Origin of the sequence: Streptomyces sp. NPDC090108, from assembly GCF_044747185.1 — a bacterium.
Taxonomy (GTDB): domain Bacteria; phylum Actinomycetota; class Actinomycetes; order Streptomycetales; family Streptomycetaceae; genus Streptomyces.
The window spans coordinates 333,555-389,276 of sequence record NZ_JBIVDQ010000003.1; the positions used below are offsets into that span (position 1 = coordinate 333,555).

52 protein-coding genes (2 of these 52 running past the window's edge) are annotated in these 55,722 nt (G+C 73.4%); 26 read left to right on the forward strand and 26 right to left on the reverse strand.

The window, feature by feature from the left end:
* Together ACIPRD_RS11610 and ACIPRD_RS11615 are read right to left on the reverse strand one after the other, a co-directional pair.
* Positions 1-1,098, reverse strand: partial view of an FAD-binding dehydrogenase gene (locus ACIPRD_RS11610; protein ID WP_401562337.1) — the 5' portion only. 603 nt of this gene lie to the left of the window's left edge; 1,098 of the gene's 1,701 nt are visible here — the first part of the coding sequence; the start codon lies at positions 1,096-1,098; its stop codon lies off the left edge, out of view.
* Positions 1,099-1,123: 25 nt separating this feature from the next.
* Positions 1,124-1,879, reverse strand: coding sequence for a TetR/AcrR family transcriptional regulator (locus tag ACIPRD_RS11615; RefSeq protein WP_401562339.1), 756 nt, complete (start codon positions 1,877-1,879; stop codon positions 1,124-1,126).
* 135 nt (positions 1,880-2,014) lie between these two features.
* Between ACIPRD_RS11615 and ACIPRD_RS11620 the strand changes: the two genes are divergently transcribed.
* The 4 genes from ACIPRD_RS11620 (at position 2,015) to ACIPRD_RS11635 (ending at position 4,882) form a co-directional block, all read left to right on the forward strand.
* Positions 2,015-2,641, forward strand: coding sequence for an alpha-ketoglutarate-dependent dioxygenase AlkB (locus tag ACIPRD_RS11620; protein WP_356407070.1), 627 nt, complete (start codon positions 2,015-2,017; stop codon positions 2,639-2,641).
* Between the two features lie 174 nt (positions 2,642-2,815).
* Positions 2,816-3,562: an MBL fold metallo-hydrolase gene (locus ACIPRD_RS11625; protein ID WP_356407073.1), complete on the forward strand. Its 747-nt coding sequence runs from the start codon at positions 2,816-2,818 to the stop codon at positions 3,560-3,562.
* 41 nt (positions 3,563-3,603) lie between these two features.
* Entirely contained in the window at positions 3,604-4,248 is a 645-nt protein-coding gene (locus tag ACIPRD_RS11630) for a hypothetical protein (protein ID WP_401562341.1), read from the forward strand.
* A gap of 4 nt (positions 4,249-4,252) precedes the next feature.
* Positions 4,253-4,882 carry a hypothetical protein gene (locus tag ACIPRD_RS11635; protein WP_401562343.1) on the forward strand — a complete coding sequence of 210 codons (630 nt, stop codon included), beginning with the start codon at positions 4,253-4,255 and terminating at the stop codon, positions 4,880-4,882.
* 445 nt (positions 4,883-5,327) lie between these two features.
* Here ACIPRD_RS11635 and ACIPRD_RS11640 read toward each other — a convergent pair whose 3' ends face one another.
* Positions 5,328-6,194 carry a universal stress protein gene (locus ACIPRD_RS11640; protein ID WP_401562345.1) on the reverse strand — a complete coding sequence of 289 codons (867 nt, stop codon included), beginning with the start codon at positions 6,192-6,194 and terminating at the stop codon, positions 5,328-5,330.
* A 223-nt stretch (positions 6,195-6,417) separates the two neighbouring features.
* Between ACIPRD_RS11640 and ACIPRD_RS11645 the strand changes: the two genes are divergently transcribed.
* The 3 genes from ACIPRD_RS11645 to ACIPRD_RS11655 are packed head-to-tail and all read left to right on the forward strand — an operon-like array spanning position 6,418 to position 9,907.
* Positions 6,418-8,094 carry an FAD-dependent oxidoreductase gene (locus tag ACIPRD_RS11645; protein WP_401562347.1) on the forward strand — a complete coding sequence of 559 codons (1,677 nt, stop codon included), beginning with the start codon at positions 6,418-6,420 and terminating at the stop codon, positions 8,092-8,094.
* A gap of 11 nt (positions 8,095-8,105) precedes the next feature.
* Complete coding sequence (locus ACIPRD_RS11650; protein WP_356407479.1) at positions 8,106-9,563, forward strand: ATP-binding protein; 1,458 nt, start codon at positions 8,106-8,108, stop codon at positions 9,561-9,563.
* On the forward strand, positions 9,560-9,907 hold the full coding sequence (locus ACIPRD_RS11655; RefSeq protein WP_356407087.1) for a UBP-type zinc finger domain-containing protein: 348 nt from the start codon (positions 9,560-9,562) through the stop codon (positions 9,905-9,907). Before ACIPRD_RS11650 ends, ACIPRD_RS11655 begins: the two co-directional genes overlap by 4 nt.
* Before the next feature lie 36 nt (positions 9,908-9,943).
* Here the strand turns inward: ACIPRD_RS11655 and ACIPRD_RS11660 are convergent, their stop codons facing one another.
* On the reverse strand, positions 9,944-11,203 hold the full coding sequence (locus ACIPRD_RS11660; protein WP_356407090.1) for an SGNH/GDSL hydrolase family protein: 1,260 nt from the start codon (positions 11,201-11,203) through the stop codon (positions 9,944-9,946).
* A 202-nt stretch (positions 11,204-11,405) separates the two neighbouring features.
* Positions 11,406-13,199: a M4 family metallopeptidase gene (locus ACIPRD_RS11665; protein ID WP_356407093.1), complete on the reverse strand. Its 1,794-nt coding sequence runs from the start codon at positions 13,197-13,199 to the stop codon at positions 11,406-11,408.
* Positions 13,200-13,514: 315 nt separating this feature from the next.
* Between ACIPRD_RS11665 and ACIPRD_RS11670 the strand changes: the two genes are divergently transcribed.
* From ACIPRD_RS11670 to ACIPRD_RS11705, 8 genes are all read left to right on the forward strand, one after another.
* Positions 13,515-14,756, forward strand: a complete 1,242-nt coding sequence (locus ACIPRD_RS11670) for a serine hydrolase domain-containing protein (RefSeq protein WP_401562350.1) — start codon at positions 13,515-13,517, stop codon at positions 14,754-14,756.
* Positions 14,757-14,817: 61 nt separating this feature from the next.
* A complete protein-coding gene (locus tag ACIPRD_RS11675; RefSeq protein ID WP_401562352.1) occupies positions 14,818-15,495 on the forward strand; it encodes an AIM24 family protein in 678 nt (225 codons plus the stop codon).
* 169 nt (positions 15,496-15,664) lie between these two features.
* Positions 15,665-16,741: a tetratricopeptide repeat protein gene (locus tag ACIPRD_RS11680; protein ID WP_401562354.1), complete on the forward strand. Its 1,077-nt coding sequence runs from the start codon at positions 15,665-15,667 to the stop codon at positions 16,739-16,741.
* Positions 16,738-17,796: a polyprenyl synthetase family protein gene (locus ACIPRD_RS11685; protein WP_401562355.1), complete on the forward strand. Its 1,059-nt coding sequence runs from the start codon at positions 16,738-16,740 to the stop codon at positions 17,794-17,796. The genes ACIPRD_RS11680 and ACIPRD_RS11685 overlap by 4 nt, the downstream gene beginning before the upstream one ends.
* A gap of 293 nt (positions 17,797-18,089) precedes the next feature.
* A complete protein-coding gene (locus ACIPRD_RS11690; protein ID WP_401562357.1) occupies positions 18,090-19,679 on the forward strand; it encodes a serine/threonine protein kinase in 1,590 nt (529 codons plus the stop codon).
* Between the two features lie 180 nt (positions 19,680-19,859).
* Complete coding sequence (locus ACIPRD_RS11695) at positions 19,860-20,891, forward strand: hypothetical protein (protein ID WP_356407109.1); 1,032 nt, start codon at positions 19,860-19,862, stop codon at positions 20,889-20,891.
* Between the two features lie 236 nt (positions 20,892-21,127).
* Positions 21,128-21,811, forward strand: coding sequence for a DUF2238 domain-containing protein (locus tag ACIPRD_RS11700; protein WP_356407112.1), 684 nt, complete (start codon positions 21,128-21,130; stop codon positions 21,809-21,811).
* Positions 21,812-21,864: 53 nt separating this feature from the next.
* Positions 21,865-22,914 carry an FAD-binding protein gene (locus ACIPRD_RS11705; RefSeq protein ID WP_401562359.1) on the forward strand — a complete coding sequence of 350 codons (1,050 nt, stop codon included), beginning with the start codon at positions 21,865-21,867 and terminating at the stop codon, positions 22,912-22,914.
* 261 nt (positions 22,915-23,175) lie between these two features.
* Here ACIPRD_RS11705 and ACIPRD_RS11710 read toward each other — a convergent pair whose 3' ends face one another.
* The 5 genes from ACIPRD_RS11710 to ACIPRD_RS11730 all read right to left on the reverse strand — a co-directional run bounded on the left by ACIPRD_RS11710 (position 23,176) and on the right by ACIPRD_RS11730 (position 28,899).
* On the reverse strand, positions 23,176-23,787 hold the full coding sequence (locus tag ACIPRD_RS11710; protein WP_401562360.1) for a TetR family transcriptional regulator: 612 nt from the start codon (positions 23,785-23,787) through the stop codon (positions 23,176-23,178).
* A 407-nt stretch (positions 23,788-24,194) separates the two neighbouring features.
* The gene (locus ACIPRD_RS11715) at positions 24,195-25,697 is read right to left on the reverse strand and encodes an MFS transporter (RefSeq protein WP_401562362.1); all 1,503 of its coding nucleotides are present in this window, start codon (positions 25,695-25,697) and stop codon (positions 24,195-24,197) included.
* A gap of 170 nt (positions 25,698-25,867) precedes the next feature.
* Entirely contained in the window at positions 25,868-27,076 is a 1,209-nt protein-coding gene (locus tag ACIPRD_RS11720; protein ID WP_356407121.1) for an FAD-dependent monooxygenase, read from the reverse strand.
* Between the two features lie 143 nt (positions 27,077-27,219).
* Entirely contained in the window at positions 27,220-27,939 is a 720-nt protein-coding gene (locus ACIPRD_RS11725) for a ribonuclease H (RefSeq protein WP_356407124.1), read from the reverse strand.
* A gap of 135 nt (positions 27,940-28,074) precedes the next feature.
* Positions 28,075-28,899, reverse strand: coding sequence for a VOC family protein (locus tag ACIPRD_RS11730; RefSeq protein ID WP_401562365.1), 825 nt, complete (start codon positions 28,897-28,899; stop codon positions 28,075-28,077).
* A gap of 357 nt (positions 28,900-29,256) precedes the next feature.
* On the opposite strand from ACIPRD_RS11730, the gene ACIPRD_RS11735 reads away from it, so the two are divergent.
* From ACIPRD_RS11735 to ACIPRD_RS11750, 4 genes are all read left to right on the forward strand, one after another.
* Positions 29,257-30,699, forward strand: a complete 1,443-nt coding sequence (locus ACIPRD_RS11735) for a family 2B encapsulin nanocompartment shell protein (RefSeq protein ID WP_356407130.1) — start codon at positions 29,257-29,259, stop codon at positions 30,697-30,699.
* 16 nt (positions 30,700-30,715) lie between these two features.
* Positions 30,716-31,768: a family 2 encapsulin nanocompartment cargo protein terpene cyclase gene (locus ACIPRD_RS11740; protein WP_356407133.1), complete on the forward strand. Its 1,053-nt coding sequence runs from the start codon at positions 30,716-30,718 to the stop codon at positions 31,766-31,768.
* Positions 31,769-31,836: 68 nt separating this feature from the next.
* On the forward strand, positions 31,837-32,715 hold the full coding sequence (locus tag ACIPRD_RS11745; RefSeq protein WP_356407136.1) for a geranyl diphosphate 2-C-methyltransferase: 879 nt from the start codon (positions 31,837-31,839) through the stop codon (positions 32,713-32,715).
* A gap of 147 nt (positions 32,716-32,862) precedes the next feature.
* Positions 32,863-33,750 (forward strand): aminoglycoside phosphotransferase family protein, encoded by an 888-nt coding sequence (locus ACIPRD_RS11750; RefSeq protein WP_401563167.1) that lies wholly within the window; start codon positions 32,863-32,865, stop codon positions 33,748-33,750.
* A gap of 33 nt (positions 33,751-33,783) precedes the next feature.
* Here the strand turns inward: ACIPRD_RS11750 and ACIPRD_RS11755 are convergent, their stop codons facing one another.
* Together ACIPRD_RS11755 and ACIPRD_RS11760 are read right to left on the reverse strand one after the other, a co-directional pair.
* Positions 33,784-34,266, reverse strand: coding sequence for a VOC family protein (locus ACIPRD_RS11755; RefSeq protein WP_356407139.1), 483 nt, complete (start codon positions 34,264-34,266; stop codon positions 33,784-33,786).
* A 92-nt stretch (positions 34,267-34,358) separates the two neighbouring features.
* On the reverse strand, positions 34,359-34,781 hold the full coding sequence (locus ACIPRD_RS11760; RefSeq protein WP_356407142.1) for a helix-turn-helix transcriptional regulator: 423 nt from the start codon (positions 34,779-34,781) through the stop codon (positions 34,359-34,361).
* 191 nt (positions 34,782-34,972) lie between these two features.
* Between ACIPRD_RS11760 and ACIPRD_RS11765 the strand changes: the two genes are divergently transcribed.
* Entirely contained in the window at positions 34,973-35,863 is an 891-nt protein-coding gene (locus ACIPRD_RS11765) for an RNA polymerase sigma factor SigF (RefSeq protein ID WP_356407144.1), read from the forward strand.
* A gap of 266 nt (positions 35,864-36,129) precedes the next feature.
* On the opposite strand, the gene ACIPRD_RS11770 is transcribed toward ACIPRD_RS11765, so the two are convergent.
* The 3 genes from ACIPRD_RS11770 to mgrA all read right to left on the reverse strand — a co-directional run bounded on the left by ACIPRD_RS11770 (position 36,130) and on the right by mgrA (position 38,905).
* Positions 36,130-36,594 carry an ATP-binding protein gene (locus ACIPRD_RS11770; protein WP_356407146.1) on the reverse strand — a complete coding sequence of 155 codons (465 nt, stop codon included), beginning with the start codon at positions 36,592-36,594 and terminating at the stop codon, positions 36,130-36,132.
* 264 nt (positions 36,595-36,858) lie between these two features.
* Positions 36,859-37,269, reverse strand: a complete 411-nt coding sequence (locus ACIPRD_RS11775) for a hypothetical protein (protein WP_356407149.1) — start codon at positions 37,267-37,269, stop codon at positions 36,859-36,861.
* A gap of 643 nt (positions 37,270-37,912) precedes the next feature.
* Complete coding sequence (gene mgrA / locus ACIPRD_RS11780; protein ID WP_401562368.1) at positions 37,913-38,905, reverse strand: L-glyceraldehyde 3-phosphate reductase; 993 nt, start codon at positions 38,903-38,905, stop codon at positions 37,913-37,915.
* Between the two features lie 140 nt (positions 38,906-39,045).
* On the opposite strand from mgrA, the gene ACIPRD_RS11785 reads away from it, so the two are divergent.
* Together ACIPRD_RS11785 and ACIPRD_RS11790 are read left to right on the forward strand one after the other, a co-directional pair.
* A complete protein-coding gene (locus ACIPRD_RS11785) occupies positions 39,046-39,960 on the forward strand; it encodes a LysR family transcriptional regulator (RefSeq protein ID WP_356407155.1) in 915 nt (304 codons plus the stop codon).
* Positions 39,961-40,033: 73 nt separating this feature from the next.
* On the forward strand, positions 40,034-40,540 hold the full coding sequence (locus tag ACIPRD_RS11790) for a DUF664 domain-containing protein (RefSeq protein ID WP_401562369.1): 507 nt from the start codon (positions 40,034-40,036) through the stop codon (positions 40,538-40,540).
* 45 nt (positions 40,541-40,585) lie between these two features.
* Here the strand turns inward: ACIPRD_RS11790 and ACIPRD_RS11795 are convergent, their stop codons facing one another.
* From ACIPRD_RS11795 to ACIPRD_RS11835, 9 genes are all read right to left on the reverse strand, one after another.
* On the reverse strand, positions 40,586-41,656 hold the full coding sequence (locus ACIPRD_RS11795; RefSeq protein WP_401562371.1) for an adenosine deaminase: 1,071 nt from the start codon (positions 41,654-41,656) through the stop codon (positions 40,586-40,588).
* 39 nt (positions 41,657-41,695) lie between these two features.
* The gene (locus ACIPRD_RS11800; RefSeq protein ID WP_356407164.1) at positions 41,696-42,103 is read right to left on the reverse strand and encodes a VOC family protein; all 408 of its coding nucleotides are present in this window, start codon (positions 42,101-42,103) and stop codon (positions 41,696-41,698) included.
* A gap of 278 nt (positions 42,104-42,381) precedes the next feature.
* Positions 42,382-43,311, reverse strand: a complete 930-nt coding sequence (locus ACIPRD_RS11805; protein ID WP_356407167.1) for a M48 family metalloprotease — start codon at positions 43,309-43,311, stop codon at positions 42,382-42,384.
* A complete protein-coding gene (locus ACIPRD_RS11810; protein WP_356407170.1) occupies positions 43,308-43,679 on the reverse strand; it encodes a BlaI/MecI/CopY family transcriptional regulator in 372 nt (123 codons plus the stop codon). Before ACIPRD_RS11810 ends, ACIPRD_RS11805 begins: the two co-directional genes overlap by 4 nt.
* A 218-nt stretch (positions 43,680-43,897) precedes the next feature.
* Entirely contained in the window at positions 43,898-44,815 is a 918-nt protein-coding gene (locus tag ACIPRD_RS11815) for an aldo/keto reductase (protein WP_401562374.1), read from the reverse strand.
* Between the two features lie 88 nt (positions 44,816-44,903).
* Positions 44,904-46,226 (reverse strand): aldehyde dehydrogenase family protein, encoded by a 1,323-nt coding sequence (locus tag ACIPRD_RS11820; RefSeq protein ID WP_356407176.1) that lies wholly within the window; start codon positions 46,224-46,226, stop codon positions 44,904-44,906.
* A gap of 279 nt (positions 46,227-46,505) precedes the next feature.
* Positions 46,506-47,648 carry an LLM class flavin-dependent oxidoreductase gene (locus ACIPRD_RS11825; RefSeq protein ID WP_401562376.1) on the reverse strand — a complete coding sequence of 381 codons (1,143 nt, stop codon included), beginning with the start codon at positions 47,646-47,648 and terminating at the stop codon, positions 46,506-46,508.
* Between the two features lie 59 nt (positions 47,649-47,707).
* The gene (ssuE, locus tag ACIPRD_RS11830) at positions 47,708-48,265 is read right to left on the reverse strand and encodes an NADPH-dependent FMN reductase (protein ID WP_401562378.1); all 558 of its coding nucleotides are present in this window, start codon (positions 48,263-48,265) and stop codon (positions 47,708-47,710) included.
* 367 nt (positions 48,266-48,632) lie between these two features.
* Positions 48,633-48,716, reverse strand: a complete 84-nt coding sequence (locus tag ACIPRD_RS11835; protein WP_356407491.1) for a putative leader peptide — start codon at positions 48,714-48,716, stop codon at positions 48,633-48,635.
* 327 nt (positions 48,717-49,043) lie between these two features.
* On the opposite strand from ACIPRD_RS11835, the gene ACIPRD_RS11840 reads away from it, so the two are divergent.
* Both ACIPRD_RS11840 and ACIPRD_RS11845 read left to right on the forward strand, forming a co-directional pair.
* A complete protein-coding gene (locus ACIPRD_RS11840; RefSeq protein WP_356407185.1) occupies positions 49,044-50,576 on the forward strand; it encodes an SDR family oxidoreductase in 1,533 nt (510 codons plus the stop codon).
* 71 nt (positions 50,577-50,647) lie between these two features.
* On the forward strand, positions 50,648-52,024 hold the full coding sequence (locus ACIPRD_RS11845; RefSeq protein ID WP_356407188.1) for a deoxyribodipyrimidine photo-lyase: 1,377 nt from the start codon (positions 50,648-50,650) through the stop codon (positions 52,022-52,024).
* Positions 52,025-52,158: 134 nt separating this feature from the next.
* Here ACIPRD_RS11845 and ACIPRD_RS11850 read toward each other — a convergent pair whose 3' ends face one another.
* A complete protein-coding gene (locus ACIPRD_RS11850; protein ID WP_356407191.1) occupies positions 52,159-53,241 on the reverse strand; it encodes a MerR family transcriptional regulator in 1,083 nt (360 codons plus the stop codon).
* Between the two features lie 94 nt (positions 53,242-53,335).
* Between ACIPRD_RS11850 and ACIPRD_RS11855 the strand changes: the two genes are divergently transcribed.
* Positions 53,336-54,025: a sigma-70 family RNA polymerase sigma factor gene (locus ACIPRD_RS11855; RefSeq protein WP_356407194.1), complete on the forward strand. Its 690-nt coding sequence runs from the start codon at positions 53,336-53,338 to the stop codon at positions 54,023-54,025.
* A gap of 318 nt (positions 54,026-54,343) precedes the next feature.
* Positions 54,344-54,781, forward strand: coding sequence for an SPW repeat protein (locus ACIPRD_RS11860; RefSeq protein ID WP_356407197.1), 438 nt, complete (start codon positions 54,344-54,346; stop codon positions 54,779-54,781).
* 198 nt (positions 54,782-54,979) lie between these two features.
* On the opposite strand, the gene ACIPRD_RS11865 is transcribed toward ACIPRD_RS11860, so the two are convergent.
* A protein-coding gene (locus ACIPRD_RS11865; protein ID WP_401563169.1) for an ArsR/SmtB family transcription factor crosses the window boundary here: on the reverse strand, positions 54,980-55,722 show its 3' portion. Its footprint extends 25 nt past the window's final position; 743 of the gene's 768 nt are visible here — the last part of the coding sequence; its start codon lies beyond the right edge, outside the window; its stop codon occupies positions 54,980-54,982.

Consider the following 55,722-nt stretch of genomic DNA (forward strand, 5'->3'; position numbering starts at 1 on the left):
CGCGAACTCCTTCTCGATGATCTTCCGGGTGAGGACGAACCAGGAGTGGTCGTACCCGGCGATGTCCCCGGTGGTGCGCAGGTGCCTGAGGGTGCCGAGGGTGTCGTAGCCGGGCAGGCAGGGCTCGGGCAGACGGCGGCCGAGGGCGTCGAGCCAGACCGAGGACGGGCCGGGCAGGATGCGGATGCCGTGGCCGGGCCAGACGGGGTCCCAGTTGTGCAGGCCCTCGGTGTAGTGCCACATGCGGTCCCGGTTGACCAGGCGCGCCCCGGCCTCGGCGCTGATGTCGAGCATGCGGCCGTCGACGTAGGCGGGGACGCCGGTGACCATCCGGGCGGGGGCGGTGCCGAGCCGCTCCGGCCAGTAGCGGCGGACGATGTCGTGGTCGGCGCCGATGCCGCCGCTGGTGACGATCACGGCCTGGGCCCTGAGTTCGAAGTCGCCGGCGCGGTCGCGGCTGGAGGCGACGCCGCGCGGTGCGGGGTCGTCGGCGAGGACGGTGCCGCGCACGCCGCGTGCGGCGCCGTTCTCGACGATGAGCTCGTCGACGCGGTGGCGGTGGTGGAAGGTGAGCAGTCCGTCCCGGGCCGCCTTGCGGGCGTACGCGACGAAGGGCGCGACCACGCCCGTGCCGGTGCCCCAGGCGATGTGGAAGCGGGGCACGGAGTTGCCGTGGCCGCTGGCGCGCAGGTCGCCCCGCTCGGCCCAGCCGACGGTCGGCAGCAGTTCGATGCCGTGTCCCTGGAGCCAGGACCGCTTCTCGCCGGCCGCGAACTCGACGTAGGACCGGGCCCAGCGCACCGCCCAGGAGTCCTCGTCCTCGACGCGGTCGAACTGGGCGCTGCCGCGCCAGTCGTTCCAGGCGAGGTCGAAGGAGTCCTTGATGCCGAGGCGGCGCTGCTCGGGCGAGTCCACGAGGAACAGCCCGCCGAAGGACCAGAACGCCTGACCGCCGAGATTGGCGGCGTTCTCCTGCTCGACCAGGGCGACCCGCTTGCCCCGGCTGGTGATCTCATGCGCCGCGACCAGGCCGGCGAGGCCCGCTCCGACGACGATGACGTCCGCGCCCGTGTGGTCCATGGCGTCCGTGTTCTCCATGACGTCCGACTCCTTCCGTCTCCGACTACGACTCGTCCGGTGTGCCTGTGCCCTCGCCCGGGGTGCGGCGGTCCCGTGCGGGAGTGCCGCCGTGCCCGGGGGCGCCCGTGCCGTCGGTGAGCAGGGCGGTGAGCAGTTGCTTGAGCCAGCCGCGGGCGGCGTCGACGTCCTTGTCCAGCAGGAGCTGGGTGGTGACACCGTCGTAGGCCGCGACCACCGCGTGGGCGGCGCCGTCCGCGCCGCCGAGCACGGCGGGCAGTGCGCCGGGCCCGCCGGCCCGGAGGCGGTCCGCGACGGCCTCCCGCAGGCGGGCCCGGTGGTCGAGGAGGACCCCGGCGACGGCCGGGTCGCGGGCCGCGTGCACCAAGAAGTCGGTCTTCACCAGCAGCCAGTCCACGTCGAGCAGCAGCACCTCGGTGACCCGGTCCACGGAGGCCGGCACGTCGAGACCGGGTCCGTCCTGGGCGAGCGCCTCGGTCACCTGCGAGGCGATGAGGTCGGCACGCTCCCGGTAGAGGGCGAAGAACAGCTCGTCGAGGGTGGCGAAGTTGGAGTAGAACGCGCCGCGGCTGTAGCCGGCCGCCTCGCAGACCTCCTCGATGGAGACGCGGCCGAATCCCTTGGTGGCGAAGACCGCGAAGGCGGCGTCGAGCAGGTTCGCCCGGGTCCGCGCCCGCCGCCTGGTGACACGCGGGGCCGCGGCGTCCGCCGTGTCCCGCGCCGGGGTGTCCCGCGCCGGGGTGTCGCCCGCCGTGCCGTCCGTCGTGCGCTCCGCCGTCATGGCCGCCTCCGTTTCGATACGGGAATGTATCGGATACGTCGGTGTATCGAAAGAGGTCGCCGCCGGGCGGCGACTCCGGAGCGACCACCCTCCGAAAAGGGAACACATTTTCGATTACCGAGGTACGCTGGAACCATGTCCACGCACCTCCAGGGCTCCCTGTTCGACCAGACCGACGAGCTGCGGCTCGGCCCCCTCCAGGGGCTGCGCCGGACGGAGCTGAGCGCCGGCGCCTGGATCGACACGCTGCCGGGGTGGCTGAGCGGCGCCGACGCGCTGTACGGACAACTCGCGGCCGAGGTCCCGTGGCGGGCCGAGCGCCGCAAGATGTACGACAGCATGGTGGCCGTACCGCGCCTGCTCGCCTTCTACCGTGCCCGCGACCCGCTGCCCCACCCGGTGCTCGACGAGGCCCGCACGGCCCTGAGCGCGCACTACGCGGGGAGACCGGGCGCGCCGTTCACCACCGCCGGGCTGTGTTTCTACCGTGACGGCAGGGACAGCGTCGCCTGGCACGGCGACCGGATCGGACGCGGCGCGCGCGAGGACACGATGGTGGCGATCCTGTCCGTCGGCGCGCCCCGGGACCTGCTGCTGCGGCCGCTGGGCGGCGGCGACACGGTACGGCGGCCACTGGGGCACGGCGACCTGATCGTGATGGGCGGCTCCTGCCAGCGGACCTGGGAGCACTGCATCCCCAAGACCGCACGGGCCACCGGCCCCCGTATCAGCGTCCAGTTCCGCCCGCACGGCGTCCGCTGACCCGCCACCGCCCGGCGCGTTCCGGGACGTGTCGGCATGTGCCGGGATGTGCCGGGATGTGCCCCGCAGGCTCCGGCGACTCCGGGGGGCCGCTCACGGGCGGTGCGGCCGGGTCTGGTTGGCTGCCCTGCGATGATCGACCGCGGGCGATCGCCGACAGGGACCGAGGACAGCATGACGACAGATGTACGCCAAGTCGCCGACGACACCTACCTGGTGCACGGCCACCACACCAACTGGGTGATCCTCAAGGACGGTGACGCCGTCACGCTGATCGACACCGGGTATCCCGGCGACCGCGAGGGCGTTCTCGAGTCCCTGGCGGCGGTGGGGAGTTCACCGCAGGACGTCGCCGCCGTGCTGATCACCCACGCGCACAACGACCACATCGGCTCGGCCGAGCACCTGCGCACGGCGTACGGCACCCCGGTCTATCTGCACGCCGCCGAAGTCCCGCACGCGCGCCGGGAGTTCCTCCAGCAGGCCACCATCGGGGACGTGGTCCGCAACGCCTGGCGCCCCGGTGTGCTGTCCTGGGCGGCGCATGTCATCAAGGTCGGCGGGACCGCACACAACCCGGTCACCGCCCCCGAACCCTTCCCCACCGAGGGCGCGCTCGACCTCCCCGGGCGCCCGGTCCCGGTGCACACGCCCGGCCACACGGACGGCCACTGCGTCTACCACCTTCCCCAGGCGGGCGTCGTGATCACCGGCGACGCGCTCGTCAGCGGCCACGCGACCTCCCGGGTCAAGGGCCCCCAGCTGCTGCACACCTTCTTCCACCACGAGCGCGCCCGCGCCCTGGCCTCCCTGGACCTGATCGGCGCCCTCGACGGCGACCTCCTGCTCCCGGGTCACGGCCCGCTCCACGAGGGTCCGGCACGGGCGGCCGCCGACCAGGCCCGGGAACGGGCCGCGTAGGGGGTGTCGTCCGCGCGACGGCCCTGCCGGGAGGGCGGGTGATGGGTGTTCAGGAGCGGGAACGCAAGGTGTACCGGGCACTGCGGCGGGCCGGCCTGGAAGTGGTACCGGACGCGGTCCCGGACGGCACGATGCCGTTCGTCGCCGGGTACGGCGCCGATGAGGTGGTGGGGTGCTTCTTCCACCCGTACGAGACTCCGCGGCTCGTCCAGCGGCTCAACGAGGACTGGTACGACCTCGCGGTGTCCACGGGGCTTCTCGACCACCGGCGCGAGTTCCTCGTCAGGCTTCCGCAGGGCACCCGGACGCACCGGGCCGACCTGGAACACCGGCACAGCGGCAACGACGCGCCGATGGTCTGGACCCGGGTCAGGCTGCTGAGACGCTGGGACGTCATGGGCCGGGGCGCGGCGTCGGCCTTCCTCGGCGTGCACGCGGGCCACCCGGGCTTCGGCATGATGTCTCTCGACGGCAGCGTGTACGTCGTCGCCTCGACGGGCGAGCGGGGTGTCGACGTGTTCGCGGTGGGCCACGTCGACCGTTCGGAGAACGTCCTGCGGCACATGGAGCGGGTCGCGCCCGAAGACGGCCACCCGTTCCGGCGGCAGGTCGCCGCCTGGCTCGCCGGCCGTGCGCGGAGCGGCGCTGAATCGCGGTGCGGATCAGGGGAGTTCCTGTCACCCTGAGCGCGTGTCCAAGATCGAGAAGGCAGATGAGTACGGGCGCGCGACCGCTGCCCCGGCCGGCCCCGACAACCTGTTCACCTACCGGATCCGCGGGCTCGCTCGCAGTGCGCTGGTGCTGTGGAGCTGGGGGCCGGAGGTCGCGGAGGACCGGGTGCACACCCTGGCGGAGGACGGCCGCCGGCGGATGCCGGTGTTCGTGACGGCCAGACAGGCGCGTGCGTACGCGAGCCGCCAGGGGTGGGACGTGTACACGGACGGCGACAGCCCGCTGGAGCTCGTGCGGGTCCAGCGCTGGCTGGCGGACCCCGTTCACCGGCGGACCCCGCCGGGCGCGGTGCTGGACGCGTGGAACTTCTTCGAGGACCTCGCCCGGGGATGCCGCACGCCTCACGCCCTGCCCGCGCAGGGCGAGGTGCACAACCACGCGTACGAGAAGCTGTTCAGCGGCGAACACGACGCGTGGACCGCCGAGGAGCGTGCCGCCGTGCTCGAACTGCTCTCGGCGGGCGTGGAGTTGTGGGAGTCCTGCCCGGTCGTGCGGAACCCTCCGACTCCCGGCCCCCGCCCCCGCTCACCCCAGCCCGCCGCCCCCGGCGCGAGCGCGGCCCCGGCACCCCACGCCCCCGCCGCCTGACGGCGACACGACGGAGGCACGGGGCCCGCAGAGCAGCGATCTGACACCACCGGCCGCAAACCGAGAGCCCGCAGCCCCGGGCCGGGAGCCGGGAGGCCAGAAGTCCAGGGGCTGAGGCCGATGGCACGGGGGAGCCTGTGGCCAGGCGCCGTAGGCCGAGGGCCGAACCCCAGATCCGGGCCGGTGGCCGGGAGCCGCAGACTCGGGCCGAGGGCCGGGAGCCGCAGACTCGGGCCGGGGGCCGGGGGCCGGGGGCCGGGGTCCGAGGGCCGGTGGCCGGGGGCCAGAAGTCCAGGGGCTGAGGCTGGTGGCCAGGGGCCGCAGGCCGAGGGCCGAAGCCCGCAGATCCGGGCCGGAGGCCGGGAATCCGGAGGCCGAGACCGGGGGCCCCGGGGCCCGGGGCTCATCCGGGAGCCGGCCCCCGCTCCCCCGAGCCGACCGCAGGTCAGTCGTGCGGGACCACCGCCACCGGGCACTCGGCGTGGTGCAGTACCCCGTGCGCGACCGAGCCGATCCGGCCGCCGACGGCAGTGCGGTGGGCGCGGCGGCCCACGACCAGCAGCTGGGCCCGGCCGGCCAGGGACAGCAGCACCTGACCGGCGCTGCCCATCTCCACGTGCTCGGCCACCGGCACCTCGGGATAGCGCTCGCGCCAGGGGGCCAGCGCGTCCGCGAGGGCCTGCTTCTCGTACGGTTCGAGGCCGCCCGCGTCGTCGAGGAGCTTGAGCGAGGCCGGGCTGTAGGCGAAGACGGGCGGGAGGGTCCAGGCGCGGACGGCCCGGACGGTGGCGCCCCGGGCGGCCGCCGTCCGGAACGCGAACCCGAGCGCGGCCGCGCTGTCCTCCGGCGCCCCGTGCTGGCCGACCACGACGTCCCGTCCGCCGGCCTCCGCCACCGGCTCGTCCCCGGCGCGAACCAGAACCACGGGCCGTGAGGCCTCGGCGATCACCCGCTGTCCGACCGAGCCGACCAGGAACCCGACCACCGGGCCGTGCCCCCGCGAGCCCAGGACCAGCATCTCCGCCCCGGCGGCCGCGCCGGCCAGCACCTCCGCGGCGTCGCCCTCCACCACGTCCACGGTGACGGCCGCCTTCGGGTACCGGCCGCAGACGGCGTGCACGGCCTCGTCCACGCCGTCGGTCACCCAGCCCTGCTGGGTGGCGCGGTCGGCCCCGGCGAACGCGTCGGAGAAGCGCCACACGTGGACCACGCGCAGGGGCAGCCCCTGGCGCACTGCCTCGCGGGCGGCCCAGTCCAGGGCGGCCAGGCTCTCCTCCGTGCCGTCCACCCCTGCCGTGATCGGGCGTGTCATGCGTGGGCCTCCTCGTCGTACGGTTGCGTGGAAGCCAGTCTTCCCCGAGCGGCGCCGAACTCTCCCGCCCGACGGGCGGCGATCACGGCGGGGACGCCGAACCCGAGCGAACGCGAGCGAACCGGAGCGAACCGGGGCGATCGAACATACGATGGGCGGGAACCGGTGCGGTGGCTCCGCGTCACCGTCTCGTGGATCCAGCAGCCGCTCGGGTGGGAGACGTATGGCACAGGCCGCCGACGCGACGCGGACCGTCATCCTGACCGTGGACGACGACCCGGGGGTCTCCCGCGCCGTCGCCCGTGACCTCAGACGCCGCTACGGCGCGTCGTACCGGATCGTGCGCGCCGAGACCGGGGAGTCCGCGCTGGACGCGCTGCGCGAGCTGAAGCTGCGCGGCGACCTGGTGGCGGTGATCCTGGCGGACTACCGGATGCCGCAGATGAACGGGATCGAGTTCCTGGAGCAGGCGCTCGACGTGTATCCCGGGGCGCGGCGGGTGCTGCTGACCGCGTACGCGGACACCGGCGCGGCGATCGACGCGATCAACGTCGTGGATCTGGACCACTACCTGCTCAAGCCGTGGGACCCGCCGGAGGAGAAGCTCTATCCGGTGCTGGACGACCTGCTGGAGGCCTGGCGGACGAGCGACTACCGGCCGGTGCCGGCGACGAAGGTGGTCGGACACCGGTGGTCGGCGCGCTCCTCGGACGTGCGCGAGTTCCTCGCCCGCAACCAGGTGCCGTACCGCTGGTACTCGGTGGAGGAACCGGAGGGCCGGCGGCTGCTGGGGGCGGCCGGGCAGGACGGGCAGCGGCTGCCGGTGGTGATCACCCCGGACTGCACCGTCCTGGTGGAGCCCGATTCGCCGGAGCTGGCGGCGCATGTAGGCCTGGCGACGAACCCCACGTCCGACTTCTACGACCTGGTGGTCATCGGCGGCGGTCCGGCGGGGCTGGGCGCGGCGGTGTACGGCGCGTCGGAGGGGCTGCGGACGGTCCTCGTGGAGCGGTCGGCGACGGGCGGGCAGGCCGGGCAGAGCTCCCGGATCGAGAACTACCTCGGCTTCCCCGACGGTGTGTCCGGCGCCCAGCTCACCGAACGGGCCCGGCGGCAGGCCACCAGGTTCGGCGCCGAGATCCTGACCGCGCGCGAGGTGACGGGGCTGGAGATCAACGGGGCGGCGCGGATCGTGCACTTCGCGGACGGCACGGCGATCGCGGCGCACAGCGTGATCCTGGCGACGGGGGTGCAGTACCGGCAGCTGGAGGCGGAGGGCTGCCTCGGGCTGACCGGCTGCGGGGTGTTCTACGGTTCGGCGCTGACCGAGGCGGCCGCCTGCCAGGACCACGACGTGTTCATCGTCGGCGGGGCCAACTCGGCGGGCCAGGCGGCGATGTACCTGTCGCGGTTCGCCAAGTCGGTGACCCTGCTGGTGCGCGGCCCGGACCTGTCGGCGTCGATGTCGTACTACCTGGTCCAGCAGATCGACGAGGCCCCGAACATCTCGGTGCGCCCGCACACGGTGGTCGACGCCGCGCACGGCTCGGACCGGCTGGAGCGGCTGACGCTGCGCCATGTGGCGAGCGGGGAGAGCGAACAGGTCGACACGCAGTGGATGTTCGTGTTCATCGGGGCGGCGCCGCTCACCGACTGGCTGGGGGACGCGGTGCTGCGCGACGCGCGGGGGTTCATCCTGGCCGGGCCCGACCTGACCGCCGACGGGCGCCCGCCGGCCGGCTGGGAGCTGGACCGGCCTCCGTACCACCTGGAGACCAGCGTTCCGGGCGTGTTCGTGGCGGGCGACGCGCGCGCGGAGTCCGCCAAGCGCGTCGCGTCCGCCGTCGGAGAGGGAGCCATGGCCGTGATGCTCGTCCACCGGTATCTGGAGCAGTCGTGAACGGGCAGGTGATGCCGTGCAACCCGAAGGAGATCGGCTCCCTGTTCCTGTTCGAGAGGCTGGCGCCCGAGCAGCTCGGGCGGCTGTGCGGCGCGGGCCGGATCGAACTGTTCCAGCCCGGCCCGGTGTACACCGAAGGTGAACCGGCCCACTGCTTCTACGTGATGCTGGAGGGCACGGTGGTGCTGTACCGCCGGGTCGGCACCGACGACATCGAGGTGACGCGGACCTCGCAGCGCGGGGTGTACGCGGGGGCGATGCAGGCGTATCTGGGCGACCGGGTGCGGCAGGTGTACACCAACTCGATGCGGGTGACGGAGCCGACGCGGTTCTTCGTGCTGCCGGCGGAGACCTTCGCGGAGATCATGAGCGAGTGGTTCCCGATGGCGGTGCATCTGCTGGAGGGGCTGTTCTACGGCTCGAAGCACACCCAGGCGACGGTCGGACAGCGGGAACGGCTGCTGGCGCTCGGCTCGTTGTCCGCGGGGCTGACGCACGAGCTGAACAACCCCGCCGCGGCCGCCGTCCGGGCGACGGCCTCGCTGCGGGAGCGGGTCGCGAAGATGCGGCACAAGCTCGCGATGATCGCCGAATCCCCCTTCTCCCACGAGGCGTTGACGAGCCTGATGGAGATCCAGGAGCGCACCGCCGAGCGGGTCGCGAAGGCTCCGGCACTCAGCCCGCTGGAGGTGTCCGACCGGGAGGACGAGCTCGCGGACTGGCTGGAGGACCACGGCGTCGAGGGCGGCTGGCAGATCGCGCCGACCTTCGTGCAGGCGGGACTCGACACGGACTGGCTGGAGCAGGTCTCGGCGGCGGTCGGCGAGGACATCCTGCCGGGGGCGGTGGGCTGGCTCAACTACACGGTCGAGACCGAGCTGTTGATGAACGAGATCGACGACTCCACCACCCGGATCTCGCATCTGGTCGACGCGGCCAAGCAGTACTCGCAGCTGGACCGGGCGCCGTACCGCGTGGTGGACGTGCACGAACTCCTGGACAGCACCCTGCTGATGCTGTCGGCGAAGACCGGCCCGCGCATCAAGGTCGTGAAGGAGTACGACCGCACGCTTCCGCCGGTGCCCGCCTACCCGGCGGAACTGAACCAGGTGTGGACCAACCTGGTCGACAACGCGGTGTCGGCCATCAACAGCGCGGGCGGGGAGGGCACGCTGACCGTGCGGACCCGGCCGGAGCACGAGTGGCTGGTGGTGGAGTTCCAGGACACCGGGCCCGGGGTGCCGCCGGACATCAAGGACCGCATCTTCGACCCGTTCTTCACCACCAAGCCGGTCGGTGAGGGCACCGGGCTCGGTCTGGACATCTCCTGGCGGATCGTCGCCAACAAGCACCACGGCGCCCTGCGGGTGGAGTCGGTGCCGGGCGACACCCGCTTCCAGGTCTATCTTCCGCTGACCGCCGAGACACCGGACGACGGGTCCGGCACGCGACCCGAGGAGGCAGCATGAGCGACGACGCGATCGACCCGGGCGTTCCCCCCAGCGGGACCGGGTGCGTCGAGTGCGACGCCGCGGGCGGCTGGTGGTTCCATCTGCGCCGCTGCGCGCAGTGCGGGCACATCGGCTGCTGCGACGACTCGCCCTCCAAGCACGCCACCGCCCACTACCGTTCCACCGGTCACCCGGTGATCCGCAGCTTCGAGCCGGGCGAGGAGTGGTTCTGGAACTTCGCCGAGAACGAGCTGTACAACTCGGGGCCCGAACTCGCTCCCCCGGTCTGTCATCCGGAGGACCAGCCGGTGCCGGGCCCGGCCGGACGGGTTCCGGCGAACTGGGCGGACACACTGCGCTGAGCCCGTCAGCCCGTGAGCCCGGCGGGCGGACCGGCGTCAGTGGCGAACCCGCCGCCCGCAGTCCAGGCTCGTGAGGTCCACGGCACCGGCGAGGGCCCGCATGCCCCGGTCACCGGGGTGCAGATGGTCACCGCCGTCGAGGCCGGGGCGCATCCGCTCGGGGTCGCCGGGGTCGCGCAGGGCCCGGTCGAAGTCGGCGACCGCGTCGAACGCGCCGCCGGTGCGGATGAACCGATTGACGTCCCGGCGCACGGCCTCGGCGGCCGGGCTCCACTCCGGCCAGCCCTTGAACGGCCCCACGGTCGCCCCCACCACGCAGACCCCGGCCGCGTGCGCGCGCCGGACGATCTCGCGGTACCCGGCGACGAGCGCCGCGGCGGAGGCTCCCGGGATCCCCTTGAGGTCGTTGACCCCCTCGAAGAGGATCACCGTGCGCACGCCCGGCTGGGAGAGGACGTCCCGGTCCAGCCGGTGCAGGGCGCTCTGTCCGCCGCCGTCCCGGAGGAGCTGGTTGCCCGATATCCCCTCGTCGGCGACGCCCTGGACCGCGGCGCGGGCCGTGCGCAGACGCCGGGCGAGGTCGTCGGGCCAGCGCCGGTCGCGGTCGGCGGTGGACAGCCGGCCGTCGGTCACGGAGTCGCCGAGCGCGGCGACCGCTCCGGTGCCGGGCCGTTCCGGGCGCACGGAGACGGCGTCGAGGTACCACCAGGCACGGGTGGTCCGCGTCCAGTGCGCTCCGCTCTCCTCGGCGGTGTGGTCCCCCTCGGAGAGGTACGACGTCCTGAGGGCCAACGCGTGTCCGGTGGCCGGGCCCGCGGCGCCCGGTGTGCGGAGGCTGACGGCCAGTGCGGCGGCCGCCGGCCATCGGCCCGGCAGCGGATCGCTCCACACGACGGCGCCGGCCGGCACCGTGACCGTCCGGGATCCGCCGAAGGTCAGCGGCCGGTTGCTGCCCTCGCGCAGGGCGGCGCCGTCGCCGCGCAGACCGGCGTAGGCCCTGTCCACGGTGAGGGGACGGTCGCCGAAGGCGTTGGAGACGCGGATCCGCAGGCCGCTGCCGCCGGTGCTGGTGCGCACGACCATCCGGTAGCCGCGGCCGGAGGATCCCATCCCCGCGAGGTCGGCGCTCGCCGCCCAGGTGACCACTCCGGAGGGGCGTCCGGGGGCGGCGGGGGCAGTGGCTCCGGCGGGCTGGGCCTGCCCGGCGACGGTGAGGAGCAGCAGGGCCGCCACCCGCCGCAGCGGCCGCCGGGGGGCACCCGGGACGCCGTGGGCCGTCCTGTCCGGCCGCGGCACGGACCCGCCGGCTCCGGGGCGGACCGTAGGGGACGTGCCTGCGCGTCTCACGCACGCCATCGTCCCGCCGTTCGGGTGAATACGCACCCCGATGGGTCCGCCCGGCGGCCCGGCGGGCTTCCCGCCCCTGTCCGGGCCCCGGTACGCGGATGCCCCGCACGGGGCGGGGCATCCGGTGGTGCCGGTGTCACCCGGCCGTCGGTCAGTGACCGGCGGCCGGCGTGTTGGCGGCGGTGACGTTGACCCCGGCCCACGCCTTGTCCACCGTCTTGTACTCGGTGCTGGTGGAGCCGTACAGGTCCTTGGCCGCCTTCAGCGTCGCGACGCGCGCGTCGTGGAAGTCGGTCGTGGAGACCATGTAGCGGGTCAGCGCCCGGTAGAAGATGGCGGTCGCCTTGGTACGGCCGATGCCCTTGACCGTCGACCCGTTGTAGGTCGGCGAGTTGTAATTGACCGTGCCGATGGTCTTCTTGCCGCTGCCCTCCGCGAGGAGGTAGTAGGCGTGCGAGGAGACACCGGACCCGGCGTGCACCTCGGTGTCGTACACGGACGGCGACCAGTAGTCCACCGTGCCCTCGAGCTTGTCGAGCGAGGGGTGGTCCAGGCGGCGCAGGAACTTCTGGGCCAGGCCCAGCTTCTCGCCGATCAGGTAGTCCGGGGTGTCCTTCGCGTTGTTCGTGTAGAACTCCACGTTGGAGCCGAAGATGTCCGCGAGGGACTCGTTCAGCGCGCCGGGCTCACCGTACTGGTTGCCGTTCGGGTCGACGTAGGTCGGCTCGAGCTTGGCGGTCGCGTCCACCACGCCGTGGGTCAGCTCGTGACCCGTGACGTCGAGGACGACGAGCGGCTTCTTGAACATGTCGCCGTCGCCGTCGCCGTACAGCATGCAGGTGCAGGTCGGGTCCCAGAAGGCGTTGGCGACCTTGCGGCCCCAGTGGACCATGCCGCGCGCGGCCTTGCTGTTGTTGGCTATGCCCTTGCGGCCGAAGGTCTTCTTGTAGAAGTCCAGCGTCTTCGTGATGCCGTACTGGGCGTCGGCGGCGGCGGTGGTGCGGCTCGTGGTCGCGCCGTTGCCCCACACGTCGGTGGTGTTGGTGAACTTCGTACCGGCGCCGAAGCTCTCCGTGTACTTGTTCTTGGCGTCACGGGTCTCGGTGCCGTACCGGCTCGGGTCCGTGAGCTGGTAGTGGCCGCGCGAGGTCGCCGTGGTGGTGAGGCCGACACTGCCCACGAAGAGCGTCTTGCCGGTGCCCTTCGCGGTCGCCGGGTAGTGCGTCACGCCGGTGAGGCGCGAGCCGAGCAGCCCGGACATCGAGGGCGCGGTGCCGGTGGCCGGCTCGGCCGTCTCCCCCTGCTGGTGCAGGGTCTTGAGCAGCTTCGGCGAGAGGAACTCGTCGGCGTCGGGCGTGTTGCTGCGCACCTTGCCGGTGACGGCGTCGATGACGACGGTGCTGGAGCCGCCGTCGGCCTGGTCGGTGCCCGTCACCTTCACCTGGTAGGCGAGGGCGGGGGTGCCGCCGCGGGCGTCCACGACCAGCGCGACGCTGCCCGCGTCGCCCTCGGCGGCCTCGGCGGCCTTCGCCGCGGCCTGGCCGGCCGTCAGCTTGGGCTTCGTGGCGGCGGGCGTCACGTTGCGGTCGGCCGCGCGGGTCACGCCCGCGTACGCCAGGTGCCGGTCCAGGTGGACGACGAGGTCGCCGCCGAGCACCGGCATGCCGGCGTGGGTGCGGACGAAGCGGACGTGCCGCGCGCCCTCGGGGTCGGCCATCACGTCCTGGACGACGAGTTCGTCGCCCTGGGAGACGCCGGTCTCGGTGGCGTGGGCGAAGGCGGCGGTGCGCGCCGCCCCGACCACCGCCGCGGACGACGTGGCGGCGGACGAAGCGGACGGCTCCATCCCCGTGGAGGGCCCCGCGACGGCCGTACCGGCCAGGCCCGTGGCAGCCGTCGTCGCCGCGACGGCGACCGCCAGGCTGCGTATGTGCGGTCTACGCACTATGGAGGGTTCCTTCGTTCGAGGACGGCCGGGATCGCCAACCGTCCGGAGGCATGGCGCCGTTGGCGCCACGGAGACCGAGGAGGCCCCGTGGTCACCCTTTCGGATTAGTCATGCGCACGTAAAGCCGGAATGATCGATTTCGCGGCTTTCTATGGCAATCCTTTGCAAATCAGCGCCACAGAGTGATCAAGTCTTGACCACGTGTGTGTCGGGACTGGAGACGCCCCGCCAATCCCCTAGGTTCCAGGCCGGAATGTGACCGACGTCGCATCACGAACCGCGAGGAACCCCATGGATGAAAGCAGGTGCCGAATGGTTTCAGCAAAGGTGGGCAGGGGTGCCGTCCTCGGCGCGGTCGCGCTCTCGCTCCTGACGGTGCCCGCGCGGGCCGCGACGGCGGGGGCCGGCGCCCCGGCGGCGCCCGCGCTCGCGGCGCCCGACACGGCGGGCGTCGACGCGGTGCTGCGCGCCGTACGGTCCCAGGGCGCGCCGGGGGCGCTGGCCCGGATCGACGACCACGGCACCGTGTACCGGCTGAGCCGGGGAACCGACGACCGGGGCACGGGGCGGGCCATGAGCAGCCTCGACCGGTTCCGTATCGGCAGCGTCACCAAGTCGTTCTCGGCCGTGGTCCTGCTCCAGCTCGCCGACGAGCACAAGCTGGACCTGGACGCCTCCGTCAACCGCTACCTGCCCCAGCTGCTGCCGGACGACCGCATCACCGTCCGGCAGGTGCTGAGCCACCGCAGCGGGCTGTACGACTTCACCGACGACCTCTTCGCGCAGAGCGTCTCCGGCTTCGAGGCCGTGCGGAACAAGGTGTTCACCTACCGTCAGCTGGTCGCCCTGTCCCTGAAGAAGCCCCGCACCAACGCGCCCGGCGCCGCGTACTCCTACTCGAACACCAACTTCGTCGTCGCCGGACTCCTCATCGAGAAGCTCACCGGCGCCTCCGTGCGGACGGCGTACGAGAACCGCGTCATCAAGCCGCTGAAGCTGGCCGACACCTTCTACGTCCACCCGGACACCGCGATCCCGGGCCGGTACGCCCGCGGATACCTGACCCCCGACCGGGCCGGCGCCGGGCTGGTCGACGCGACCTCCCAGACCGTCTCCTGGGCGCAGAGCGCCGGGGCCCTCATCTCCAGCGCGAAGGACCTGAACACCTTCTACTCCGCGCTGGTGCGCGGGAAGCTGCTCTCCTCCGCGCGGCTGGCGGAGATGGAACGCTTCACGAAGGTCAACAGCACCACGGCGTACGGCCTCGGCCTGCGGCGCCGCGACCTGTCCTGCGGCGTCTCGGTGTACGGCCACACGGGCGCGGTCCAGGGCTACTACACCTACGCGTTCACCACCAAGGACGGCGGCCGCAGCATGACCGCGGCCGTCAACACCTCCAACAACGGCCAGGTGCTGGACACCCTCGCGGGCACCCTGGAGTCGGCGTTCTGCGGCAAGGCGGCGAAGAAGGCGACCGGGACGCGGGCCGCGAGGCCGGGGCGGTCTGCGCGCGGCACGGCGGTGGCCGGGCGCGGCACGGACCTGGAGGAGTAGGCGGGACCGGCGCTGACCGCGATCTTGGCGGAACGCTCCCCTCCGGGACACCATGCACCGCATGAAGGGTGATCTCTTTTCCAGTGAGCATGTGGTGCGGCCGGCCGTCGAGCCGGGGATGAGCATCGAGAACGCCAAGTGCGTCAAGTACGCGGTCAGCGGGGAGATGTTCGCCCGGCAGGGCGCGATGATCGCCCACCGCGGGAACCTCCAGTTCGAGCGCAAGGGCCAGGGCGTGGGCGGCATGCTCAAGCGCGCGGTCACCGGTGAGGGCCTGCCGCTGATGGCGGTGCGCGGACAGGGCGAGGTCTGGTTCGCGCACGAGGCGCAGAACTGCTTCATCGTCGAGGTGGAGCAGGGCGACCAGTTCACCGTCAACGGCCGCAACGTGCTGTGCTTCGACCCCACGCTGTCGTACGAGATCAGGACCGTGAAGGGGTCGGGCATCGCCGGCGGCGGGCTGTTCAACAGCGTGTTCAGCGGGCACGGCCGGCTGGGTCTGGTCTGCGAGGGCAACCCGCTGGTGATACCCGTCTCCGCACAGGCGCCGGTGTTCGTCGACACGGACGCGGTGGTCGGCTGGACCGCGCATCTGCAGACCTCGCTGCACCGCTCCCAGTCCATCGGCTCGATGCTGCGCGGCGGTTCGGGCGAGGCGGTGCAGCTGATGCTCCAGGGCGAGGGGTTCGTCGTGGTGCGGCCGAGCGAGGCCGTGCCCCAGAAGGTCCAGCAGCACTGACCTCACGGGGTGACCCACGCCTCACAGGGTGATCCCCGCCTCACAGGCAACCCCCTCGGCCGTACCGGCGTCTTGCCCGGCGACAGACCACGCCCTGCCCTTCGGGGCAGGGCACCTTCCCGAGACGCTATACACGCCGTGTATACACTCTGTGTATAGAAAGGTACGCATGTACGGCAAGGCTTTCGCCCCGGAGTACCAGGGCTCTCTGACCACCCTGTCCGTGAACTCCTCGCTGACCGACGTGCTGGCCGAGGGCACCGCGCGGCTCCGCGAGGCCGAGCGGTCCGGACAGCCCGGCGAGGTGGCGCGCTGCGGGCTCGCCGTGGCGGAGGCGCAGCGGCGCCTCGGCCTGGTGCACGACGCCGACCGTTCCTGGAAGGCCAGTTACCGCGCCGCGCGGGACGCCGGGGACACCGCCGCCATGGCGTGGGCCCTGTGGAGCGGCGGCACGCTCGCCCGGCAGCGCGGCGGCTTCCCGCTCGCCCGGCGGCTGCTGGGGCTCGCGGCGGAACTCGGCGAGCGGGGCGGCGACATCGTCGTCCGCGGCTACTCCCTGGCCGGGCTCGCGGAGACCGGGCGCATCCAGGGCGACTACGCGGCGGTCGGCAGGCTGCACGAACAGCTGCTGGCCGAGGCCCGGCGGCGCGGGGAGGCCCGGCACACGGTGTGGGCGCTGGAGGGCATCGCCCAGATGCACCGCAACACCGGCGCGTACGACCGCGCCCGCGAACTGTTCGAGGAGGCGGCGGAGATAGCCGAGCGCGCCGAGGACCGGCGCGGGCACGCCTGGGCGCTGCGCGGGCTGGCCGACATACGGTCGGCGTGCGACGGCGACACCGAGGGGGCGCTGGAGCTGCTGACGCGGGCGGAGACGATCTGCCGGGCCATGAACCTCTCCAGCGCGCTCGCCTACAACCACAAGATGCGGGGCAACGTCCTCTACCGGGCCGGGCGTCACGTCGAGGCCCGGGACCTGTACCGGCTGGCGCTGTCGGAGTTCGGCGCGATGAACGAACCGCGCGGCACCGCCCTGGCCCGGCTCGGCCTGGTGAAGTCACTGGCCCGGCTGGGCCGCGAGCGGACCGAGACCCTCGCCGAACTGGCCGAGCTGGCGGACGCGTTGGAGCGGAGCGGGCTGCGCCACGCACGGGAGATGGTGGCGCGCGCCCAGGCGGAGTTCGCGCCGGACACCCAGCCCGCCCCGGCGGCCGGCCCGGGGGCGCCCGTCGGGGGTGCCCGGTGACGCCGTCCGCCCCGGCGGCGCGGACCGCGCCGCCCGCCCCGTCCGGGCAGGCCGGGCAGGCCGCGCCCGAAGTCCTGCTGCGGTGCCGGGAGTCGGTGCGTCCGGCGCTGCGGAAGGCGGTGGACACGCTGCACCCGTGGCTCGCGGAGATGGCCGCGTACTCCTTCGGCTGGTGCGACACCGCGGGCACCCCGACGGCCGCGGACGGCGGCAAGGGGGTGCGGCAGGCGCTCGCGCTGCTCGGCGCCGAGGCGGTGGGCGCGGACGCGGAGACCGGTGTGCCCGCGGCGGTCGCGGTCGAGCTGGTGCACGCCTTCTCGCTGCTCCACGACGACATCATGGACGGCGACGCGACCCGGCGCGGCCGCCCCGCGCTGTGGCGGGCGTACGGCACCGGACCCGCGATCCTCGCGGGTGACGCCCTGTTCGCGCTGGCCGTCGAGACCCTCACCGCCGCGCCGGAGGGCGGCGGCGCCCTCCGGCTGCTCTCCGCGGCACTGGCCGACCTGGTGCGGGGCCAGGCGGACGACCTGCTGTTCGCCGCCCGCCCCTGGACGGGACCGGGGCGTGTGACGCCCGGGGAGTACCGGGTGATGGCCGAGCGCAAGACGGGTGCGCTGCTGGGCTGCGCCCTCGCGTCCGGAGCCGCGCTGGGCGGCGCTCCGCCGCCGGTGGTCGCCGCGCTGGACCGGGCCGGACGTCATCTCGGCGTCGCCTTCCAGGTGGCCGACGACGTGCTCGGCATCTGGGGCAGCCCCGACGTCACCGGCAAGCCGGTGGGCGGCGACCTGCGCGAGCGCAAGAAGACCTTCCCGGTGCTGGCCGCCCTGGGCACGCCGGCGGGCGGGCGGCTGGCCGCGCTCCTCGGCTCCCCCGCGCACACCGCGGAGGCGGCGGCCCTGGCGGAGCGGGCCGGAGGGCGCGAGGCGGCGCTCGCCGAGGCCCGCGCGGAGGCGGCGGCCGCGCGGGACCTGCTCACCGGGCTGCCCCTGGCCGCCGCGGCCACCGGGGAACTGCTCCCGCTGCTGGACTTCCTGGTGCGCCGCGACCTGTGACGCCGGCACACCCCGCCCGCGTCCGGTGCGCGCCGCCCACACCCTGTACGCGCCACCCGGGCCCGGTACGACCCGGTACGGCGGCGCATGGCGGAAAGCGGCGCCGCACCCGGTCGCTTACCTTCGGTTACCCGCAGGTCGACACGGGTGCGCACGCCGTCTTCGCAGAGCGCGGGGCGCCACGGAGATGTGAATAAAAGGCAGGAAGGCGAGCGGAGTTGAGGATTCATTGAACATACCCCCGCGCGCCCCGCGTACCTCTGGGAAACACGAGGCAGCGGTTGCAGCGAGGGATGACGATGGTCGAGGCGCACGTCTCCGCACACGAGTTGGTGGCCGGACGGTACCGGCTGCTGGAGGTCTTCTCCCGCGAGACGAACCGCGTGTGGTGGTACGCGGAGGACGTGCCGGCGGGACGGCCCCGCCTGGTGGCGCGGACCGGACTGCCCGCGGCCGCCGACCCGGAGACCCTGCACCACGCGACGGTCCGGATCGTACGGACCGCCGAGACCATGTGCCTGCTGCGGCCCGGCCGGGTCGCGCCCGTCGTGGACGCGTTCGTCGAGGCGGGCTCCCTGTGGACGGCGACGGACTGGATCGGGGGCACCCCCCTCGGCGAACTCCTCGACCGGGAGGGCCCGTTCAGTCCCGAGCGGGCGGCCCGGATCGGCCTCGACGTGCTCGGCGTGCTCGACGCCGCCCACGACGAGGGCATCACCCACGGCGAGCTGAGCCCCGGCCAGATCCTCGTGCGCGACAGCGGCCCCGCCGTCGTCACCGGGTTCGGGCTCGCGGGCACCACCCTGGCGCCGAGGCTCACCGCGCCGTCGTACGCCTCTCCGGAGCAGGCCCGGGACGAACGCGTCGGGCCGGCCGCCGACCTGTGGGCGCTCGGCGCGATCCTCTACACCATGGTCGAGGGCAGGCCCCCGTTCCGGGACCGCGGGCGCCCCGAGGCCACGCTGAGGGCCGTGGAACGGCTGCCGGTGCGCACCCCGCTGCGCGCGGGCCCGCTCACCCAGGCCGTACGGGGACTGCTGCGGAAGAACCCGCGGGAGCGGCTGACCCGGCCGGTGGCCTTCGAGTCACTGACCCGCGCCCTGGAGGAGGGCGCGGCACAGGACGCGGGACCGGCGCCCGCCTCCGGGCGGCCCGGGGCGTGGCCGTCGGGGCGGTCCGGTATCCGGGCCACGCGCCGGCGGGTCCTGGTCGCGGCAGCGGTGCTGGCCGTCACCGCGGCCGGCACCGCCGTGGCGGTCTCGCGGTCCGGCACCGGCACCACGGCGGCGGAGTCTCCGTCCCGCCGGACCGTGACGGCCGCCCCGCCGGCCGGACCCGCGGAGACCGCCGCCACCCAGACGTCCGGCGCCACCTCCGGCACCGGCGGCTCTCCCGGCACCGGCACGGCCTCCGCCCTGCCGGCCGGATACCGGGTCCACAGCGCGCCCGAGGGCTTCTCGGTCGCGCTGCCCCAGGGCTGGCGGCGGCTGTCCACCGAGAGGGCCGCCGATCACGCCTACCGCGTCACCTTCGGCCAGGGCGACGGCCCGCCGACGCTCGCCGTCACCTACAGCGAGCGGGTCGGCGCGGACCCCGTCGCCGTGTGGCGGAACGACGTGGAGCCCGGTCTGCGGCAACTGAGCGGCTACCAGCGCGTCGGGGCCGTACGGGCCACGACCTATCAGGGGCGCGCGGCCGCCGACCTGGAGTGGCTGTCGGGCACCGGGGACGCGCGGGCGCACACCTTCGGGCGGGGGTTCGTGCTGGGCGGCGGGCGCGGCTTCTCCCTGCGCTTCACCACCCGGGCGGCGGACTGGGACGACGCCGCCGCCCGGCTCGCCCTCGGGACCTTCCTGAGCACGTTCCGCGCACCGCGGGGGTGAGCCGCCCCGCGCGGGCCCCCCGCGGAGGCGACCGGCGGGAACCGTCTCCGTGAGGGGATCCGCGGCGGCCGCCCTGACCGCGCCGTCAAAGCATTCCCAATGGGGCGATATAGGCTTTCCTGTCTGCACCCGGGCGTCCGGGTGCGGGTTCCCCCAGCCTTCCCCGCAGGAGAGACATCCGTGACCCTGGCCATCGACCCGTCCGAGACGTCCGTTCCCGCCGCGGCGCCCCTGTCCGATCTCGTGGCGCGCGACGCCCGCGAGTTCGGCGTGTACGCCCGCACCGGCGGCTGGGCCTTCGCGCTGATGGTGGCGCGCAGCGTACGGCCCGGCGGGCAGTCGTCCGGGGAGACGCCGAAGGTGTCGGCGAAGGAGTTCGCGGAGCTGGCCGGCTGCTCCGCGGACCGGGTGATGCGCTACTACAAGGCGTGGGACCGCGCCGCCGACGACGGTCTCGTGCCGCTCTTCGAGGCGCTCGCGCCCGGCCAGGACGTCGAGCTGCCCGATGCCGACGTCTGGCTGAGCTACTACGTCTCCCGCAACAGCGCCGGCTCCGAGCGCGGCACCGCGATCGCGCAGGCCGCGGAGGCCGAGGGCATCCGCCCCACCAAGGCGCTGGAGGTCGCGGAGAACCCCACCGCGCTGCGCGCCGCGATCCTCGCCGACCCCTCCACCGCGCGTACGGCCCGCGCCGCGCTGCTGGACCGGTTGCGGGAGGACCCCGTCCTCCAGGCCGAGCTGGCGCGGGACGTCGTGCGCACCGACGACCTGAAGAAGGCCGTGGCGACCGAGAGCCGCTCGGCGGACCGGATCGGGTACGTGCGGCAGATCGTCGAGTCGGGTCAGATCAGGACGCCCGCGGGACAGACGGTCGACGCCCCCGCCGAACTGCGCGAGGAGGCCGAGCGGCACCTGTCGCTGATCGACGAGCTGGAGGACGGCGACGACGCCGGCGAGTGGGCCACCGAGGCCTGGGACACCATGAAGAACATGGTCGCGGAGACGGTCGCGGCCGACCCCGAGCTTCGCGTCCAGGAGCGGCGGACGAAGTTCTACAACGGGCTTCAGAAGGCGACGAAGGCGTTCGAGGAACTGACCTTCGACGACGCCCAGGACTTCTACGAGGACGACATGGTGCAGCGCCTGGAGGAGCTCCAGCAGGCCATCGGAAGCTGTCTCGCCGCGCTGCGCGGCACCGGCGGCGACCGGTAGCGCAGGCCAAGGCTGGTGACGGGGGTCCCAGGCTGGTGACGGGGGTCCCACGCTCGCGCCGGCCGGTGGTGGCAGGGCGGGCAAGGGTCAGGGGCGGCGGGGTACCCGGGACGGGGTGAGTAGCGGTACTCATGCCCGGTCCGCCGTCCCGGGCCAGCATGGGGTGGCCGGAGACGCCGAGGCGTCCTCCGGTTCCCCTCCGACTGCCCGTCCCTGCCATGCCGAGGAGCCCCGCCATGACCGCTGCGCATCCCGTCCCCCGCCACGCGCCGCGCCGCGTGCCGCCCGCCCTGTTCGCGGGAGTGGCGGCGGTGGGTCTCGCCGTGTCGGCGTGGGACGTGCGGGACCGTACGACCTGGCTGCTGGAGACCTTCTGGGCGCTGATCGGGCTGCCGCTGGTGGTGCTGGTGTGGCGGCGCTTCCCGCTGACCGGGCTGCTCTGCGGGCTGCTGGCCGCGCACGCGCTGGTGCTCGCGGTGGGGGGTCACTACACGTACGCGCAGGTGCCGGCCGGCGACTGGGTCCGCGACACCTTCGGACTGTCCCGCAACCCGTACGACCGCTTCGGACATCTGATGCAGGGGTTCGTGCCGGCGATCCTCGTCCGTGAACTGCTCAGCCGTACCTCCCCGTTGCGCGGCAGCCGCTGGCTGGCCCCGCTCACCGTGTGCGCCTGCCTCGCCTTCAGTGCCTTCTTCGAGCTGCTGGAGTGGGCCGCGGCCGAGATCGGCGGCCACGGCGCCGACGCGTTCCTCGCCACCCAGGGCGATGTGTGGGACACCCAGTGGGACATGTTCTGCGCCCTGATCGGGGCGGTGCTGTCGCTGCTGCTGCTCAGCAGGGTGCACGATCGCCGGATGGCGGAACTGGTGCCGGGCGACGGCGTCCGCTCTTCGCGCGAGTTTCACCCGCACGGGTGACAGTGATCGACGGGCCGCGCGGAAGCGTCCCGCGGCCCCCCTAGCGTGACTCCGTGAGCGATCATTTCATAGGCAATATCCCCTCCGGCGGGATGCCGGCGGCGCCCGTCGGCCAGCGCGCGTTCCTGCGCGCGGCCGCCGCTCTGGCCGCCGTACCGGTGCGGGTGGCGGCCGATCCGGCGCGGGCCGCGGCCGAACTCCCGGACTTCCCACCGGAGGTGGCGCTGTACCGGTCCGGGTACCGGGGCTGGGTGGGCGGGTTCACGGCCGACGGGCTGTGGGCGTGCGCGCCGGCCGGCCCCGACCAGGTGGCCGGTGTCGTCGACTGGGCGTGGCGCAAGGGCTGGCGGGTCCGGGCGCGCGGGTCCTCGTACGGCTGGTCCCCGCCCGCGGTCGCCGGGGCGGCGACGGACACGCGCGTCCTCCTGGTCGACACGGCACCCCATCTGACCGGCCTGGCCATGGAGTCGGCGTCGGCGGTGCGGGCGGGCACGGGTGTCACGCTCGCGGCGCTGCTCGGGTTCCTGGAGCAGCACGGGCTGGGGCTCACCGCGGCACCGGCGCCCGGTGACCTGACCCTGGGCGGTGCCCTCGCGATCGACACGCACGGCGCGGCCGTACCGGCCGTCGTGGAGCATCCGCCGCCCGGTACGGCGTACGGCTCGCTGAGCAGCCGGGTGCTGGAGCTGACGGCGGTGGTGCGGGACGGCACGGCGGGGGGTCACGTGCTGCGGACGTTCCGCCGTACGGACGCGGACCGGGCGGCCTTCCTCGTCCACCTGGGCCGGTCCTTCGTCACGGAGGTGGTGCTGCGGGTGGGCCCGGACACCGGCACGCGCCGGGCGGGCCGCACGGACGCCCCGGCCACCGCGCCGGTCACGGGGCCCGGATCCGGCGGCCGCGCCGCCGGCGGTCCCGCACGGCGGGCGGGCAAGGTTGGAACGGTCCGGTTCACGGCGGCGGTCTCCCCCTGGCCCGGGCCGCACAGCGCCGACCCGGCCGGTCCGTCCGCCACGACACGGCACCCGGACACACCGCACGTCCGCTCTCGCGCCTCCGCCGTCGCACCGGCCGACATGCCCGACCCCGCGCGCGCCCCATGACCGGCGGCGCCGGGCGCGCGGCAGGGGTCTTCGGCACCACGGGTCCCGGCGCCTGCCGTCGGAGAGGGACGTCCGCTCCGCGCACGAGGACCAGGAGCGTCGGCTTCGCGCCGCGGCACCGGCAGCGCGGCGCGACCCCCGGGCGGACGACGGGAGTCCTCGGCGCCGAGCGTCCCGGCGCCTGCCGGAGCAGACCACCGGCCGGTCGGCCCATGAGGGCCGGAGTCTTCAGCCGTGCGCCGCGCCCGCGGACGGCGCCGCTCAGCCGCCGGGTGTCAGCTGGGCCTGGACGAGCGGGCCGTAGAGGTCGGCGATGGTGTCGATGTCCGTCGCGCGCAGGTGCGTTCCGCGCGCGATGCCGTACATGACGCCGAGGCCGACCAGGGCCGCGACGGCGAGTTCGGCGCGCGGGCCTGCGCCCGGGCCGGTGAGCCGGCCGGCGAGGCGTTCGGTCACCTGGGCGCGGAAGTTGGCGCGCAGGATGTCGCCCTGGTCGCCGTGCAGGGGTGCGAAGGCGATGCGCAGCAGCGGGTCGGTGCCCTGATCCCGCTGCGCGGCCAGGACGTACCGGACCATGTGCCGGCCGAGGCCGGCCAGGGGGGCGTCCAGCAGGGCGTGCGCGTCGGCGTCGAAGGACATGACGCGGGCGAAGAGGGCGTCCTTGTTGCCGAAGTACTTCAGGACCAGCGGCGGGCTGACACCGGCGCGTTCGGCGACCGCCTTGAGCGTGACGTCGGCCTGCGCCCGGCGGACCAGGAAGTAACGGGCGGCCCTGAGGATCGCCGCCTTGGTGGCCTCGGCATCGCGGCGGACGGGTGCGGCGGCCGGTTCGCCGGGGGCGGAGGCCGGGCCGGTGGCGGCCGGGCCGGTCACGGCCACAGCGGGGTCGGAGGGGGAGGCCGAAGCGGGGACCGCGGCACCGGCACCCGCACCGACCGCCTCGGGCCGGTCCTCGCCGGAGTCGGAACCGGAACCGGCAGCCTGACCGGATGCCGCCCCGCCGGAAACGGAACCCGAACCGGCGGCTGGGCCCGAGACCGCAGCCGCGGGGCCGGAACCGGAAGCCGCGCCGGGGGCGGAAGCCGGACCGGAATCGGAAACCGGCCCGGGAGCGGAAGCCGGACCGGAGTCGGAAGCCGGACCGAGGCCGCGAGTCGGACCGGCGTCGGAAGCCGGACCGGCATCGGAAGCCGGACCGGGGTCGGAAGCCGGGCGTGGGGAGCTCGACGGTGCGTGCGGGGGCGCGGACGCGCGGGGGCCGTGGGAGGTGCTCACGGCACTCATGCTCCCTCCAACGCCCCGTCACGCGCGGCCGGGGTCGCGTCCGGGGCCTCCCGGGCGCGCCGCGTGTCGCCCGAGGGGGCGTCGCCGGGGATCGACAGGGCGGCCGCGCAGGCGACCAGCGCGACGGCACCCGCCATGCCGAAGGCCAGCAGATAGCCGTGCAGAGTGGGCACCGGAACTCCGGCGAGGGGGCTGCTGTGGTGCACCAGGACCGCGGCGACGGCGGCGCTGGAGACGGCCTGGCCCACGGTCCGCATCAGGACGTTGACGCCGTTGGCGGAGGCCGTCTGGCCGGCCGGTACGGCACGCAGGATCAGGGTCGGCAGCGCGGAGTACGCGAGGGTGGTGCCGCTCGCCACCACCGTCGCGCCGAGGATGATCATCCACAGGTCCCGGCTGTCGGTGATGCGCACCGCGTAGCCGCAGGCGATGACCGCGGCGCCCAGCGCGAGGGTGACACGCGGGCCGCGCGCGGCGGAGATGCGCGCCGACAGGGGCGACAGGAGCAGCATGGTCACGCCGCCGGGCAGCAGGCACAGGCCGGTGGAGACGATGGAGAGCCCGAGACCGTAGCCCGTGGCCTTCGGGGCCTGCACCAGCTGGGCGGTGACGAGCGAGTTGGCGTAGAAGGCGAATCCGGTGAGCAGGGCCGCGACATGGGAGAGCCCGACCCGCGGACGGGTGACGAGACGCAGGTCGACCAGAGGCCGCTCCGCGCGCAGCTGCTGCCACCACCACAGGGCGAGGACCACGACGGTCGCGGCGAACAGCCCGAGGATCCGGGGGCTGCCCCAGCCCCACTGGCCGCCCTGTGAGACGCCCAGCAGCAGGCACACCAGCGCGACCGCGAGACCGAGCGCGCCGAGGAGGTCGAACCGGCCCGGTTCCCTCACCGGCGACTCCTTGACCGCCCACCAGGTGGCCGAGACGCCGAGCGCGCCCAGGGCGCCGGTCAGCCAGAACATGGTGTGCCAGTCGGCGTACTGCACCACGACGGCGGCCAGCGGCAGGCCCAGGGCGGCGCCGATGCCGACGGTGGAACTCATCAGCGCCACCGCCGATCCCCGGCGCTCCGGCGGGAGTTCGTCGCGCAGGATGCTGATCGACAGCGGTACGACGGAGGCGGCCGCGCCCTGGAGCGCGCGGGCCGCGATGAGCACGCCGATGTCGGAGGACAGGGCGCACAGCACGGAGCCGGCGGTCATCAGCATGAGCGCGGCGATGAGCACCCGGCGCTTGCCGTACATGTCGCCCGCGCGGCCGAGCACGGGCGTGAGCACCGCCCCGGAGAGGAGGGTCGCGGTGACCGTCCAGGAGACGGCGGCCGCGGACGCGCCGGTCAGCCGGGGCAGGTCCGGCAGGAGCGGGACGACCACGGTCTGCATGACGGCCATGAGGATTCCGCCCGACGCCAGCACGGGGATCGTGAGCCGGTCCCGCAGCCGGGGCGTGCCCTCGGGGGTGCCGGACGGCACGGGTATCGGGGCGGAAGAGTCCATCGGCGCTCCAGGATGCGGTGCTCGGCGAGCGAGGTGAATGACTATTCACCCTATCGAGTGAATGGATATTCACCAACATTTACCGGGCGTACGGGTGGAGCACACCGGGGGCGCTCGGAGCGCGCGGCACCGGCGGGAGGCGAGGGGCGCACGCGGAGGGGCGGATCGCGTCAACCGCGGCGCCCGGCGGACCGGGCGTGCAGGGCGCGGGCCGCCCGGGGGCCGAGCCAGCGCTTGAACCTGCGCAGCGGCTCCAGTCGCCCGGCCGCCTTGTCGAGGCCGTAGTACAACTGCGGCGGCACGTACGGCAGCAGCGGGGAGTGCCGCTGGCCGAGGAGGGCGAACATGCGGTGCGGCGGCAGCCGGATGTAGCGCGGCAGGTTCTCGTACCACTGGGCGCTGTAGCGGGCCGCGCTCTGCACGGAGAGCAGTTCGCTCGCGCGCTGCCGTTCGTAGGCGGTCAGCGCCTCGGACAGCGTGCCGTGCGCTCGCAGGGCGCCGGCCAGGCACATGGCGTCCTCCAGGGCGAGGGTGGTGCCGGCGCCGATGGAGTAGTGGGTGGTGTGGGCGGCGTCGCCGAGCAGGACGAGGTTGCCGTGGTGCCAGGTGGTGTTGGTGAGGGTGCGGAAGTTGAGCCAGGGGGTGGTGCCCGCGGCCGGCGGGCGGCCGATGAGGGGGTGGCCGTCGAGGACGTGGGCGAAGAGCTTCTCCAGCGTCGCGAGCGCCTCGCCCTCGTCGGCGCGGTCCAGGCCGAGTCCCGTGAAGGTCTCCGGGGCGCACTCGACGACGCAGGTGCTGTGCTCGCCGCTGTAGCCGTAGCCGTAGGCCCAGATCCAGCCGTGCGCGGTCTCGGTGAACGCGAAGGTGAAGGCGTCGAAGACCTTGGTGGTGCCGAGCCAGATGTAGTGGTTGCGCCCGAGGGCGATCCGGGTGCCGAAGTGCGCGGCCCGGCCGGCGCGCAGGGTGCTGCGCACACCGTCGGCGGCGACCACGAGGTCGGCGTCCGCGGGCGGTTCGGTGATCTCGCTGCCGAACTCCAGCCGCACGCCGAGGCCGCGCGCGCGGTCGGCGAGCAGTCCGAGGAGCCGGTGGCGGCCGATGCCGAAGCCCTGGTCGCCGCGGTGCCGGGTGGACCGCTCCCCCACATGGGCGACACCGTCGCTCCAGCGGACCGAGTGCTCCTCGATGGCGCGCGCCGACTCCGGGTCGTGGGCGCCCAGCCTGTCGAGCAGCCCCTGCCAGTAGGTGACGCCCCAGCCGTACGTCGAGCCCTCGGGGTCGCGTTCGTGGACGGTGACGTCGTGGGACGGGTCCTGCAGCTTGAGCAGGATGGCGAGATACAGGCCGGCGGGCCCGCCTCCGACGCAGACGACCTTCACGCGCACACACCCCTGACGATTACCTTGCGTAGCTGTGAAGCACCGCAGAGTAGCAGGGAACGGGTGACGTGAAGGCGGGGTCCGGCGCACCCGCCGGACCCCGCCTCGATCGCGCCAGGAGACGTCCCCCTGGGGGCCGCCGGTCAGTCGCCGGCGGTACGGCACTCCGGGTGGCCCCAGCCCTGCGCGTTCTTCGCGATGGACTCGCCGGCCGCGTACGGGCGGCCGCAGACGCAGCGGCCGGGGAACTTCGCCTTGAGGGTGCGGGAGGAGGACGCCCCGCCGCCGGACCGGGCGGACGCGGCGCCGCCGGTGCGGCGGGCCGGCTTGCGGCGCGCGCCGGAGGACGCCGGGGTGTCGGGCGAGGGCGGCGGCTCCGGGGAACCGAGCGCGCTGCCCGCCGCCTCCTGGACCGAGGCGGCCTGGCTGGCGGCCCGGTCGGCGAAGTCGTTCAGCGGGTCGCCGTCGGTCTGGTGGGCGGGGACGTAGCGGAACTCCACGGACCGGCCGTCCAGGAGTTCGTCGATGCGGACCACCAGCTCCTGGTTGGCGACCGGCTTCCCTGCGGACGTCTTCCAGCCGTTGCGCTTCCAGCCCGGCAGCCAGGTGGTGACGGCCTTCATCGCGTACTGGGAGTCCATCCGGATCTCCAGCGGCACGCCGGGGTCGGTCGACGCCAGCAGCTGTTCCAGCGCCGTCAGTTCGGCCACGTTGTTCGTGGCCCGGCCGAGCGGGCCCGCCTCCCAGCGGGCCGCGGTCAGCTCGTCGTCGGACACCACCCAGGCCCAGCCCGCGGGTCCGGGATTCCCCTTCGAAGCCCCGTCGCAGGCGGCCACTACACGTTCAAGCATGGACACGATCATGCCACGGCGGGCGGGGCCGCCCCGCCGCCCGCCGGACGTCCGCCGGCCCTCGGGAGCCGCTGCCCGGCGCGGGGTCCGGTCCGGCTTTGGGTCCGGCGCCGGTCAGGCCTCGGGTCAGGCTTTAGGTCCGGCGGGTCAGGCCTCAGGTCCGGCGCCGGATCCGGATCGGACCTCGCTGGTCTCCGGCATCTCCCCCTCGGCGGCCGTGACGTCGATCACCGAGAAGTTCGCGCCCTGCGGGTCGGTGAGCGCGGCGAACCGTCCGAAGGGGCTCGTCATGGGGCCGAAGCGGAGCACGGCGCCACGCTCGACGGCCCGGGCCACGGCCGCGTCGCAGTCGTCGACCGTGTAGTAGACGTTGATGTACGAGGGCACTTCGGGCGGAAACTCGCCGGTCATCCGCATCCGGCCGAGAACGGGGTCTCCCCCGGTGTCGAACAGCCGGAAGTCCACGGCGTCGTCCTCGATGTCCTTCATCCGGTAGGGGAAGACGGCGGAGAAGAACGCGTCCGCCTTCTCCGGCTCGCGGGTGAAGACCTCGGCCCAGCAGTACGCGCCGGGGGTCGCCATCGCCCCGAATCCCTCGTGGGTGCCCGGCTGCCACACCCCGAACACCGCCCCGCTGGGCTCGCGGGCCAGGCACATCGTGCCGAAGTCGCCGACCCGCATCGGCTCCATCAGGACGTCACCGCCGTTCGCGCGGATCTTCGAGACGGTCTCGGCGATGTCGGGCGAGGAGAAGTACAGGCACCACTGCGACTGGCCCTCCTGGCCGGGCATCGGGGGGACGACGGCCGCGGCCGCCTTGCCGTCCGCGTACGCCTGGGTGTAGTTGCCGTACTGCGACGACGTCTCACCGAAGGTCCAGCCGAGGACGTCGCCGTAGAACGCCTTGGCGCCGTCCAGGTCGGTGAACATCGCGTCGGCCCAGCAGGGCGTTCCTTCGGGGCGCACGGCCATGGCGGGGCCTCTCCGTCGTAGCGGGCTCGTACCGGGGCGCGTCCGCGCGTCCCGGCGGACCGGGGACGTCCCGGGACCTCACGCTAGCCATCCCCGGGGCCGCCCGCGCGCCGAGCGGACCGGCGCCGTACACCAGGGCGCGGAAGCGGGTGACCGGCGCGCGATCACGTCCACTGCGCCGAATGCTTCCGGCAGCGGGTTTGCGCGACATGGAGATCAAATACGCCCCTTTCACGCTGTACCCGTAGATCACGCGCGCTGTTTGGCTTGACCCAGCACACCGGCAACCGGAGCACCACCGGCCGCCGTTCACCACCGTTGACCGCCAGGCGCGTTCAGCTCTGCGATGGGGGGAAAGTGTCCACACCGGACATCGCCACCGTTTCCGACGTCGATGAACCCGCGCCCGTCCCCCCTGCCGACGGGCAGCTCACCAGCCTGGGCACCCGGGCGGCCCGGCAGCTCGCGACCACGACCAAGTCCGAACCCCAGATGCAGGGCATCACCTCACGGTGGCTGCTCAGGACACTGCCCTGGGTGGACGTGCGGGGCGGCGCCTACCGGGTCAACCGGCGCCTCCAGCTGCGCACCGGCCGTGGGCGCGTGCACTTCGTGCGCGACGGGGCGGACGACATCCAGGTCGTCCCGCAGACGCTGACCGAACTGCCGGCCCTGCGCGGATACCCCGACCTCGACGTCCTGCGGGAGATGGCCTCCCGCTTCCGGCCCCGGGAGGTGCGGGCCGGGCAGGTGCTGTTCGAGGCGGGGCAGCCGGTCACCGAGGCGTATCTGGTGGTGCACGGCCGCTTCACGCGCTACACGGCCGGCCGGTACGGCGAGGAGGAGATCCTCGGGACCGTCACCGGCGGCGACCAGCTGGGCGACGAGGCGGTCGGGCGGTCCGACCCGCTGTGGCCGGTGTCGGTGCGGGCGGAGACCGCGGGCACGGTGCTGGCGCTGCCCTGGGCGGACGTGCGGGAGCTGACCGGGCGGGCGCCCTCCCTCGACGCCCATCTGCGGGCGTACGCCGAGCGGCAGTCCAGACCGATGAACCGCAAGGGCGAGGCCGAAGTGCCCCTGCAGGCGGGTCATGTGGGCGAGACGACCCTGGAGGGCGGCTTCGTCGACTACGAGCTCGCCCCGCGGGAGTACGAGCTGTCGCTCACCCAGACGATGCTGCGCGTCCACACCCGGGTCGCCGACCTCTACAACGGCCCGATGGACCAGACCGCCCAGCAGCTGCGGCTGACCGTGGAGGAGATCCGCGAACGGCAGGAATGGGAGCTGGTCAACAACCGCGAGTTCGGGCTGCTCCACAACATCGACCACGCGCAGCGGATCAGCACCTTCAGCGGGCCGCCGACCCCGGACGACATGGACGAGCTGCTGACGATGCGGCGGGGCACCAAGGTGTTCCTCGCCCATCCGAAGGCGATCGCGGCCTTCTTCCGGCAGTGCAACCGGCGCGGGCTGGTGCCGGGCACCGCGAACGTCGACGGGCACGAGGTGCCCGCCTGGCGCGGGGTGCCGATCCTGCCGTGCGGCAAGATCCCCGTCGCCGGCGACCACACCAGCAGCATCATCGCGCTGCGCCTCGGCGAGGCGAGCCAGGGTGTCGTCGGCCTCTACCAGACCGGCATCCCCGAGGAGTACCAGCCGGGGCTGAACGTCCGCTTCATGGGCATCGACGACGCCGCGATCGTCAGCTACCTCGTCACGGCCTACTACTCGCTGGCCATCCTGGTCCCCGACGCGGCGGGAGTCCTGGAGAACGTCCAGATCGGCCGGACGGCCGAGTGAGGGCCTGGAGCACATCATGAGCACTTCCACCGACTCCTACACCCTGCCCGGTCCGCCGGACATCGCCCGCAGCCTGCGCCGGGAGCGGCGCACCGGGGCGATCCCGGGACTGCACCACCGGCCGGCCGTTCCCGCGGACCCGGTCAAGGCGGCCGAGATCGACCGCAGGCTGGAGACCTGGGCGCGCGGCCTGGACCTGTTCCCCGAGGCCTGGAAGGGGGACTTCTCCGGCTTCCAGTTCGGGCGGGCCGTCGTGCTCCAGCATCCGGGCGCCCTGGATCTGGACCGGCTGACGGTCGCGGGGCAGCTGCTGCTCGCCGAGAACGTCGTCGACTCCTGCTACTGCGAGGAGGACGAGGGCCGGGGCGGGGCGCGGCGCGGGCTCGGCGCCCGGCTGATCATGGCGCAGTCGGCGATCGACCCCTACCACGGCATCCCGGAGCTGGAGGAGGAGTGGCGTGCGGGCATGCGGGCCGACGGCCCCCTGCGCTCCTACCACTTCGCCCTCACCGACTACGCGGCCTTCGCCACGCCCAGTCAGACCGACCGGTTCGTGCACGACATCGCCCGGCTGCACATGGGCTATCTCGCGGAGGCCGCCTGGGCGGAGACCCGGCATGTACCTCGGGTGTGGGAGTACCTGGTGATGCGGCAGTTCAACAACTTCCGCCCCTGTCTGTCGATCGTCGACGCGGTGGACGGCTACGAACTGCCCGAGCAGGTCTACGCCCGGCCCGAGATCCAGCGGATCACCGCCCTGGCCTGCAACGCCACGACGATCGTCAACGACCTGTACTCCTTCACCAAGGAGCTGGCCAGCGACCCCGACCATCTGAACCTGCCCCAGGTCGTCGCGGCGAACGAGCGCCGCGGGCTGAAGGCCGCCTATCTGAAGTCCGTCGAGATCCACAACCGGATCATGGAGGCCTTCGAGGAGGAGTCCGCGCTCCTCTCCGCCGGCTCGCCCCTCGTGGAGCGCTACGCCCAGGGGCTCGCCGCCTGGGTGTCCGGCAACCACGAGTGGCACGCCACCAACACCCATCGCTACCACCTGCCGGACTACTGGTGACGGCCCCTCACGGGCAACCGTCACCCGCCCTTCCGGAACACCGTCACCTGCGCAACGAGGAGTCACCCTTGACGACCGCCCCCGCCCGGACCGCACCGGCCGTCGCCGTGCCGACGCAGTCCACGTACCAGAACCGCGTAGCGGAGTACTGGAACGCCGAGGAGAACCCGGTCAACCTCGAACTCGGAAAGCTCGACGACCTCTACCACCATCACTACGGCATCGGCGCAGCCGACCGGTCGGTCCTGGAGGAAGCCGACCCGGACCGGCGCCGGGAGCGGATCACCGCGGAACTGCACCGCCTGGAGCACGCGCAGGCCGAGCTGCTCGCCGCCCACCTCGGCTCGCTCTCCCCCGCCGACCGGGTCTTCGACGCGGGCTGCGGCCGGGGCGGCGGCAGTGTCACCGCGCATCTGCGCTACGGCTGCCACGCCGACGGCGTCACCATCTCCGCCAAGCAGTGCGCGTTCGCCAACGAGCAGGCCCGCGCCCGGGGCATCGACGGCAAGGTGCGCTACCACCACCGCAACATGCTCGACACCGGCTTCGAGACGGGCGCGTACGCGGCGTCCTGGAACAACGAGTCCACGATGTACGTCGAGCTGGACCTGCTCTTCGCCGAGCACTCCAGGCTGCTGCGCCGCGGCGGACGGTACGTCACGATCACCGGCTGCTACAACAACACCTACGGTCAGGCCTCGCGCGAGGTGTCCCTGATCAACGCGCACTACATCTGCGACATCCACCCGCGCTCGGAGTACTTCAAGGCGATGGCCCGCAACCGGCTGGTGCCGGTCCATGTCGAGGACCTCACCGAGGCGACCATCCCCTACTGGGAGCTCCGCAAGGAGGCCGACCATCTGGTCACGGGCATCGAGGACGCGTTCCTCGACGCCTACCGCAACGGCAGTTTCCAGTACCTGCTGATCGTGGCCGACCGGATCTGATCCGAACGGCCAGGCACAGGGGGCTGCGTCCGGCCGGACGCAGCCCCCGCTGTCGTCTCCGGCGGTCCGGGCGGCGGGGCCGGGAACAATTCGCTCGACAGGAGCCGGGCCGGGTCACTTGGATGGGGGCCCATGTGCGCGGTGATGATGCGTGAGAACGAGATCGCGGTCGACGCCGGACTGGTCCGGGGGCTGATCGCCCGGCAGTTCCCGGCCTGGGCTTCGCTGCCCGTACGGCGGCTGTCGTCGTCGGGCACGGAGAACGCGATGTTCCGGCTGGGACCGGACCTGGTGGTACGGCTGCCGAGGCATCCGGGAGCGGTGGCCGACGTGGCGCACGAGCAGCGCTGGCTGCCCCGGCTCGGCCCGGGGCTGCCGTTCGCGGCACCCGAGCCGGTGGGCCTCGGCACACCGGACGGGAGCTTCCCGTGGCCCTGGTCGGTGTACCGCTGGCTGGACGGGAGCAATCCGGTGGCGGGCGGCGTCGGGCGGCCGGAGCGGCTCGCCGGTGACTTGGGCGCCTTCGTGGCCGCGCTGCGCCGGGCCGACCCGGAGGACGGACCGCCGGCGTCCCGGGGGGTGCCGCTCGCGGCCCGGGACGCGGAGACCCGCGCGGCCCTCGCCGAGCTGGGCGGCCGCGTCGACACGGCCGCGGTGACGGCCCTGTGGGAACGGTCGCTGCGCGCGCCCGCGCACGCCGGTCCGCCCGTGTGGGCGCACGGCGACCTCTCCCCCGGGAACGTGCTCGTCGCCGGGGACCGGCTGGCCGCGGTCATCGACTTCGGGTGTGCCGGGGTGGGCGATCCCGCCGTGGACCTGATCGTGGCCTGGAACCTGTTGCCCTCCGGGGCCCGGGGCCCGTTCCGCGAGGCCGTGGGCGCGGACGACGCCGAGTGGGCGCGCGGGCGGGGCTGGGCGCTGTCGATCGCGCTGATCGCGCTGCCGTACTACTGGCACACCAACCCCGTGCTGGCGGAGAACTCCCGGCATGTGATCCGCGAACTCCTCGCCGAGGACGGGTGCGGGGACGCGTGAGGGCGTGCATCCGGGGATGCGCGGCGGGGGTGGCTAGGCGCCCTCGTAGGCGCTCTCCAGCTCGGCGATGTCGAGCTTGCCCATGCTCAGCATGGCGCGGGTGACACGGGTCGCCTTCTCCGGGTCAGGGTCCTGGATCATCCCGGCCAGCCGTTCGGGTACGACCTGCCAGGACACCCCGTACCTGTCCTTGAGCCAGCCGCAGGGGCCGGGCTCGCCGCCGTCCTCGGTGAGCCTGTTCCAGTAGTGGTCGACCTCCTCCTGGTCGGCGCAGAGGATCTGGAAGGAGATCGCCTCGTTGAACGTGAACTGGGGTCCGCCGTTGAGCGCGATGAACTTCTGGCCGTTCGCCGTGAACTCCACGACCAGCACGGAGCCCGCCGTGCCGGGGCCCGCGTCGGTGTGGCGGGTGATCCGGCCGATCCCGGAGTTCTTGAAGACGGACACGTAGTGGTGGGCGGCCTCTTCCGCCTGTCCGTCGAACCACAGACACGTGGTGAATCCCTCGGTGGGCATGGGCACCTCCTGAAGCGTGGACACGGTCGTCAGTGAAGACCGGTCCGCGCCGCGGAACTCATCGGTGGACCCGTGACACCCGGTGCCGGCCGTCAGGCGGCCAGGCACATCCCCTGGAGGGAACCGCCGGAGCGGTACGGGGCGCCGGTGCGGTACGGCATGCCGGTGGCGCCCGGTACGGCACGGCGGGCCGGGGCCGTCCGCCGGGCCAGCTCGGTCCCGGTCAGGGTGAGCAGGTCCCCGAGGCCCAGTCCGAGGGCGCGGGCGGCGGCCGCGAGGACCTCCGAGGAGGCCTCCTTGCGGCCGCGCTCCACCTCGGACAGGTAGGGCAGCGAGATCCCGGCGGCGTCGGCCACCTCCTTGAGGGTGCGGTCCTGCTCCCGCCGCTCGCGCCGCAGCACCTCTCCGACGAGGTCGCGCCACAGCGGCTCACCGGACGGGGACCGGCGCGTCCGGTGCCCGTCCGTCGACCCTGACGTGCCGTCAGTCGGCTCATCGCTTTCGCTGTCCCTCATTTTTCCAGCCTAGGGTCCGTGAACTCCCTTTGCGGACAGCCGGATTGCGCCCTGAGGGAAATCGGTGCGGCCAAGGCAGGCATGGGGTGGGGACTTCCGGGTAGCCGGGGAGCACCCGGCCCGGCAGGGACCGGGTATCGCACGGAGGCCGCAGGGGCCGACGTCGAGCCGTGACACACAGGGGAGAGGGAATGGCTACCGCCGCCGGGATCCGGCTGGAAGCAAAGACCGCCGACAGCACCGCACAGGACACCGGAAGCGCAGGGGAACTGCCGGGCATCGTGGATCCGGCATCCGTCGCCCCGCGCGACGCGCGGGCCCTGTCCCGCCAGTTCTTCCGCCGGCTGAACGAGGTGGAGGAGGGCACGCCCGAGTACCAGTACGCGCGCAACACCCTCATCGAAATGAACATGTCGCTCGTACGGTTCGCGGCCGGACGTTTCCGGGGCCGCGGCGACGACATGGAGGACATCGTCCAGACCGGCATGATCGGCCTGATCAAGGCCATCGACCGGTTCGAGCTGTCGCGCGAGGTCGAGTTCACCTCCTTCGCGCTGCCGTACATCATGGGCGAGATCAAGCGGTTCTTCCGCGACACCACCTGGGCGGTGCACGTTCCGCGCCGGCTCCAGGAACTGCGTGTGGAACTGGCCAAGGCCCGCGAGGAACTGTCCAGCAGGCTGGACCGCAACCCCACGGTCGCCGAACTCGCCACGCTCATGGACATCTCCGAGGACCAGGTCGTCGAGGCGCAGCTCGCCTCCAACGGCTACACCTCGGCCTCCCTGGACGCCGCGCTCACCGGCGACGGCGCCGAGGACGGCGAGGCGGTCCTCGCGGACTTCATCGGCGTCGAGGAGGAGGGGCTGCGGCTGGTGGAGGACATCCACGCGCTCGCCCCGCTGATGGCCGAACTCAGCCCCCGGGACCGGCAGATCATCCATCTGCGGTTCGTCGAGGAGGCCACCCAGGCGGAGATCGGTGAACAGCTCGGCTGCTCCCAGATGCACGTCTCCCGGCTGATCAAGCGGATCATCACGCGGCTGCGCAAGGGCATGCTGGGCGAACTCGGCATCGCCTGACCCCTGGACCCCGGTGGGACGGGACCCGTTCGGGGCGGACCGGCAACGCCGGGCCGCCCCGAACGGCATGCCGGCTCATGGCCCGGGACACCCGGCTGTCACATCTCGCAGGGCTCGCCCACAGGTGCGGCGGCTGGCGCAGGGTTCACCGACAGGTGCGCCGACTCGGGCAGGACTCGGCCGCGGATGCGGCGGCTCTCGCAACGCCTACCCGCAGGTGCCCCGTATCCGCCCCGCGCGGCGCGCCCAGCGCCCGGCACCGGCGCTCAGGGCGTCAGGACGACATGCGCGCAGACCCGCTTGCCCACGGGCACGCGCTCCACGGTGATCTCCGAGACGAGCGCGTTCACGATCTCCAGACCGTGCCGCCCGATCCGTGCGGGATCCCGGGGGAAGCGACGGGGCAGTGCGGCGCTGCTGTCGTAGACGGCGACACTGACCGCGTTGTCCGTGCCTTCCAGCTCCAGGATGTACGGGCCGTTGCTGTGCCGGTCGGCGTTGGTGACCAGCTCGCTGACGACGAGAAGGAGCTCGCCGTCCGCCCTGCCGTCGATCACGGCGCACCATTCGGTCCGCAACTGCTCCAGGAACCGCGCCGCGAAGGCCCTCGCCTCCGCTATGCACCCAGGTTCCCCGGAGTAGTGGGCCGCGCGTCGCAGCGGCTCCACGGGGACGTCGAAGGGTACGTCGAAACCAATCGGCATCACTGCCCCGTCCAGAATTTCGGTCATGCGTATCTCTCTCGGCACCTCGGCCCGTCCGGTTCTCTCCTGCACCCATCCTCGTACCCCGAGCCGGGCGGAGCACTCCCCCCGGACATGTGCCTGTTGCGCAAGGTGGCGTTTGTCACTCCGGACGGCTGTCGATCCGGTCGGCGCGAAGGGGCGGTGGGCCCCTGTCGCGGCGTACGGGCCGCCGTGACATGTGGCCCGCCGTGGCGAGCGGCCTGCCGTGGCGTGCGGCCCGCCATGGTGCGCGGCCTGGCGTGGCACGTGTCAGGCGACGGGCACGACGAGCGCCGGCAGCGTGCGCTGCATGCGCAGGGCGTCGATGGACTCGGCCAGCAGTTCGTACTCGGTGGTGTCGTCCATGGCGGCGATCCGCACCAGTCGTCCGCCGGCCAGTTCCTCGGCGACCAGTTCCTGCCGGGCGTCGTCGGCACACCACGCGCGGAGCAGGGCCGGGACGTCGGCCACCGTGTCCGGGACCGGTACCAGCGCACCCGCGGGGAACGCCGCGTGCTCCGGTGTCGGATCGAGCCGCTCGGCGATCCACGACGCACGGTCGCGCAGCCACCACAGGGCGAGCGCCAGAGTGGGCGCGCGGTAGGTGCCGAGCGGTACGCCGATACGCTGCCCCGCGCATGTCCCGTACGCCGTGACATGGCACAGGAATTCGTCGTGCACAATCACTCCCCCGTCGCCTCGCTGGTGTGCCGGCCCGGCCCTTTCTTTCGGTACGGCTCCTGTGCGGTGAAGTGGCCCCTACATTCGAGTATCGCCACTCCCGAAACACTGTCACCATTACTTTCCGGCCAGTCTCTTGGCATATTCGTGGCACGACGTGACCGAAAACGCGCGCTCGCGCACGCGCGAGCCATTTCCCGGCGGGACAGCGGTGATCACGGGGTTCCGGAACCGGTCGCTCACCTTGACCCCCTCACGGAAAAGGGGAAGGCGGGGGCACGAAAAGATCTCCGGGAGCGGGTCCCGGAGATCACGGAGAGAGACAATCTTGGCCACGGCTTTGGTGTACACGTACGTGAACACGTCTGATGTCACGCCAGGAGATAGCCGCGGGAAATGGAAAGCGCCGAAGCGTGCGAAAGCGGGGGGGCGCACGAAATGGAGACGGGGGAATTCACGCGCGCCCCGCGCGAAAGCCCGGCACGAGGGCGGCAGCGGGCACCGCGAGGACAGCACAGGGGCAGGCACCGGGACACGGGGGCGCGAGGGCGGAAAAGGGCGCGGACCGCGCGGCCGCCGGAGGCCCCCGGAGCGGCACCGCTCCACAAGGCCCCCGCACACCGTGCGGTCCACGCCCGCCCGCTCAGCCCCTGACGAGGGCGTCGATGCGCTTCAGCTCGTCCGCGTCGAACTCCGGGCCGCCGAGCGCGCCGACGCTGTCCTCCAGCTGCCCGGGGCTGCTCGCCCCGACCAGGGCGGAGGTCACCCGGCCGCCCCGGAGCACCCAGGCCAGCGCCATCTGGGCCAGGCTCTGGCCACGGGCCGCGGCGATCTCGTTCAGGGCGCGCAGGCGGCCGACCAGATCCTCGGTGAGCGCGTCCGACTTCAGGAAGGGGCTGTCGCTCGCGGCGCGTGAGTCCTCGGGGATGCCGTCGAGGTAGCGGCCGGTGAGCAGGCCCTGCTCCAGCGGGGAGTAGGCGATCGAGCCGATCCGCAGGTCGTCCAGGGTGTCCAGCAGGCCCTCGTCCTCGGGGCGCCGGTCGAGCATCGAGTAGCGGGGCTGGTGGATGAGCAGGGGGGTGCCGAGTTCCCCGAGGATGCGGGCGGCCTCGCGGGTCTGCTCCGCCGAGTAGTTGGAGACGCCGACGTAGAGCGCCTTGCCCTGCCGCACCGCCGAGTGCAGCGCGCCCATCGTCTCCTCCAGCGGAGTCTCCGGGTCGAAGCGGTGCGAGTAGAAGATGTCGACGTACTCCAGGCCCGTCCGCTTCAGGCTCTGGTCGAGCGAGGACAGCAGGTACTTGCGCGAGCCCCACTCGCCGTACGGGCCGGGCCACATCAGATAGCCGGCCTTGGTGGAGACGACGAGTTCGTCGCGGTACGGCGCGAAGTCGGCGCGCAGGGCGTCGCCGAGCGCGGACTCGGCGGAGCCGGGCGGCGGGCCGTAGTTGTTGGCCAGGTCGAAGTGCGTCACACCGAGGTCGAAGGCACGGCGCAGGATCGCGCGCTGGGTCTCGGCGGAGCGGCCGGGCCCGAAGTTGTGCCACAGGCCGAGGGACAGCGCCGGAAGCATCAGGCCGCTGCGTCCGGTGCGCCGGTAGGGCATGTCCGCGTAACGGTCGGGGTGTGCGGTGTACAACGCGACTCCAGGAGGTTGGCGCACGACGGGAAGAGGCCCGGACGGCAGGCTTCCGGGCAGCTTCGTCCACTCTTCCCCCGCGCACCGTCAGCGGTCCAACAGAAGAATCCGATGGAATTCAGCGGATAAGCTTCTCAATCATGGAACTGCGCCATCTCCAGCACTTCGTCGCCGTCGCCGAGGACCAGCACTTCACCCGGGCCGCCGAGCGCCTGATGGTGTCCCAGTCGGGCCTGTCGGCGTCGATCCGGACGCTGGAACGGGAGCTGCGGGCACCGCTGTTCGTGCGGACCACCCGCCGGGTCACGCTCACCGAGGCCGGACGCGCGCTGCTGGTGGAGGCCGAGCGGATCCTGGCGCAGGTGCGCTCGGCGCACGAGGCGGTGGCGGCGGTGCAGGGCGTGCTGCGCGGCACGCTCGCGCTCGGCACCGAACAGTGCATCGCCGGCGTGCACGTGGCCCGGCTGCTGGCGGCGTTCCGGGGGCGCCACCCGGACGTGGAGATCCGGCTGCGGCAGGCCGGTTCGGGCGCGCTGGCCGAGGACGTCGCGGCCGGGCGCGTCGACCTGGCCTTCGCCTACCGCACCCCCGTGGACGACGAGCAGTGGCGCTCGCTGCCGCTGACCAGCGAGCCCATGACGGTGCTGTGCCATCCCAGTCACCGGCTCGCGGCGTCCGGCGCGGCGCTCACACCGGAGGACCTCGCGGGGGAGGTCTTCGTGGACTTCCATCCCGACTGGGGGCCGCGCCGCACCACCGACGCCGCCCTCACCGCGGCGGGGGTACGGCGCACGGTCGCGCTGGAGGTCAACGACGTGCACACCCTGCTGGACCTGGTGGACGAGAACCTCGGGATCGCCGTCGTACCGCGGCACTTCCGGCACAAGCGGCCCTCCCTCACCGCGCTCCCGCTACGGGGCACGGGCGAGGCGGCGTACGAGACGGTCGCCCTGCTGCCACCGGAACGGGCCACCAGTCCGGCGGCACGCGCGCTGGTCGGCCTGCTCGGGACGAAGGGCCTGGCGGCGCCCGCGGAGTGGGCCGAGACCGCCTGACCGTGGGCCGCTGCCGCGCGCGGGTCCGGGATTTCCCGGCGCACCGGCGGCGGGCGTGCGCCATGGTGGAGTCATGCATGCCAAGGACATCCTCATCGACGGCTACGGCCGTATCCGGGAAGAGGTCCATGTGGCCGTCGACGGCCTCGGGCCGGAGGAACTGAGCCACCGTCCCGCTCCCGGCGCCAACTCCGTCGCCTGGCTCGTCTGGCATCTGACCCGGGTGCAGGACGACCACGTCGCCGGCGCCTTCGGTCTCGACCAGGTGTGGACGGCGCAGGGCTGGGAGAAGCGCTTCGGCCTGGGCCTGGCGAGCCACGACATCGGCTACGGGCACAGCCCGGCGCAGGTCGCCAAGGTGAAGGTGGACTCGGCGGACCTGCTCACCGGGTACTACGACGCCGTGCACGAGCAGACCCTGGGCGCCCTGCGGGGAATCGCCGCGAAGGACCTGGAACGGGTCGTGGACCGGCGCTGGGACCCGCCGGTCACCCTGGGCGTGCGCCTGGTGAGCGTCCTGTCCGACGATCTTCAGCACGTCGGACAGGCCGCCTACCTGCGAGGACTGCTCCAGTCCTGAGGGGACTGCCCCCCTAGGGGGTGTCTCCGGCGCGGGGGCGCCTGTTCAGAGCGCGGCGGCGTAGCCCGGCAGGATCACGTCGTCGATGAGGGCCTTGCGCTCGTCGAACGGGATGAAGGCGCTCTTGACCGCGTTCACCGTGACCGTGCGCAGGTCGTCGAGCGTCCAGCCCGCCGCCTCGACCAGCAGGGCCATCTCACGGGTCATCGTGGTGCCGGACACCAGCCGGTTGTCGGTGTTGAGGGTGACGCGGAAGCCCAGGTCCTTCAGCGCGGTGATCGGGTGCTCGGCGATCGAGTCGGCGCAGCCGGTCTGGAGGTTGGAGGTCGGGCACATCTCCAGGGCGATGCGGCGGTCGCGCACCCAGGCGGCGAGGCGGCCGAGCTTGCCGTCGACGATGTCCTCGGTCAGGCGTACGCCGTGGCCGATGCGCTGCGCGCCGCACACCTGGAGGGCCTGGTGGATGCTGGGCAGGCCGTGCGCCTCGCCGGCGTGGATGGTGAACGGCACGCTCTCGCGGCGCAGGTGCTCGAAGGCGGCCAGGTGGTCGGCGGGCGGGAAGCCGTCCTCGGCGCCGGCGATGTCGAAGCCGACGACACCGGCGTCCCGGTAGGCGACGGCCGCGTCGGCGGCCTCGGCCACCCGGTCGAACATGCGCATGCCGCACAGCAGGGTTCCGACGCGGACGGGCGTGCCGGCGGCGGCCGCCTTGGCCATGCCGGCGGCCAGGCCCTCCTGGACCGTCTCCACGACCTCGTGCAGCGTGAGCCCGCCCTGGGTGTTCAGCTCGGGGGCGTAGCGCACCTCGGCGTAGACGACGCCGTCGGCGGCGAGGTCGAGGACGTACTCCTCGGCGACCCGCAGCAGGCCCTCGCGGTGCTGCATGACGGCGAGGGTGTGCTCGAAGGTGGCTATGTAGCGCACCAGGTCGCCGGAGTTCGCGGCCTCGACGTACCAGGCGGCCAGCTCGTCGGGGTCGGTCGTGGGCAGGGTGTGGCCGACCTCCGCCGCGAGCTCGATCACCGTGGCGGGGCGCAGACCGCCGTCGAGGTGGTCGTGCAGCACGGCCTTGGGCAGCCGGCGGAGGGTCTCGGTGTCGATGCGGGGCGCGGTCATGGGCGTGCTTCCTCGGCGGCTGGAGCGGGTGGGGAGAGGTCAGGCGGCGGGCTGGAGCAGGTCCCAGCGGTTGCCGTACAGGTCCTGGAAGACGGCTACCGTGCCGTACGCCTCGTGGCGCGGCTCCTCCAGGAAGGTGACGCCCGCGGCGGTCATGCGCGCGTGGTCACGGGCGAAGTCGTCGGTGTGCAGGAAGAACCCCACGCGCCCGCCGGTCTGGTCGCCGGTCCTGGCGCGCTGGGCGTCGTCCTTGGCGCGGGCGAGCAGCAGGCCGGTGCCGGAGGCGGCGCCGTCCCCGGCCGGAGCGCTCGGCTCGACGACGACCCAGCGGGAGCCGTCCGGGCGCGACTCGTCCTCGGCGAGGTGGAACCCGAGGGCGTCGGTGTAGAAGCGGATGGCCTCGTCGTAGTCGTCCACGACAAGGGTGACCAGGGCAACGCGTCGCATCGGGGCCTTCCGGTGGGGGTGGTTAGCGGGAGAGGTTATACGTAAAACTAGACGCACGCCAGTCACCCCCTGGCGGGGGTGGGAGGCGGTGCGTGTGCCGCGGGACGGGGTCCGGTGCGGGGCGGTGCGCGCGTCGCAGGACGGGGCCCGGTGCGGGACGGGGCTGGTGCGGGACGGGGCGCGTGCCGCAGGACAGTGCCCGGTGCGGGACGGGGCGTGTGCCGCAGGACAGTGCCCGGTGCGGGACGGGGCGTGTGCCGCGGGGTGCGGCGGGAGTGTCAGGGGCGTTCTTCGCCCTGGGCTACTTCCACGCGGTGGTGGAAGTCGGCCATGCCGGCCACCGAGGCCACGCACGACACGGCGGTGCAGGCCAGCAGCAGGGCCGCGACGCCGCGGCCGGCCCGGCGGGAGGCCCGGGAGGCGCCGAGGAGGGCCTGGACCCGACGGGGCACGGGGCCGGTCGTCGCGCCGGCGGCGAAGCCGGGACGTGCGTCGTGGGCGGCCTGTCCGGCGAGGGCCGCGCGGGCGATGGCCCTGGCGGTCAGCCGCCGGTCGCCGACGGAGGCGGCGGCCGCCTCGTCCGCGGCGCGTTCGGCGGCGAGCCGGACGCTCTCGCGGACCGGGCGCAGGGCGGGGTGGCAGTGCGCCGCGAGCTCGGCGGCGGCCAGGAAGTAGTGGTGACCGCTCGCGTTGTGCGCCCGCTCGTGCGCGAAGAGCGCCTCGCGCTCCGCGCCGTCCAGGCTGCGCAGCATGGCGGTGGTGACGACGATGCGGTGCGGGCGCCCGGGCAGGGCGTAGGCGTCGGGGCGGGGCGAGTCCACCACGCACAGGTCCCCGACGGCGGGCCGGCTCCCGGCCTCCGTACGCGCGGCGCGGAACGCGCGCCCTTGGTGGAGGACCGACCGCACGAGGGTCCAGGCGCACACGGCGAGGGCGCCGACGGAGGTCGCGGCGGCGGGCAGCACGACGAGGTCGGAGGCGGTGTGCAGGGGGCGCACCAGTTCACCGGCGGCGGCGAAGAACGGCAGCTTGAGCAGGCCGATGAGGACGAAGGCGCCGAGGGCCGCGAGCGAGCAGCCGGCGAGGACGACCGCGCAGCCGGTGACCGCCCACAGCGCGGCGGCGGGCGCGAGCCGGTCCAGCGCCCGGCGGGCGAGCCCGGGGAGGGCGAAGGGCAGCAGGAGCGGCAGCAGCAGGAGCGCGATCATCGTTCGTCGGGTTCGAGCAGGTCCCGCAGGATGCGTTCGTCCCCGGGGCTGAGCTGGGCGACGAAGCGGGCGAGCACGGTCTCGCGGTCGCTGTCGCGGTCGAGTTCGGTGTGCATCCGGCGCGCGGTGAGCCCGTGGGCGTCCTGCACGGGGACGTAGGCGTAGCCGCGGCCCTGCCGCTGCCGTGTGACGACTCCCTTGTCGTGGAGCCGGGACAGGATGGTCGTCACCGTGGTGCGCGCGAGGCCGGCGTGCAGGCTCAGCTGGACCTGGCCGGGGGTCTGCGGGACTCCGGCGGCCCACAGGGCGGCCATGACGCTCGCCTCCAGCTCTCCGGCCGGCCGGCGTTCGTCCTTGTCGTCGGTCATGGGAACGACCCTCACCCCGTCTTCGTGCAGTGTCCGAGAAGACCGTCTACAGGATAGTAGTCCGCATCGTGCCGTCCGCCGTCGCGCGCGGTCGCGCACCCGTGGGGGGCGCCCGGGACGGCGGCGGAGCCGGAGGGGGGAACCCGGCTCCGCCGCACCTCCGGAAGCCTCGTCGCCTCGGGCCGGGCGCCCCCTCGGACTCGCGGTTGCCCGTGCCGTCAGACGGTGGCGGCGGTCCGGGCGTGCGTCGCGTCCAGGCGGCCGACCTCGTCCTCGGAGAGCCGCAGAGCGCCGGCCGCGATGTTGTCCTCCAGGTGCGCGGGATCACCGGTGCCGGGGATGGCGAGGACGTGCGGGCCCTGATGGAGGGTCCAAGCGATGCGGACCTGCGCGGGGCTCACCCCGTGCGCGCGGGCGACGGCGAGCACCTCGGCGTCGTTGCGCGCCTCGGCCGCACCGCGCTCGCCGCCCTCGCCCGCGACCGAGTAGAACGGCACGAAGGCGATGCCCCGCTCGCCGCACATCCGCAGAACCTCATGGGACCGCTCGCGGGACACGTCGAAGCCGAACCGGTTCTGCACGGACACCACGGGGGCGATCTCCAGCGCTTCGGTCAGATGCCGCGGCTCGACGGCGGAGATGCCGAGGTGCCTCACCAGGCCGGCCTCGCGCAGTTCGGCGAGGGCGCCGAAGTGCTCCGCGATGGAGTCCTGCCGCATCCGCCGCAGGTACACGAGGTCGAGGTGGTCGCGGCCGAGCTGGCGCAGGTTCTCCTCGACGTGGCCGCGCAGTTGGTCGGGGCGCGCGGAAGTGGCCCACTCTCCGCACTGGTCGCGGTGGGGGCCGACCTTGGTGGCGATGACCAGGCCGTCCTTGTACGGGGCCAGGGCGGTGTTGATCAGTTCGTTGGCGGAGCGCAGGGAGGAGAAGTAGAAGGCGGCCGTGTCGATGTGGTTCACGCCCAGCTCCACCGCCCTGCGCAGGACGGCGATCGAGCGCGCGCGGTCGCTGGGGGTGCCGAGGTGGAAGGCGGCGCTGCCCGTCAGCCGCATCGCGCCGAAGCCGATGCGGTGGACGGGCAGATCGCCGAGTTCGAGGGTGCCGGACGCGTCAGCGGTGATCGTTTCAACGGTCATCGACGGAGCATCGCACATCCGGACCTCCGGTCCCGTCCCGCCCCGTTGGCCGGGCGGGGCGGGCAACAGGCAGCGGTGGACGGGGAGTTCAGCTCAGCGGCTTGGCCAGGACGGCCTTGCGGTGGCTGAACGTGTCCATCGAGTAGCGGCCGTGGTAGCTGCCCATGCCGCTCTCCCCCACTCCGCCGAACGGCAGGTCGGAGACGGTGAGATGGGCGAGCGGGAGGCCGTGGCCGAGCCCGCCGGAGGAGGTCTCGGCGGCGATCCGGTCACGCGTGTCGTCGGATTCGCTGAAGACGTAGAGCGCGAGGGGCTTGTCGCGGTCGTTGATGAAGCCGATCGCGGCGTCGAGGTCCGGCACGGTGACGATCGGCAGGATCGGGCCGAAGATCTCCTCCCGCATCACCGGCGCGTCGGGGTCGACGTCGGCGAGCACGGTCGGCGCGATGTACTTGTCCGCGCGGTCGCTGCCGCCGCCGACGGCCACCCGGCCGGAGCCGAGCAGGCCGGAAAGGCGGTCGAAGTGGCGCTCGTTGACGATCCGGCCGTACTCGGGCGAGGCGGCGGGGTCGTCGCCGTAGAGTCCTTCGACGACACGGACGAGGGCGGCCTCCAGGGCCACGGCGGTCTCCGGGTCGGTGAGGACGTAGTCGGGGGCGACGCAGGTCTGGCCCGCGTTGAGGAACTTGCCGCGCGCCAGCCGGTCGGCGACCACGTCGAGGTCGGTGCCGCGGTCGACGAACACGGGTGACTTGCCGCCGAGTTCGAGGGTGACCGGGGTGAGGTGCTCGGCGGCGGCACGCATGACGACGCGGCCGACGGTGCCGTTGCCGGTGTAGAAGATGTGGTCGAAGCGCTCGGCCAGCAGGGCCGTGGTCTCCGGGATCCCGCCCTCGACGACGGCGACCGCGTCGGTGTCGAGGTGGGCGGGGATCAGCCGGGCCAGTGCGGCCGAGGTGGCCGGGGCGAGTTCGCTGGGCTTGGCCACCACCGCGTTGCCTGCGGCGAGGGCGCCGACCAGCGGGGCGAGCAGGAGCTGCGCCGGGTAGTTCCAGGGTGCGATCACGAGGACGACGCCGAGCGGGTCGTACTGCGTCCAGGCCGTCGCGTCGGCGCCGAGGTGCGCGGGGACGGGCGCGGATTCGGGGCGCAGCCATTCCTCGAGGTGTTCGAGGGTGTGGTCGATCTCGCGAACCGTGAAGTCGATCTCGGTGCGGTAGGCCTCGGTGGCGCTCTTGCCCAGGTCCGCGCGCAGGGCCGCGGCGAGTTCGTCGCCGTTCTCGGTGAGCATCGCGCGCAGGCGCCGGAGCTGGTCGGTGCGCCATGCGACGGGCTTGGTGCGGCCGGTACGGAAGGTGGAGCGCAGACGGGCGACGACGTCGCCGGGCCGCTCGGGGGTGGACTGCTTCACGGGTGCCTCGCTGATGGCGCCCGGGCCGCGCGGGCCCGGACATCCGGTCTCGGAATCAGATGTAAACGCCAACCTTTCAGGTAAGCAAGTAATTCCGGTGACGGCGCGCGGCTTCCGGTGACACGGGTCACGTCGACGTGGTCGGCGGACGACCACTCCTGCCGGGGCGCGGGCAGGGCCGTGGGCGGAGAGGGGGTGGACGGCGGTGACCCGCCGCGCGGGGCAGCTGAGGGTGCCGGGGGCCCGGCGTGTCAGGGGCACGCCGGGCCGCTCCCGCGCTCAGCTCGCGAACGGGACCCCGGCCGCCGGCTCGGCACGCTTCTCCCCGGGACGGGTCCACAGCCCCCGCGCCGCGAGGCGCGGCAGCACGCCCTCGCCGAACCAGTACGCCTCCTCCAGGTGCGGGTAGCCGGAGAGCACGAACTCGTCGATGCCCAGGGCGTGGTACTCCTCGATCCGCTCGGCGACCTCGTCGTGGCTGCCGACCAGTGCCGTACCCGCGCCGCCGCGCACCAGGCCGATCCCGGCCCACAGGTTGGGGTGGATCTCTAGGCCGTCCCTGCCGCCGCCGTGCAGGGCCAGCATGCGCCGCTGCCCCTCCGACTCGCTGCGCGCCAGACCCTCCTGGACGGCCCGTACGGTCTCCGCGTCGAAGCCGTCGAGCAGCCGGCCGGCCTCGTCCCAGGCCTGCGCCGAGGTGTCCCGGGTGATGACGTGCAGCCGGATGCCGAAGCGCAGGGTCCGGCCGTGCCGTGCGGCCAGTTCCCGGATCCAGGCGATCTTCTCCGCGACCTGGGCGGGCGGCTCGCCCCAGGTCAGATAGACGTCGGCGTACTGGGCGGCGACCTCGCCGGCCGCGGGCGACGAACCCCCGAAGTAGACCTCGGGCACCGGGTCGGGCAGCCGGCTGAGGCGCGCGTCCTCGACCCGGAGGTGTTCCCCGTCCAGGTCGACGGTCTTGCCCTCCCACAACTCCCGGACGATCCGCAGGAATTCGCCGGTACGGCGGTAGCGGTCGTCCTTGTCGAGGAAGTCCCCGTACGCCCGCTGCTCATGGCTCTCGCCGCCGGTGACCACGTTCAGCAGGAGCCGTCCGCCGCTCTGCCGCTGGAACGTGGACGCCATCTGCGCGGCGAGCGTCGGGGAGACGAAGCCGGGCCGGAAGGCGACCAGGAACTTCAGCCGTTCGGTGTGCTGGCTGACCATCGCGGTGGTCAGCCACGCGTCCTCGCACCAGGCGCCGGTCGGGGTGAGCGCACCGGCGAACCCGAGGTCCTCGGCGGCGCGGGCGATCTGGCTCAGGTAGGCGACCGTCGGCGGCCGGTCCCGGCCGGAGGACGTGGCCGGGCTGCCGTGGCCGCCGCCGACGACATGGCGGCTGTCGCCGTTGGTGGGCAGGAACCAGTGGAAGACGAGCGTCACGGGAGGTCTCCGATCTGTACGTGCGGAAGGAAGTGCTCTGCGGCGGGGCGGCTCGGCGCTCAGCTCGCCGCGGCGAGGAAGGGGGCCGTGCGCCCCAGGGCTGCCGAGAACCGGTCCACGACCTGCCCCAGCGCCTCCGCGGCGGACGGGGCCACGGTGACGGAGCCGTCCTCCCGGACCGCTATGTCCGAGTCGAGGGTGAACCAGCCCTGGACTATGTGGTCGGCCCCCATGGAGTTCAGTACCGGGCGCAGCGCGTAGTCGAGAGCGAGGACATGTGCGGTGGAGCCACCGGTGGCGAGCGGCAGCACCGTCTTCCCGGTGAGCGCGTACTGGGGCAGCAGATCGAGGAGCGCTTTGAGGACCCCGGAGTACGACGCCTTGTAGACGGGGGTGGCGATCACGATCCCGTCGGCCCGGGCGAACAGCCCGGCGGCGGCCACGACGGCCGGATGCCGCGGGTCGGCGCCGAGAAGGGCCTCGGCGGGGACCGTACGGACGTCGAGCGGGATCACCTCGTGCCCCTGGGCGGTCAGCCGCTGGTCCAGGTGACGCAGCAGACGTGCGGTGCGGGAGGTGGCGGAGGGACTGCCGGAGACGGACAGGACGGTGGTCATGCGTGCCTCTTCTCTGAAGAGCGGCGTGCGCGCGCCGTCCGGGCCGGGGCCACCTCGTCACCCCGCGCCCGCGGAGGCGGGGACGGTGGCGGGCGTGGCGTGACCCGTGGCGGCGGACACGCGAACGTGTTCCGGGCGCACGCCGCACCGGAACCCGCCCGCGTCCCACGGCGCACGGACCGGAGCCGTCGGAGTACGGGGCGAGCGGGTGCGACGGACGGACCGCGGCGGACGAGGTGCGGCCGGGGCGTGGATGGAGATCCGGACGTGACCGCCGCGGCGGACGCGCGGAAGGAATCAGGAGAACCCGGGAGAGGACGGGAAGGGCCCGGGCGGACCGGCGCTCACCGGGAGCAGAACCGGCCGGTCAGAGAGCGGCGCGACAACAGGCGCTGGAGACACGCGCGAGGTCGACATGGCGTCGCCGCGTGAGATCCAGTCGCATGGTCATGCCAGGGATCGTGGCAGCCCCCGGCGAGCACCGTCAAGGAAATCCCGCACGGTCTCGCATCGCGGACCAGGACGTTTCACGCCGCGCGGCGGTCTCCCCCGGCCCCGGACCCACCCGCCGCTCGGGCGGTAAGCCCGATGCCCCGTAGCCGCGCGCCGGGCCGCCGCCGGTCCGCTCGGCGGCCGGCCCGGCGGCGGAGCTCGGTCGCGGCCCGGCGGCGGCCCGGCGCGGCGTTCGCGTTCCGCCAGTGGAAGGACACGCATCCGCAAGCCGCGCCACGCGGGAAGTGATCACAGGGGGATCACCGAAGCGGAGGAACCGGGAGCGATGGACCACCAGGACTCGACACCGCTGAACTGTCTGGTGACAGGCGCCACGGGCTACATCGGCGGGCGGCTCGTGCCCGAGCTGCTGGCCGCCGGACACCGGGTGCGCTGTCTGGCCCGCACGCCCGACAAGCTGCGCGACCACCCCTGGGCCGGTGAGGCGGAGGTGGTGCAGGGCGATGTCACCGACGCCGGCTCGCTCGCCGAGGCCCTGCGGGACATCGACGTGGCGTACTACCTGGTGCACGCGCTCGGCACCGGCAACGACTTCGAGCAGACCGACCGGAACGCGGCCCGTGTCTTCGGCGAGCAGGCGAAGGCGGCCGGTGTGCGCCGCGTGGTGTACCTCGGCGGCCTGGCCCCGGAGGACGTGCCCGAGGAGGACCTCTCCCCGCATCTGCGCTCAAGGGCCGAGGTCGGCCGCATCCTGCTGGAGAGCGGTGTGCCGACCGCCGCGCTGCGGGCCGCGGTGATCATCGGCTCGGGCTCGGCCTCCTTCGAGATGCTCCGGTACCTCACCGAGCGGCTGCCGGTGATGCTGACCCCGACCTGGGTGCGCACCCGTATCCAGCCCATCGCCGTCCGGGACGTGCTGCGGATCCTGGTCGGCTGCGCGCGGCTGCCCGAGGGCGTGAACCGCACCTTCGACATCGGCGGCCCGGACATCCTGACGTACCGCGAGATGATGATCCGGTACGCGCGGGTGGCCCATCTGCCGCCGCGCGTCATCCTCCCCGTGCCGGTCCTCACGCCGTGGCTCTCCAGCCACTGGGTGGGGCTCGTGACCCCGGTCCCCGCCTCCATCGCCCGGCCGCTCACCGAGTCGCTGCGCTACGAGGTCGTGTGCGGCGAGCACGACATCCGGCAGTACGTGCCCGAGCCTCCGGGCTATCCGCTCTCCTTCGACCAGGCGCTGAAGCTGGCCCTGCGCCGGATCCGGGAGGCGAAGGTGATCACCCGCTGGACGTCCGCGGCGATGCCGGGCGCGCCCAGCGATCCGCTGCCGACCGACCCCGACTGGGCGGGCGGCAGTCTGTACACGGACAGCCGGCAGTCGGTGGTGGCGTCACCGGTGAGCACGCTGTGGCGGGTGATCGAGGGGGTGGGCGGCGACAACGGCTGGTACTCCTTCCCGCTGGCCTGGAGTGTCCGGGGCTGGCTGGACCGGCTGGTCGGCGGCGTGGGCCTGCGCCGCGGGCGGCGCGACGCGCAGCGGCTGCGGGTGGGCGACTCCCTGGACTTCTGGCGGGTGGAGGAGATCGAGCCGGGGCATCTGCTGCGGCTGCGGGCCGAGATGCGGCTGCCGGGCCTCGCCTGGCTGGAGATGTACGCGGAGCCGGACGGGGACGGCCGCAGCCGGTACCGCCAGCGCGCCCTGTTCCATCCGCACGGGCTGCTCGGGCAGATCTACTGGTGGGCCGTCTCCCCCTTCCACGCCGTCGTGTTCGGCGGGATGGCCCGCAACATCGCCCTCGCGGCGGACCGGCTGGCCGAGGAGGAGGACGGGCGGACCTCCGGCGCACCGGCCTGCTGACAGGCGCATCCGTCCGGTGTGCCGGGACGGAACCGCTTGGCGTACCCCACCGTCTCGCCTGGAGCCGCACGATGAACACCTCGGTCGTCCTGTTCACCGCCGATCTGCGCCTGCATGATCATCCACCGCTGCGGGCGGCGCTGGACGGGTCACGTGAGGTCGTCCCGCTCTTCGTGCGCGACCAGGGGGTGACGGACGCCGGGTTCGCCGCGCCCAACCGGCTGGGATTCCTCGCCGACTGCCTGCGCGACCTGGACACGGGACTGCGCGAGCGCGGCGGGCGGCTGGTGCTGCGCTCCGGCGACGTGGTGGACGAGGTGTGCAAGGTGGTCACGGAGGCCGACGCCGACGAGGTGCACATGGCCGCCGACGTCAGCGCGTTCGCCCATCTGCGGGAGCGGCGGCTGCGCCGTGCCCTGGAGGCGGACGGGCGGCGGCTGCACGTGCACGAGACGGTGACCGGGGTGATCCCGCCCGGTACGGTGACCCCGGCCTCCTCGGACCACTTCGCCGTGTTCACGCCGTACTTCCGGCAGTGGTCGGACCAGCGGCCGCGGGACCCGCTGGGCGCGCCGCGCTCGATCCGGGTGCCCGAGGGCATCGGATCGCAGGAGCTGCCGTCCCGGTCCGCGCTGACCGGCCTCTCGCCGGGGCTGGCGACGGGCGGTGAGACGGAGGCCCGCCGGCTGCTCACCGCCTGGCTGCGGTCCGGGATCGCCTCGTACGAGGAGCGGCACGACGACATGGCGGGCGACGCGACCTCGCGCCTCTCGCCGCACCTGCACTTCGGCACGCTGTCCCCGGTGGAGCTCGTCCACCGGGCCCGCCGGGCGGGCGGTCCGGGCGCGGAGGCCTTCGTACGGCAGGTCGCCTGGCGCGAGTTCCACCGCCAGGTGCTCGCGGCGCGCCCGGCGGCGGCGAGCGACGACTACCGCACCAAGCACGACCGCTGGCGGTCCGAGCGTGCGGCGAAGGAGGACATCGAGGCCTGGCGGGAGGGCCGTACGGGCTATCCGGTGGTCGACGCGGCGATGCGGCAGTTGCTGCACGAGGGCTGGATGCACAACCGGGGCCGGCTGCTGGCGGCGAGCTTCCTCACCAAGACGCTGTACGTCGACTGGCGGGTCGGCGCCCGCCACTTCCTGGATCTGCTGGTGGACGGGGATGTCGCCAACAACCAGCTGAACTGGCAGTGGATGGCCGGAACCGGTACGGACAGCCGCCCCAACCGGGTCCTCAACCCGGTCACCCAGGCCAAGCGGTACGACCCCGACGGCGCCTATGTCCGGCGCTGGGTACCGGAGTTGGCGGGCGCCCCGGCCAACGCGGTGCACGAGCCGTGGAAGCTGCAGGGATTCGACCGGGTGGCGATCGGCGACTACCCGGATCCGATCGTCGAACTCTCCGACGGTCTGGCCCGGTTCAAGCAGGCGCGGGGACGCGACTGAGGCACACTCCGGCGGACCAACGCCCGTGGTTCGCGGCTGAAGCCCGGCGGACGCGCGCCCTCGGCCCGTGGCGGTGACGCCCGGCGGGCGCGCGTTCCGTGGCCACGCCGGCTACGGCTCCGGAGCGGAGGCGGTCAGTTCGCCGCGGGCCCGGAGGCCGTCGCGTACACCGTGACGAGTACGTCGAGCGCGTCGGCCAGGCCGGTCGGGCGCACCATGCCGTGCGAGGGCCGGCCGGCCCAGCCGGGGCCGCCGAGCACGACGAGGGGCTGTGCGCGGGCTCCCCGCACCCCCCATTCGGTGGCCGCGACGTACTGGGCCAGCGGAGGGCTCGCGGTGGAGCGCGCCTGCGCCCAGAGCACGACGGCGGCGGGGCCCAGCCGCCGTACCACCGCGACGAGGGCCTCGGCGGGCACGGCGGCCCCGAACATCCGCGTCGGGATGCCGTGTTCGCTCAGCGCCGCGTTCAACGCCTCCAGCGGCAGGGTGTGCTGCTCACCGGGGACGCAGGCGAGGATGACGGGAGCCGTGACGGCCGGAGTGGCGTGCCGGGCGGGCCGCCGGGTGTGCCGGCGCAGCGTCGTGGAGACGTGCCAGGAGAGCAGGTGCTCGACCTCGACGTAACGGTCCCCCGACGAGGCCCACTTGCGGCCGACGGCGTGCAGGGTCGGGACCATGACGTCCTGCCAGGCGACCTGGACGCCGTAGTCCCTGACGGCGGCGTCCAGTTGCTCCTCCAGGGCGGCGGCGTCCAGGCGAACGGCCGCGCGGGCAAGGCCGCGGCACTCCTGGCGGACGTCGCCCAGGGGAAGCCCTCCGGCGGCCCGCGAGCGGCCGGCGGGTCCCTGTGCCGGGAGCGGCGGCGCGGTGACGGGCGCGGGCGGCGTGGCCCTCGCGGCGGTGTCCGGGGTTGCGGGGTGCGCGCCGCCCTTCGCGGCACGGGCCGCCTCGGCGGGCGGCACCCCGGAGGAGGTGAGCCGGCACATCGTCTCCAGCATCGCCACGTCCCCGGGCGTCCAGCGCCGGTGCCGCCCGTCGGTGCGTTCGGCCGGGCCGATGCCGTAGCGCCGGTCCCAGGAGCGGAGCGTGGTGGGCGAGACGCCGAGTCTGCGGGCGAGGGCGCCGGTGGTCAGCCCGGTGTCCGCGGGCGGGGCGGGCGGCCCCGGACGCTCCGCGGTCTCCGGTTCCGTCCGGGTACGGGCCGGTTCTTCGTCCATGGATCCAGCATACGACGCAGAATCGATGCGAGTTGTGGCCGAGGGGCGCGAATTCGCAGGATGACTGCACCGTCACATGCGAGGAGCCGAGGTCATGGCCCCGATTCGAACCACCACAGCAGTCACCTTCACCACGGTGGCCGCCTGTCCCGCGCCGGCCCGCACCGCCGTCGCGGGTACGGCGGACCGCGTCGCGCCGCGGGCCGGCGCGGGGGCGGTTCCGGGCGACGAGGAACTCGCCGAGGGCCTGGTGGCCGGCGACGAGGCGTGCCTGGCCGCCGCATATCGCCGCTGGTCCGCACTGGTGTACGCGCTCGCCAGGCGTTCGCTGGGCGACGCCGTGGAGGCGGAGGACGTCACTCAGCAGGTGTTCCTCGGCGTCTGGCGGGGACGGCGGGGCTACCGGCCGGAGCGCGGTCCGCTGGGCGGCTGGATCGTCGGCATCGCGCGCCGCAAGATCTTCGACGCGCTCTCCGCGCGGACGCGGCGCAGCGAGCTGGTGGCGGCGGCCGGTTCGGCGCTCGCGCACGCGGCGGCGGACGCCTCGCTGGACACGGGTTCCGAGGCGGTGCTCGACCGTGTGCTGGTCCAGCGCGAGCTGGAGCGTCTGCCCGACACCCAGCGGCGGGTGCTCTACCTGGCCTTCTACGAGGACCTCACCCAGACGCAGATCGCCGACCGCACGGGGTGGCCGCTCGGCACGGTCAAGAGCCATGCGCGGCGGGGGCTGCACCAGCTCCGGCGCAGCCTCGAGGACGGGGCGCCGGTCGGCGCGCACGCCTGAGACGGCCCACCGCTCCCACACCCGACCGGGACGGGCCGAGCACGACCGTTCATGAACGTCCACGACGGATTCTGAACGATGTTGAACGGTCAATGCACAAACGATGCGTATTTCCGACAGGGTCGACCGCCAGGACCGACGGAGTCACCCTCGGGCTCCACGATCCCGGTCACCCGGCTCGGCACTGTCACCACATGGTGACAATTCGGGCTATCGCTACCTATAAAGAATTAATAAGCGCAAAATGAGGAGTGCGCGGTGTCTCGCCGCGCACCGCGCCGAACGCGGTCAGGCCTGCGAGTCACGAAGGAGACGGACATGGCCAATGTCTCGCACAGAGGTGACATGGCGACTCACCCCGACATCTCCGAAATGCGGGACCGCTACTCCCGCATGCTCGGCGGTCATGATGTGGCACTCGTCGACGGGCCGGTGTTCCTGCTGGGCCTGTACTGTGCGGCATCACCGTGGATCCTGCACTACACGGCGACCCAGCCGGCCCTCACCGTCCACAACCTGATCGTGGGCATCGCGATCGGCCTGCTGGCACTGGGATTCACCAGGGCCCCCGAGCGGATGTACGGCCTCAGCTGGGCCATGTGCGCCATGGGCGTCTGGATGATCATCGCGCCGTGGATCGTGGGCAGCAACCCCGACGCGGGCGTGATCGCCAGCAACGCCGTCATCGGTGGACTGGCCATCCTCCTCGGGATGTTGTGCGCCTGGACGTCGATGAAGAGCGTCCGCAGGCCGTAGGCACCCACGGGCCGATAGACCCCAGGACCACGAAGACCGGACACGAGGGAAGGAGGACCGACTGAGGACAGCGCAGACCACGAAGAGAACACGAGGCCGGTCCGCCCGGGCGGACCGGCCTCCGACCTGCCGCCGGGCGGCGCACCGACGCGCCCCCACCGGGACGCGTCCTCACGCGGGCGCCCAGCACGCGGGCCCTCAGCGCGCGGGCATCTCCCAGGGCGCCTGAGGCAACGTGCCGCCGGTCTCCAGGAGCGACTTCAGGTTGGACAGCACCGCCGGCCAGCCGGACGCGATCCCGGACCGCTCGACCTCGTCGTTCAGGTCCTCGTGGGTGACGGTGAGCCGGACGATGTCCTCGTACGGCCGGACGTCGAAGGTGACCCGGGAGTGCCGGTCCGCACGCCCCTCCTCGTCCGGCGCGGCCCACGTGACGACCAGGCGGTTCGGCCGGTCGCTCTCGACCACCCGGCCGACCACGTCGGCGACGCCGGAGCCGTCGGTGCGCACGTGCTCCCAGCGGGAGCCCTCCTTCCAGTCGGAGACGTTGTGGTGCCCCCAGTAGGCGGCGGTCAGCTCGGCGTCGGTGAGCGCGTCCCAGACCTTCTCGGCCGTGCCGGCGATGTAGGTGACGTAGACGAAATCCGGCTTGTCGTTCATGGCTTCCTCAGCTTGTCGTTTGACGGCGGCGAGCGCGCTGAGACGCGGGCGCTCGAACCTGTCGATCCACCGCTCCTGGATCTCGTGGAGCGGTACGGGATTGAGGTAGTGCAGCTTCTCCCGCCCCCGCCGCACGGTGGTGACCAGGCCGGCGGCCTCCAGGACGCCCAGATGCTGGGTGACCGACTGGCGTGCCATGTCGATCCGCTCGCACAGTTCGCCGAGCGTCTGGCCGTTCTGTTCGCGCAGCCGGTCGAGAAGCCGTCTGCGCGTGTCGTCCG

What these genes read in the sequence shown, in the direction of transcription:
- ACIPRD_RS11835 (WP_356407491.1), bottom strand. Translation starts at nt 48,716, where the DNA reads ATGACCATGCGACTGGATCTCACGCGGCGACGCCATGTCGACCTCGCG.
- ACIPRD_RS11810 (WP_356407170.1), bottom strand. Translation starts at nt 43,679, where the DNA reads ATGACCGACGACAAGGACGAACGCCGGCCGGCCGGAGAGCTGGAGGCG.
- ACIPRD_RS11700 (WP_356407112.1), top strand. Translation starts at nt 21,128, where the DNA reads ATGACCGCTGCGCATCCCGTCCCCCGCCACGCGCCGCGCCGCGTGCCG.
- ACIPRD_RS11760 (WP_356407142.1), bottom strand. Translation starts at nt 34,781, where the DNA reads ATGAGGGACAGCGAAAGCGATGAGCCGACTGACGGCACGTCAGGGTCG.
- ACIPRD_RS11765 (WP_356407144.1), top strand. Translation starts at nt 34,973, where the DNA reads ATGGCTACCGCCGCCGGGATCCGGCTGGAAGCAAAGACCGCCGACAGC.
- ACIPRD_RS11655 (WP_356407087.1), top strand. Translation starts at nt 9,560, where the DNA reads ATGAGCGACGACGCGATCGACCCGGGCGTTCCCCCCAGCGGGACCGGG.
- ACIPRD_RS11680 (WP_401562354.1), top strand. Translation starts at nt 15,665, where the DNA reads ATGTACGGCAAGGCTTTCGCCCCGGAGTACCAGGGCTCTCTGACCACC.
- ACIPRD_RS11675 (WP_401562352.1), top strand. Translation starts at nt 14,818, where the DNA reads ATGAAGGGTGATCTCTTTTCCAGTGAGCATGTGGTGCGGCCGGCCGTC.
- ACIPRD_RS11785 (WP_356407155.1), top strand. Translation starts at nt 39,046, where the DNA reads ATGGAACTGCGCCATCTCCAGCACTTCGTCGCCGTCGCCGAGGACCAG.
- ACIPRD_RS11855 (WP_356407194.1), top strand. Translation starts at nt 53,336, where the DNA reads ATGGCCCCGATTCGAACCACCACAGCAGTCACCTTCACCACGGTGGCC.
- ACIPRD_RS11640 (WP_401562345.1), bottom strand. Translation starts at nt 6,194, where the DNA reads ATGACACGCCCGATCACGGCAGGGGTGGACGGCACGGAGGAGAGCCTG.
- ACIPRD_RS11730 (WP_401562365.1), bottom strand. Translation starts at nt 28,899, where the DNA reads ATGGCCGTGCGCCCCGAAGGAACGCCCTGCTGGGCCGACGCGATGTTC.
- ACIPRD_RS11850 (WP_356407191.1), bottom strand. Translation starts at nt 53,241, where the DNA reads ATGGACGAAGAACCGGCCCGTACCCGGACGGAACCGGAGACCGCGGAG.
- ACIPRD_RS11770 (WP_356407146.1), bottom strand. Translation starts at nt 36,594, where the DNA reads ATGACCGAAATTCTGGACGGGGCAGTGATGCCGATTGGTTTCGACGTA.
- ACIPRD_RS11755 (WP_356407139.1), bottom strand. Translation starts at nt 34,266, where the DNA reads ATGCCCACCGAGGGATTCACCACGTGTCTGTGGTTCGACGGACAGGCG.
- ACIPRD_RS11715 (WP_401562362.1), bottom strand. Translation starts at nt 25,697, where the DNA reads ATGGACTCTTCCGCCCCGATACCCGTGCCGTCCGGCACCCCCGAGGGC.
- ACIPRD_RS11615 (WP_401562339.1), bottom strand. Translation starts at nt 1,879, where the DNA reads ATGACGGCGGAGCGCACGACGGACGGCACGGCGGGCGACACCCCGGCG.
- ACIPRD_RS11840 (WP_356407185.1), top strand. Translation starts at nt 49,044, where the DNA reads ATGGACCACCAGGACTCGACACCGCTGAACTGTCTGGTGACAGGCGCC.
- ACIPRD_RS11650 (WP_356407479.1), top strand. Translation starts at nt 8,106, where the DNA reads ATGCCGTGCAACCCGAAGGAGATCGGCTCCCTGTTCCTGTTCGAGAGG.
- ACIPRD_RS11860 (WP_356407197.1), top strand. Translation starts at nt 54,344, where the DNA reads ATGGCCAATGTCTCGCACAGAGGTGACATGGCGACTCACCCCGACATC.
- ACIPRD_RS11645 (WP_401562347.1), top strand. Translation starts at nt 6,418, where the DNA reads ATGGCACAGGCCGCCGACGCGACGCGGACCGTCATCCTGACCGTGGAC.
- ACIPRD_RS11845 (WP_356407188.1), top strand. Translation starts at nt 50,648, where the DNA reads ATGAACACCTCGGTCGTCCTGTTCACCGCCGATCTGCGCCTGCATGAT.
- ACIPRD_RS11805 (WP_356407167.1), bottom strand. Translation starts at nt 43,311, where the DNA reads ATGATCGCGCTCCTGCTGCTGCCGCTCCTGCTGCCCTTCGCCCTCCCC.
- ACIPRD_RS11740 (WP_356407133.1), top strand. Translation starts at nt 30,716, where the DNA reads ATGAGCACTTCCACCGACTCCTACACCCTGCCCGGTCCGCCGGACATC.
- ACIPRD_RS11620 (WP_356407070.1), top strand. Translation starts at nt 2,015, where the DNA reads ATGTCCACGCACCTCCAGGGCTCCCTGTTCGACCAGACCGACGAGCTG.
- ACIPRD_RS11630 (WP_401562341.1), top strand. Translation starts at nt 3,604, where the DNA reads ATGGGTGTTCAGGAGCGGGAACGCAAGGTGTACCGGGCACTGCGGCGG.
- ACIPRD_RS11725 (WP_356407124.1), bottom strand. Translation starts at nt 27,939, where the DNA reads ATGATCGTGTCCATGCTTGAACGTGTAGTGGCCGCCTGCGACGGGGCT.
- ACIPRD_RS11815 (WP_401562374.1), bottom strand. Translation starts at nt 44,815, where the DNA reads ATGACCGTTGAAACGATCACCGCTGACGCGTCCGGCACCCTCGAACTC.
- ACIPRD_RS11690 (WP_401562357.1), top strand. Translation starts at nt 18,090, where the DNA reads ATGACGATGGTCGAGGCGCACGTCTCCGCACACGAGTTGGTGGCCGGA.
- ACIPRD_RS11670 (WP_401562350.1), top strand. Translation starts at nt 13,515, where the DNA reads ATGGTTTCAGCAAAGGTGGGCAGGGGTGCCGTCCTCGGCGCGGTCGCG.
- ACIPRD_RS11790 (WP_401562369.1), top strand. Translation starts at nt 40,034, where the DNA reads ATGCATGCCAAGGACATCCTCATCGACGGCTACGGCCGTATCCGGGAA.
- ssuE (WP_401562378.1), bottom strand. Translation starts at nt 48,265, where the DNA reads ATGACCACCGTCCTGTCCGTCTCCGGCAGTCCCTCCGCCACCTCCCGC.
- ACIPRD_RS11750 (WP_401563167.1), top strand. Translation starts at nt 32,863, where the DNA reads ATGCGTGAGAACGAGATCGCGGTCGACGCCGGACTGGTCCGGGGGCTG.
- ACIPRD_RS11800 (WP_356407164.1), bottom strand. Translation starts at nt 42,103, where the DNA reads ATGCGACGCGTTGCCCTGGTCACCCTTGTCGTGGACGACTACGACGAG.
- ACIPRD_RS11625 (WP_356407073.1), top strand. Translation starts at nt 2,816, where the DNA reads ATGACGACAGATGTACGCCAAGTCGCCGACGACACCTACCTGGTGCAC.
- ACIPRD_RS11795 (WP_401562371.1), bottom strand. Translation starts at nt 41,656, where the DNA reads ATGACCGCGCCCCGCATCGACACCGAGACCCTCCGCCGGCTGCCCAAG.